This window comes from Curtobacterium sp. MCBD17_030 (assembly GCF_003224255.1).
Classification (GTDB): Bacteria; Actinomycetota; Actinomycetes; order Actinomycetales; family Microbacteriaceae; genus Curtobacterium.
The window spans coordinates 1-55,936 of sequence record NZ_QKLI01000007.1; the positions used below are offsets into that span (position 1 = coordinate 1).

Sequence of the window (55,936 nt, forward strand, 5' to 3'; positions counted from 1 at the left end):
ATGACGCGTTACCACCCAACAGAACCATCCCCGGATCTCGAACCAACTAAGCAGTCCAAGATCCGGGGACCAGTTCACAGCTGGCACCGGGCCTCCCGTCCGTCGTGCGCGCCCTGCCTGCGCGCACGGCGGCGTACCGCGGGGCCGGTCCCAGACGCGAAAGCGACAGTTCGCGCCGGTTCTCCCGCGCACATCTGTCGCTTTCGCGTCCCAGACCCGGCTGCGGCGCGGCGACTCAGCGGGACGGGACCGGCGGGCCGAGGGCCAGCAGCACGCCGAACACGGCGGCGACGAGCACGACACCGACCAGCGCCGAGAGCACCGGGCGCCGCACGACCACGAAGAGCAGCCGGTCGAGCGGACCGGGACGTTCCCCGGCTGCCACGCGCCGACGCCAGCCGCCGTCGAGCATGCCGCGGCCGGCGACTCCGACCTCGAACGGCAGCGTCGTGTACGGCACGATCGCGCTCACCCACCCGAGCACCGTGGCGCCGAACGACCACCGCTGGTTCACCGCGACGACCGTCGTGACGACCAGGTACGCCAGGAACACGAAGCCGTGCACCCCGCCTCCGACCCGGACCGGCCAGTCACCGGCACCCAGGCCGTACTTCAACAGCATGCCCACCAGGAGCATCGTCCAGGTCACGAGTTCGGCGATCGCGAGGCCGCGGAACAGGGATCGAGGGGTCATGGCCTCCATCGTGACGGACGCCGGGTGGAAGTCGCGTGGACGAGCGCGGAACGACAGCAGGACGCCCCGGACCAACCACAGCAGGACGCCCCGGACCGCAGAGCCCGGGGCGTCCTGTCTGTGTCGTTCGGCAGTCCGCGTCAGCGTCGGACGGTCACCACCTGCCCGAGCTGGTTCGCACCGGCGGCGGCGTCCCAGGTGCCGACGTTCGCAGTCTGGATCGCGAAGGCCGGGTCACGTGCGACCGAGCGCTCGGCGGCGGGCATCGCGAGCGCGACCTGCCACTTGCCGGACGGCACCTCGGCGAGCGACGCGGTGACGGTCGCGGTGGTGCCGGGCTGCCACGACGACGCGTCGGCACGGACGGGCACGGTGACGTGCCGGTGACCGTTGGTCAGCACGAGCTGCACCGGACGGTGGTTGTACGGCGCTGCCCAGCCGTCGTTGCGCACCGACACCGAGACCGCGGCGTGCTTGCCGGAGGTCACGGTGCTCGAGGTCATCGTGAACCGGTAGCCGAGCTTCTTCGCGGCGTCGGTCATGCCGGCCTGGCCCCAGGTCGACAGGACGTCCTTGTTGTAGTCCAGGTTCAGGTAGCTGTAGTGGTACTTCGCCATCTCGGCCGAGGCGGACGGGTACTCGGACCGCGGTGCGTTCACTGCGCAGGTCTCACCACCGACCGGGACGTACCGGGAGTCGGCGGCGAGGTAGTCCTGGTCGAGCGACAGCGGGTCGGTCAGGAAGGTGCCGAAGTCGTCGGGCGAGGCGAGGAAGCAGTCGTTGTGGTGGCCGATCCGGGAGGCGGGAGAGCCGTTGTGCGCCTGCTGCGGCGTGAGTGCGCCGGCGGTGCCCGACGTCGTGCGGAGTGCGTCCTGCTTCATCTGCATGGTGCGCACCTGGATCGAGCGGCTGGACGGCAGCGCAGCCAGCTCGGCCTTGACGACCTGGCGTCGGGCGTCCTCGTCGGCGTCGGTCAGCACGCCCGGGTTGGCCGGGTCGCTGGCGAAGTGGTCCGTGTAGTAGCCCTCGCCCCAGAGGCCGATGAAGCCCTCCTGCAGCGTCGGGATGACGTCGGCGTTCCGGCGGAGGGTCGGCGTGAGCTGCTTGATGTGTGCGAGCACGGTCGGCAGGTCGGCGTCGCCGTACGGCGCCGAGTACGGCCAGTTGCCGCCCTGGACGTACGCGAAGCGGGTGATCACGCTGACGCCGGCGGCGCGGGCGGTGTCGTAGTCGTGCTGCACCAGCTTCAGCCAGGCCGGGCTGAGGCGCCGCTGGTCGACGAACGCCTCCATGTAGAACACGCGGACGATCTGGGTGACGCCGTCGGCCCGGTAGCCCTCGAGCGTGGCGGCGTCCAGCGGGGTGTAACCGGTACCGTCGGCGCGGTAGTGCGTCTCGGTGGTGTGGTCGAACCCGCGCTGGGGGTTCGGGATGACGGCATCGCTCGCCGTGTAGGTCACGGTGGAGCTGGTCGGTGTCGGGTGACGGTCGCTGTGTGACGACGACGCCCACGCGTTGGTTGGCACGGCGAGTGCGATCACGGCCGCGAGTGCGGCGGTGGTGATGGTGCGGTGCTGCATCGGACGAGCCCCTGTCCTCGGCGCGGGTGCGGATCGACACCCCCTGGTGTCGGCACCTGCGCGAATGTGATCTGAAGGTAGGTCAACCGATCAGAAAACACCAGCACCAGTTCCTCGTATCGATTCGATCTGATCTTGGGTAGCGTGGTCGACATGTCGCAGACGACGGACGCATCGAAGACGCTGCGCGTGGGGGTGGTCGGGCTCGGGTTCGCCGGGACGACGCATCTCGACGCCTACACCGCACTCCCCGGCACCGAGGTGGTGGCGCTCGCGGGCAAGGAGACCGGCCGGCTCCACGAGCTCGCCGAGACCCGCCAGGTGCCGGACACGTACCCGGACTGGCAGGACCTGGTCGCCCGCGACGACCTGGACATCGTGTCGATCGGCGTGCCGAACTCCCTGCACGCCCCGATCGCCATCGCCGCGCTCGAGAGCGGCAAGCACGTCTTCTGCGAGAAGCCCCTCGCGACCACGGGCGCCGAGGCGCAGGCGATGGTCGACGCCGCCGTGGCGAACGACCGCGTGCTCGAGGTCGCCTACAACCACCGCCGCCGCGCCGACGTGCAGTTCCTGGCCGACCACGTCCGCCCCGTCGACGGGCAGGACAGCCCGCTCGGGCACGTCTACCACGCCCGGGCGAGCTGGCGACGACGCGCCGGCATCCCCGGCATCACGTCGTGGTTCACGAACAAGGACGCAGCCGGTGGCGGTCCGCTCATCGACCTCGGTTCGCACGTCCTCGACATCGCGATGCACCTGATGGGCGAGCCGCGCGTCGTGGCCGTCAGCGCCGTCGCGTACAACGAGCTCGGTACCGCCGGACGCGGTGGCAGCACCGGCGGCGGACCCGTCTCCGGTGCGACCGGCCGCCCGTTCGACGTCGAGGACTTCGCGAACGCCCTGCTCCGCTTCGAGGACGGCTCGAGCCTGCAGCTGCAGGCCTCGTGGGCGTCCTACTCGAAGGACGACGAGGACATCGAGGTCGAGCTCCTCGGCTCGACCGGCGGTGCCCGGCTGTTCGTCCGGAACTACGCCACCGAGGGCACGGTCGAGCTGTACTCCGACATCGACGGCGTCCCCGCGGTCACCCGTCCCGCCGTGCACGTCCCGGCCGGCCACCACCAGCGCGTCATCGAGGAGTTCCTCGCCACCATCCGGTCCGGCACGCACGAGGGCCACCACGGCGAGTTCGCGTTGCACCGCACGCGGGTCGTCGACGCCGTCTACGCGTCGGCGCAGGCAGGCCACGAAGTGGAGGTCATCGCATGAACATCGTCGTCTGGAACGAGAACGTCCACGAGACCCGCGGTGACGAGACCGTCCGCGAGCACTACCCCGACGGCATCCACACCGTCGTCGCCGCCGGCCTGGAGGCGCGACTCCCCTCCGCCCACATCGTCACGACCGCCACGCTGCAGGAACCGGAGCACGGCCTGACCGAGGAGCGCCTGGCCGCGACCGACGTCCTGTTCTGGTGGGGCCACATCGCCCACGACGAGGTCGCCGACGAGGTCGTGGACCGCGTCGTCCGGCACGTGCACGCCGGCATGGGCCTGGTGGTGCTGCACTCCGGCCACTACTCGAAGCCGTTCACCCGGCTGATGGGCACGACCTGCTCGCTGAAGTGGCGCAACGACGGGGAGCGCGAGCTGGTCTGGACGACCGCACCCGAGCACCCGATCGCCGCCGGGGTCCCCCACCCGATCGTCATCGACCGCCAGGAGATGTACGGCGAGTACTTCGACATCCCGCGCCCGGACGAAGAGGTCTTCCTGTCGACGTTCGCCGGCGGTGAGGTGTTCCGCTCGGGCGTCGCCTACCGTCGCGGGCTGGGCAGGGTGTTCTACTTCTCGCCCGGCGACCAGGAGTACCCGGTGTACCACCACCCCGACATCCAGCGGGTCCTGGCGAACGCCGCCGAGTGGGCCGCGCCGACCGGTCCACGCCGGCAGCTCACCGCCGACCCCCACCCGAGGGACTGGTTCCTGGCCGACTCGTCGCGTAGACAGGAGGGGTGACTACACCGCAGGAGGTCGACCGCCGCACGGCCCTGATCGAGGCGCTCGACGTCCTCGGTGCGGGACCGGAGGAACGCTTCGACCGGATCACCCGGATGACCCACGAGGCGTTCGGGGTGCCGCTGACGTTCCTCAACCTCGTGCACCACGACCTCGTGACCACGCAGTCGACCTTCGGATGGAACCAGGGCACGAGCGTGCCCGCGAACGAGCAGTTCTGCGCCACGACCGTGCTCACGCCGGAGCCGCTGGTGATCCCGGACACGACGCTCGACCCGCGGTTCGCGCACACCGCGGCCGTCGCCGAGCACGGCATCCGCTTCTACGCCGGCGCGCCGCTCTCGATGCTCGACGGCACCCGAGTGGGCACGCTCTGCATCATGGACTCGCAGCCGCGCGCCTTCTCGGCGATGGACCTCGCGCTCCTGCGGGACCTGGCGCGCTGGGCCGAACGCGAACTCGGGTACGCGCTCGAGCGTGACCGGCTCGCGAGGGTGCGCGCGGCGCTGGTGCCGGACCCGCTGTCGGTCCCCGGCCACGACGTCGCGACGCTCGCCGTGCAGCGCCCGGACGGCGGTGGCGGGCTCACCGACTGGCGGGTCGTCCCCGACGGCGCACTGCACCTGACGGTCGGCGCGGTGGTCGCCGGACGCGTCTCGGCGCTCCTCGCCGCCGACGTCCGTGGCGCACTGGCCGCGCGGACCGACCTCCCGATCGCCGAGGCGGTCGCCGGACTGGAGGCCCAGGTCGCCCCCGACCTCCGGGTCGCCGACGCGGTCGCCGAGCTGGTGCACGCACGGCTCGACCCGACGACCGGGCGCGTCGACCTGGTGGACGCCGGGCTCGGCACCGCGGTGGTCGTCAGCGCCGACGGCAGCGTCCGTCCGGTGCGGTCCACCGAGCTGCCCGTCGGGCTCGGTACCGCGTCGACACCCGGAGCCCGGTCGACGCTGTCGGTCGAGCTGGCAGCCGGCGACCGGCTCGTGCTGGCCTCGGACGCGTGGTCGACCGTGCCCGGTGTCGAGGGACCCGAGGCGATCGCGGCCCTCGTCGCCGCGCAGCCGGACGGCACGGCGGCGGTCGAGCACGTCCGCACGCTGCTGCCCGAGGGCGACCCGGCGACCGACCTGACCCTCGTCGTCGTCACCCGGCACTGAGGTCGTCAGCCAGCACTGAGGTGGTCAGCCGGCTCGGGACCGGCTGCTCAGCGCGTCTGCGCGCCGGGCTTCCCCGCGAACGCCGCCACGAGCAGGGTCGCGAGCATCCCGAACCCGGTCAGCACGACGCCGAGCGCCGCGAGCTGCCAGTACGCACTGGCGACGTGCTGCGGCTGCGTGACGATGTCCGGCCACCACGGGTCGAGGAACGGCACCGAGCCCGGGAACGGGTCGAGCCCGAACATCGCCAGCCCGCCGAGGAGCAGCACGACCCCGAGGGCGGCCATCGTGCCCCGACGGCCGCCGAGCATCCGGACGACGAGCGCCGCCCCCATGCCCACCAGCCCGACGACGGCGAGCGCGAAGGCCGCGACGAACACGGGCTGCGGCACGAGCGAGAACCAGTCGAGCACGGCGATCGGCACGAGCAGCCACCGCCCGGTCCTGGCCCACCGTGCGGGCGTGCGCCATCCATGCATGCCGGAACGGTACGACACGAACCCGGACGACCGCCCGGCTAGCATCGCGAGGTGCCCACACCAGCAGCGGAGGTCGAGGTCGACACCGCCCTCGTCCGCGCGCTGCTCGTCGACCAGCACCCGGACCTCGCCGACCGTCCGCTCGCCGTCGTCGCCTCGGGCTGGGACAACGTGGTCGTCCGCCTCGGCACCGATCTGGCCGTCCGCATGCCCCGACGCGCCGCCGCCGCGGTGCTCGTCGAGCACGAACAGCGCTGGCTGCCGGAGCTCGCCCGCCTGGTCGGTGCCGTGGTGCCCGTCCCGGTGCCGCTCCGCACTGGTCGCCCCGCCCTCGGCTACCAGTGGGCCTGGAGCGTCGTGCCCTGGTTCCCGGGCAGGACGCTCGGCAGCGACGCCGGCGGGCCGGGGGTCGGGGAGGCGCTCGCCGACTTCGTCTCCGCCCTGCACGTGCCGGCCCCGGACGACGCCCCGCTGAACGCGGTCCGGGCCGTCCCGCTCCGCACCCGGACGGACGCCGTCCTGGAACGACTCGGGTCCGGACCGGTCCCGCGCGCCCAGGAGCTGGCGACCGCCTGGCGGACGGCGGCCGACCTGCCGGTGGCTGCCGGGCCTCCCGTCTGGGTGCACGGTGATCTGCACCCGTTCAACCTGCTCGTCGAGACCGGCCCGCGGGGCGACCACCTGTCCGCGGTCGTCGACTTCGGTGACGTGACGGCGGGGGACTCCGCCGTCGACCTCGCGACCGCCTGGTTGACGCTCGACCGGGAGGCCCGGTCCGCCTTCCGCACCCAGGTCACCGCCCAGGACGCCAGCCTGGACGAGCACTCCTGGGGGCGGGCCCTGGGCTGGGCCGTGTCGATCGCGTCGGCGCTCGCCGTCGGTGACGAGTCGGCGTCCCACGCGGTGGCGCGACGCGCGATCGACGCCGTCCTCGACGACTGACGACCTGCTCCGGTTCGCGCACGTCATCGAGACGGGGGCTACCGCGAGCGCGACCACGGGGTTACCGTCTCCCCACACCAATCCGTGCACGTGAAGATCGGGAGGGGCCTCATGACCCTCGAGTTCCGCGTCCAGCACGACGTCGCCACCGACGCCTCCCCCTCGTCCCGGACCGCGCCGCGGGGCCGGGTCCGTCGGGTCCTCGACCACCTCGCCGCCCGACGCACCGCTGCGCAGCTGCGTCGGCTCGATGCCGACCTCGTCGAGCTGTCCGACCTGCAGCGCGTGCTGTCGGACGCCCGCGCGGTCGTCGACCGCGGGTGGATCCAGCACGCGTGGTTCGCCTACGTCGACGACCGGGGGCGGACCCGGACCGCGTCGAGTGCCGCCGCGACGGAGGTGGCCGGCCGTCCCCTCGTCGGCGCGTGCCTGGTCGGAGCCGTCGTCGACGCCGCGGGTGGGCCGCACGCCGTGCACTCGCAGCCGGTGCAGCGCTCCCTGGACCTCGTCTGGCATGCCCTCGCGGCGGCCGAGGGGTCGCCGGTGACCTGGTGTCCCGCGCCGGACATCCGGATGGGCCGCGTGCGTGACCTCACCCGCTGGAACGACAGCGCCGGGCGCACCGCCGAGCAGGTCTCCGGGCTTCTGCTCACGGCCGAGCGGGTCGCCCTGCAGGAGTCCGACCGGGTCGCAGGACGAGCATCCGCGCTCCGTGCACACTCGGGGGCAGTACCCGTCGTCGGTTGAGATCGTTACACACCTCCCAGGATCAGCTCGGTGCTGTGCCGCTGACCAGGGTTTATCGGGACAATGGTTGCTGAGTGGAACCGTCGTTCTCGCGATGGGGACCCCGCCGGGGCTGAGCATCTGCGTAGCTTGGAGGCCGTCCGTTCCCTGATCCGTGGGCCGGACCGTCGACCCGAGGGAGTGCAGAACCGGTGTTCCAGTACATCGCCGAGCGATGGGACCAGATCTGGTTCTCGTCCTGGCAGCACTTCTCGCTGGTCGTCCAGTGCGTCGTGCTCGCGACCATCATCGCCGTGGTCCTCGCGGCGCTCGTCTACCGGGTACCCGGCCTGCGTTCCGCCGCGAACGAGGTCTCCACGGTCGGCCTGACGCTGCCGTCCTTCGCGGTCATCGGTCTGCTGCTCGTGCCGCTCGGGTTCGGCGTCGTGCCGTCCGTCGTCACGGTGACCTTCTTCGCCGCCCTGCCGATCCTCCGCAACGCGGTCGTCGGGCTCAACGAGATCCCACCGGCCGTCGTCGAGTCGGCGCGCGGCATCGGCATGAGCCGCTTCCGCACCCTGGTGCAGGTCGAACTGCCGATGGCGTGGCCGATCATCCTCACCGGCGTGCGGGTCTCCGCGCAGATGGTCATGGGCGTCGCCGCGGTCGCCGCGTACGCACTCGGCCCGGGACTCGGCAGCTTCATCTTCTCCGGGTTGTCCCGCCTCGGTGGCGCGAACTCCCTCAATTCCGTGATCGTCGGGACCGTGGGCGTCGTGTTGCTCGCCCTGGTCCTCGACCTCCTGCTCCTCGGCCTCGGCCGTCTGACCACCTCGAGAGGTATCCGTGTCCAGCACTGAGTCCCCGACCACCGCGCCCGACACCGACGTCACCGGCCGGAGCATCCTGCTCGACAAGGTGACGAAGCGGTACCCGGGCCAGGCGAAGCCCGCCGTCGACGGCATCACCCTCGAGATCCCGGCCGGCAAGATCGTCATGCTCGTCGGCCCTTCGGGCTGCGGCAAGACCACCACGCTGAAGATGATCAACCGGCTCATCGAGCCGACCGAGGGTCGCATCGTGGTCGGCGACGACGACGTGACCAAGATCGACGGCGACGAACTGCGTCGCCGGATGGGCTACGTCATCCAGGCCGGCGGACTCTTCCCGCACATGACGGTCGCGGCGAACATCGCGGTCGTGCCGAAGATGCTCGGCTGGTCGAAGGACAAGATCGCCGCCCGGGTCGACGAACTCCTCGACCTCGTCTCGCTCGACCCGGACACCTACCGCGACCGCTACCCCCGTGAGCTCTCCGGCGGACAGCAGCAGCGTGTCGGGGTCGCCCGCGCCCTCGCCGCGGACCCGCCCGTCCTGCTCATGGACGAGCCGTTCGGTGCAGTCGACCCGATCACACGGCAGCGCCTGCAGGACGAACTGATCCGCATCCAGGCGGAGCTCCACAAGACGATCGTGATCGTCACCCACGACTTCGACGAGGCCGTGAAGCTCGGCGACTGGATCGTGGTGTTCTCCGAGGGCGCGCACATCGTGCAGTACGACTCCCCGGAGCGGATCCTCGCCGAACCCGCGAACGAGTTCGTGGAGAACTTCATCGGCTCGGGTGCCGGCCTCAAGCAGTTGACCCTGACCCGCGTCCGCGAGGTCGGACTGGCCGACGCCGTCACCTGCTCCCCGGGCGAGCAGACGGAGGCCGTGCTCCAGCGCATGCGCGAGGCCGGCGGTCACGGGCACGCCGTCGTCGTCGACCGGCGTCAGCGGCCGATCGGGTGGCCGTCGCGCCGCCAGCTCGAGCGTCTCGACCGGATCCCGGAGGGCATCGAGGCCGGTCTGCCCGTCGTGTCCGAGGCGTCCACCCTCAACGACGCGCTCGACACCATGCTCGTCTCGAGTGCCGGTGCAGCGCTGGTGACCGGTCGTCGGGACGCGTTCCGGGGCGTCATCACGGTCGAGACGGTGATGGACGCCATCACCCGAACCCGTGCCGCTGCCGCCGAGGAGCAGGCCTACACGCCCGTCGGGACGAACACGAACCCGATCGAGGGGATGCCGAGCACGCCCGTCGTCGACCTCGATGACGAGCCGGCCGGCTCCGCCGACGACTCGCTCGCCACCGACGCTGCGCACTCCGACGGTCGGGACGACCGGTGAGCGACGTCGTCGTCACCGCATCCCCGGCGACCGGGGAGCGGACCAGCTGGCGAGGACTGGTCATCCAACCGGTCGTGATCCTCGTCGTCCTCGGCGCGTTCGCCGTCTGGCTCGCCACCGCGGACCTGACCCCCACCGAGCGCACGACCCTGAACCCGTCCGGGCTGCTCGACCTCGCCCGGCAGCACCTCATGCTCACCCTCATGTCGACCGTCATCGTGCTCGTCGTCGCCATCCCGCTCGGCATCGCGCTCACCCGCGGGCCCCTGCGGAAGGCGAGCGGAGCGATCCTGGCGGTCGCCAACTTCGGCCAGGCCGCACCTGCAGTCGGCCTGATCGTGCTCCTCGCGTTCTGGCTCGGGTTCACGTTCTGGGCCGCGGTGGTCGCCCTCGTGCTCTACGCGATCCTGCCGGTGCTCCGGAACACGATCATCGGCATCGAGAGCGTCGACGCCCGGCTCGTCGAGGCCGGTCGGGGCATGGGCATGAGCGCCGCCGCCGTCCTGCTCAAGGTCGAACTGCCGCTCGCCGTCCCCGTCATGCTCGCGGGCATCCGCACCGCGCTCGTGCTCCTGGTCGGGTCGGCCGCCCTCGCGACCTTCATCGGTGCGGGCGGCCTCGGACTGCTCATCACCACCGGCGTGAACCTGTTCCTGCCGAAGGTCCTCGTCTCCGGGGCGCTCCTCATCGCGCTCCTCGCCCTCTCCATCGACTGGCTCGGCCGCATCGTCGAGACGTTCGCCCGACCGAAGGGACTCCGATGACCCGCCGCACGCGCACCCCGGGCCGCCGAGCCCGCCGTCTGCTCGCCGCCGCCGCGCTGGCGGGCGTGGCCACGAGCCTCCTGGCCGGATGCGGTCTGCAGCCGGCGGCGTCGTTCGTGCCGGCCGCAGCGCCCGGCACGATCAAGCACATCGACGACCTGCCGGAGGGCGCGGCGCTCACCGTCACGTCGAAGAACTTCACCGAGCAGCTCGTCCTCGGCAAGATCGCGGTCCTCGCCGCCTCCGCCGCCGGCTTCGACGTCACGGACGAGACGAACGTGCCCGGTTCGGTGGCCGTCCGGCAGCTGATGACCTCGCACGACGCCGACCTGACGTACGAGTACACCGGTACCGCGTGGCTGACCTTCATGGGGCACAAGAAGGGCATCCCGGACAAGACCGAGCAGTGGCAGGCGGTCAAGGACGAGGACGCCGGCAACGGGCTGACCTGGCTCCCCCCGGCGCCGATGAACAACACGTACGCATTCGCGGTGCGTGACGAGGCGGTGAAGGACCTCGACGGCATCACGAAGCTCTCGCAGATCGCCGACCTGCCCGCCGACGAGCGCACGTTCTGCGTCGAGTCCGAGTTCAACTCCCGCGCGGACGGCTTCAAGCCGATGCTCGAGAAGTACGGACTGGACCTCGGCGGTTCGGGCGACAACGCCATCGCGAAGAAGAACGTCGACATCCTCGACACGGGCACCGTCTACACGGCGACCGACCGCGGCACGTGCAACTTCGGCGAGGTGTTCACCACCGACGGCCGCATCAAGTCACTCGGGCTGACGGTCCTGCAGGACGACCGCGGGTTCTTCCCCGCGTACAACGTCGCGCCGGTGCTGTCGAGCTCGGCGCTCCAGGAGTACCCGCAGCTCGAGGGCATCTACGACCAGATCTCGCCGAAGCTCACCGACGCGGTGCTGCAGGAACTCAACCGGCAGGTGGACGTCGAGGGACGCGAGCCGGCGGACGTGGCGTTCGAGTGGATGGTGAAGGAGGGCTTCATCACGAAGCCCTGAGGTCGCGACGTGACGATGTCAGGGCGGGAGGCTCCCCACCGGTCACGGCCGGCCTGCCGCTGGCGCGTCAGTCCGGAACCGACCGACGTGGGCCCAGGTGTCAGCTGGCACCGCGCCTCCCGACCGTCCGTTCCGCCGCCCGCCGGGACCCGGTCGCCGGTATCGTCGACGCATGGCACTGTTCGGACGACGCAAGCCCGACGTGCGCGATCGGCCCGTCAGCCAGGTCGAGCTGAAGCGCGCGGTGGACGAGGGGTTCCTCATCGCCCGGGCAGCGGTGATCGTCGCCGTGGCGAACCGCATCATCACCAACGCCTTGCGCGACCAGGGGTACTTCGACCATGCCCTGATCGCCGACGCCGCGCGTCAGGAACTGCACCGGATGGCCGAGGAGCAGCGTGGCGACGCCGAACGGATGCGGGAGATCCGGGTCCGGTCGAGCAAGCAGGGCGGGCGCTCGCAGCACCAGCACGACTACCGGCGCGGCGACGACCTCAAGCTCCGCACCCGCGAGGCGACGTACGAGGAACTCGCCGCGCGCCTCGACGCCCGCCGGGACGACCAGCACTTCGTCGACGGCATCGTCCTCGCCGCCCGTGCCCGCGCATGGGACGACATCGGCACGACCGTCGTCGGCCGTCTCGGCTGGGCCCAGCGGCCCGCCGACGACTACGAGGTCGGGCGCGACGAACGGCTGCAGCAGCTCCTCGACGAGGACTTCGCGACCCTCGTCGCCGAGCACCCGGTCGGATCCGGCACCGCGGTCGGCGCGGACGAGCCGGACACCGACGGACCGGATGACGGCACCGACCCGGCCGAGGCGGACACCACCTCGAGTTGACCGGGCGCACGGTGCCGGACGCGGGCCTCGACCCGTGTCCAGCCGTCGCTCCGTAGGCTCGCCCGCATGGTTGATGCGGTGGTCGTCGGAGCCGGACCGAACGGGCTGGCCGCAGCGGTCACCCTCGCTCGGGCCGGCCTCAGTGTCGAGGTCGTCGAGCGGAACGACACGATCGGCGGCGGGGCCCGGACCAAGGAGCTCACGCTGCCCGGCTACCTGCACGACGTCTGCTCCGCGGTGCACCCGATGGCACTGCAGTCCGAGTTCTTCCGGGCGTTCGGGATGGAACGGCGCATCGAGCTCCGGCTGCCCGAGGTGCAGTACGGTCACCCGCTCGACGGCGGCCGTGCCGGCATCGCGTACCAGGACCTCGACCGCACCGCCGACGCGCTCGGAGTCGACGGCCGTGCCTACCGGCAGCTGATGGCCCCACTGGTGTCGCACGCCGACGAGGTCTCCGACTTCGCCACGGACGCCCTCCTGCACGTGCCACGACACCCGGTGACCGTGGCCCGCTTCGGGCTCCGTGCGCTCGAGCAGGGGACCCGCGCGTGGAACGCACGCTTCCGCGACGACGTCGCTCCGGCCATGATCAGCGGTGTCGCGGCGCACTCCATCCAGCACATGCCCTCGCTCGCCACCGCGGCCGCAGCGCTGTCGCTCGGCGTGTACGCGCACGCCCGCGGTTGGCCGGTGCCGATCGGCGGCAGCCAGGCGATCGTCGACGCGCTCGCCGCCGACCTGGTCGCACACGGCGGCACGATCGAGACCGGGCGGGAGGTCCACTCCCTCGGCGACCTCACCCCGGCCAAGGCGGTGTTCTTCGACACGAGCGTCCCGTCCATGCTCCGGATCGCCGGCAACCAGCTGCCCGCACCGAAGCGCGGCGCCCTGCGGCACTTCCGGTTCGGCAACGCGGCGGCCAAGGTCGACTTCGCGCTGTCCGAGCCGGTGCCGTGGACGAACCCCGAGCTCCACCGCGCCGGCACCGTGCACATCGGCGGCACCCGGGCCGAGATCGCCGAGGCCGAGGCGCAGGTCGCCCGCGGTCAGGACCCCGACCGCCCCTACGTCCTGGGCTCCGAGCCGACCGTCGTCGACCCGAGCCGGGCCCCCGCGGGCGGACACGTCTTCTGGGCGTACGCCCACGTCCCCGCCGGCTCGACGGTCGACCACCAGGAGTCCGTCATCCGTCAGATCGAACGGTTCGCCCCGGGCTTCCGCGACACCATCGTCGCGACGAACAGCCGGACCGCCGAGGACATGGAGCAGTACAACCCGAACTACTCCGGCGGGGACATCGCCGCCGGTGCCGCGAGCTTCTGGCAGCTGGTGAAGCGGCCCGTGCTCTCGAGTGACCCGTGGCGGATGGGCGGCGGCATGTACCTGGTGTCGCAGTCCGCGGCTCCCGGTCCCGGGGTGCACGGCATGGCAGGCTGGCACGCGGCGAAGAGCGCCCTCCGACACACCTACGGGTTGCCGGTGGACGTCGACCTGGCACCGAGGAGCTGACATGGCGAAGAACGTCCGGATCATCCACTGCACGCCCGAGGAGGTCTTCGACGTCCTCCGCGACGGCTGGCTCTACCCCACCTGGGTGGTCGGCGCGTCCCGGATGCGCGGCGAGGACCCCGGCTGGCCCGCGGTCGGCACGAAGCTGCACCACTCGTTCGGGGTGTGGCCGCTCGTGATCAACGACACGACGAGTGTCCTTGAGTACGACGAGCCCCGACGCATGGTGATCCAGGCGCGCGGGTGGCCGGTGGGGGAGGCCCGCGTCGAGGTCGAGGTCGAACCCCACCCCCGCGGCTGCCGGGTCACCCTGCGGGAGAACCCCGTGAAGGGCCCGGGGACGCTCGTTCCCGGCTTCCTCGCACAGCCCGGCATCTGGGTCCGCAACCACGAGACGGCACGCCGCCTCGGCTGGGTCGCAGCCGGTCGCGCGCGCAGCCACTGAGCCCTCCGCGAGACGCCCCCATCGACGCGAGACGCCACGGTCTGTGCGAGACGCCGCCTGAGTCGGCGGCGTCGTGCGCACTCGGCGGCGTCTCGCAGCCACCGGCGCCCGCCTACTCCTCGCGGGAGAACGCGCTCGCGCGGGCGACCTGGTCGGCGGTCAGGGCGACGCCCGTGTACCGCTCGAACTGGCGTGCCGCCTGCAGGGCGATGACCTCCGCGCCCGTGATGACGTGCGCACCGGCGTCGCGGCCGGCCCGGACGAGCGGGGTCTCGGAGGGGAACGCGACCACGTCGAAGACGGTGCCCGCGGCGGCGATGCGGTCCGGCGCGAACGACAGCGCGGCCTCCTGGTCGCCACGCATGCCGAGCGGGGTGACGTTGACGAGCACGTCGGCGTCCCCGGCCTGCTCCTCGGCGCCGACCCACGTGTACCCGTACTGGTCGGCCAGGGCGCTGCCGGTCGCCTCGTTGCGGGCGACGACGGTGAGGTGCTCGAACCCGGCACCGCGGAAGGCCGCCGTGACCGCCTTCGCCATGCCGCCGGAGCCCCGTAGGAGCACGCGGGCGTCACGGTCGACCCCGTGCGAGTCGAGCAGTGCGGCGACGGCCTCGTAGTCGGTGTTCGACGCGGTGAGGACCCCGGCGTCGTTGACGATCGTGTTGACGGAGCGGATCGCGGCCGCGGACTCCTCGAGTTCGTCGACGAGGGGGATCACGTCCTCCTTGAACGGCATCGACACCGAGCACCCGCGGATGCCGAGCGCCCGGATGCCCGCGACCGCCCCGGGCAGGTCCGTCGTGGTGAACGCCTTGTAGACGTAGTCCAGCCCGAGTTCGTCGTAGAGGAAGTTGTGGAACCGGGTGCCGATGTTGCTCGGACGGGCGGCGAGTGAGATGCAGAGCTGCATGTCCTTGTGGAGGATGGGCATGTCGTCAGTGTCCCACGTGGCAACGATGGAGCGGTCCATCACACATCCGTCCGCGAGGAGTGCGGCGTCCGTCGCCGCCCTGGCGTACCGTGACCGGGGATGACTGCTCTCCCTGACACCATGCGCGCCGTCCGCTTCGAGGAGTGGGGCGACCGTTCCGTCCTGCACGTCGCCGAGGTCCCCGTTCCCGAGGTCGCTCCCGGCCGCGTGCTGGTGAAGGTCCGCGCCGCCGGCGTCAACCCCGGCGAGTCCGCGATCCGCCAGGGCCTCGTCGACGACCACGACCCCGAGAAGCTGCCCTCCGGCCAGGGCACCGACCTCGCCGGAACGGTCGCCGCGATCGGCCTCGACGTCGACGGGTTCGAGGAGGGCGACGAGGTCCTCGGCTGGTCGTGGGAGCGCTCGAGCCAGGCGGAGTACGTCTCCGTCCCCGCCGGGCAGCTCGTCCCGAAGCCCCGTCTGCTCTCGTGGGAGGCCGCCGGTGGCCTGGACGTCGCCGCGACCACCGCTGCCGCCGCCGTCCGCGCCGTCGACCCGCGAGCCGGCGAGACCGTCGTCGTGTCCGGTGCCGCCGGCGGCGTCGGCTCGTTCGTCACGCAGCTGCTGACCAACGAGGGCGTCGACGTCATCGCGATCGCCTCCGAGTCGAACCACGACTGGCTGCGGTCCAAGAACGCCCGTCCGGTCGCGTACGGCGACGGGCTCGAGGACCGGATCCGCGAGCTCGCCACGAACGGCATCGACGCCGTCATCGACACGTTCGGCGCCGAGTACGTGCATCTCGGCATCACCCTCGGCGTGCCCACCGACCGGATCGAGACGACGATCGCCTTCGCGGCCGCGGCCGAGGTCGGCGCCAAGGCGTCCGGCAGCGCCGACACTGCCGACCCCGAGATCCTGTCGGCACTGGCGAACATGGTGGCGGATGGTTCGGTCGAGGTCCCGATCGCCGCCACCTTCCCGCTCGACGCGGTGCAGGACGCCTACGCCCAGCTCGAGGAGCGCCACACCCGCGGCAAGATCGTCCTGCTCCCGTAGGACTGGTCATCCGAGAGCAGCCCCAGGCCGGGAGGCCCGTGCCGCGCTGGTGGGGTTGTCCCCACCCCGGGACGGGAGGCTGCCCCATGCCGTCGCGCGGCGTGGACCCGTAGCGTCGAGGACATGACGAACACACTGCACCGCCCCCGTGCCGGCCGACTGCTCGCCGGTGTCTGCGCCGGCATCGCGGACCGCTTCGGTTGGTCCCGCACCGGCGTCCGCGCCCTCTGGGTCGTCCTCAGCCTGTTCCCCGGTCCGCTCTGGATCGCCTACGTCGTGCTCTGGATCATCATGCCGGTGCAGGGTCAGCACCGCTGAGGTCGCCCCGGCGCCGGTCGTCGGCACCACGCACAGCCGTCCCGTCCGGACGGCGTAGGGTGTCGGCGTGCCGGTCTCCGTCTTCGATCTGTTCAGCATCGGTGTGGGGCCCTCGAGCTCCCACACGGTGGGCCCGATGCGCGCGGGCGTCGACTTCGCCGGACGTGTCGTCGGACTGCCGGTCACGAGCATCCGGGTCGACCTCTACGGCTCACTCGCCTCGACCGGGCACGGGCACGGGACGCTCGGCGCCGTCGCGATCGGCCTGATGGGACACCGGCCGGAGGACATCGACCCCGACGTCATGACCGCCGCGCTCGAGGGCCTCGAGTCCAGCGGTCTCCTGACGCTGGCGGGCGGCCCGACGGTCGCGTTCCGGCTGGCGGACATCGTCCTGCACCCGCTGACCATGCTGCCCCGGCACCCGAACGCCATGCGCCTGCGGTCCTTCGACGCCACCGGCACCGAGACCGCCGTGGAGACCTACTACTCGATCGGCGGCGGGTTCATCGCCCGCGACGGCGACGAGGAGCCGGGCGAGGACGTCGCCGGCACCGCGATCCCGGTCGAGACCGACGCGGTGCCCCACCCGTTCTCCAGCGGAGCCGAGCTGTTGGCGGCCTGCGCGACCACGGGCCTCCCGGTCAGCGGCGTCGCCCTCGCCAACGAGACGGCGACCCGCCCCGAGGCCGAGGTGCGCGACCGGCTCCTCCGCATCCACGCCGTGATGGAGGACTGCGTCGACCGCAGCGTCCGTCGCACCGGTACCCTGCCGGGCGGGCTGGAGGTCCGGCGCCGAGCCGCCGACTGGTTCGAGCAGCTGACCCGTGACGACCCCGGTCACGACCCGCTCTTCGCGATGGAGTGGACGAACCTCACCGCCATGGCCGTGAACGAGGAGAACGCCTCCGGAGGCCGTGTCGTCACCGCCCCGACGAACGGCGCAGCCGGGATCATCCCCGCGGTCCTCTTCTACGCGCTCACCTACGTGCCGACGATCACGCCCGACCGACGGGACGACGCGATCGTCCGCTTCCTGCTGACCGCGGGCGCCGTCGGCTCGATCTACAAGGAGCGGGCGTCCATCTCCGGTGCGGAGGTCGGATGCCAGGGCGAGGTCGGCTCGGCCGCCTCGATGGCCGCCGCGGGACTCGCCGAACTGCTCGGCGGGACGCCCGAGCAGGTCGAGAACGCGGCCGAGATCGCGATGGAGCACAACCTCGGACTGACGTGCGACCCGGTCGGTGGCCTGGTGCAGATCCCGTGCATCGAGCGGAACGCGATCGCGGCGAACAAGGCCGTCAACGCCGCCCGGATGGCGCTCCGTGGCGACGGCGTGCACCACGTCTCGCTCGACCAGGTCGTCGAGACCATGCGCCAGACCGGCGCGGACATGTCGCACAAGTACAAGGAGACCGCGATGGGCGGTCTCGCGGTGAACGTCCCGCTCTGCTGACCCGGCCCCGGAACTGGGGCTGCGGCGGGCGTCGAGCGGCGGGGTAGCGTGCACCGTCCGGAACCTGCCGGACCGGCGGCCAGGGACGGTCGTCGTCTCGGATCTCCGGAAGCGATCGCCGATGTCACGCCGCACCCCGACCCTCCTCGCCGTGTCCGCCGTGGTCGCGGCACTCGCCGTGACCGGCACGGGCCTGCCGGCGCAGGCATCGACCGCCGCCAGCGCGACCGCCGCCCCAGCGACCGCTGCGCCAGCGACCGCTGTGCCGGCCGCCGGTGGCGTCCCCGCACCCACCGACCCCACGGTCGGCGCGACCCCGGGTGACACCCCCGTCGACCTGACGCTGGTGCTCCGGCCGGTCGACCCGGCCGCGCTCGCCGCCCTGCCCGTGGCGACCACCGGGGACAGCGCCGCCCAGCGCGCGGACGCCGTGGAGGCCGTGGCCCCCGTCGACGACGCCCGGTCGCGCGCACGATCGGTCCTGACCGGCGCCGGCTTCACCGTGACCGACTCGGACACGTGGGAGGTCGAGGCGCACGGCACCGCTGCCCAGGCCGAGGCCCTGTTCGACGTGGGCCTGGTCGGCACCGGTGACGGCATGCACCCGACCGCGGAGCCGGCGCTGCCGCAGTCCTTCGGCGGGTCCGTCGTCTCGGTGCTCGGGCTCGATGCCCGCCCGGCGCTCGCCCATGCGGCCGTCCCCGCCGGGTACGCGCCCGCCGACCTCGCCGGCGCGTACCGGTCCTCGGGCTCGGCCACGGCGGGGGCCGGCGCGACGATCGCCACCGTGCAGTTCTCCGGGTGGGACCGCAACGACCTCAGCGCCTCCGCCGCAGCGACGGGGCGTCCACTGCCGGCGCTCGACCAGATCGCGGTCGCGGGAGCGGACCCACACGTCGGCGACGGTTCCCAGGGTGAGACCGAGGTCGCCCTCGACCAGCAGGCCCTGCTCGCCGTCGCCCCGGGAGCCCGGCAGCGCGTGTACGTGACGGAGAACTCGTTCCGGGGCAGCTACGACGCGTACAGCCGGATCGCGGACGAGGTGCGGACCGCCGGCATCACCGCGGTGAGCATCTCCTGGGGCAGTTGCGAGACGCAGACCCCCGCGGCGGCCCGGGCCGCACTCGACGCCGCCCTGGCGCGCATCGTCGCTGCCGGTGCCACCGTCTTCGCCGCCACCGGAGACGACGGCGCGCGCTGCCCGACCGGACCGACGACGACCATCCGCGACGTGTCGTACCCGGCGTCCTCGCCCGCGGTCGTCGGCGTCGGCGGTACCTCGCTCACGAAGACGGGGACGAAGACGGGGACCGCCTGGACCGAGGCGGGCTGGTCGAACTCCCTGGGTGGCGGCGGGGGCGGGACCTCGAGCGCCTACGCCAAGCCCGCGTGGCAGACCGGGACGGGCATCAGCGGAACGAAGCGCCTGCTGCCCGACGTCGCCGCACTCGCCGACCCGGCGAAGGGGCTCGGGGTGTACCTGTCGACCGCGCACGGGTTCGTGCTCGGTGGCGGGACCAGCCTGGCGTCCCCGGTGCTCGCCGGCCAGCTCGCGGTCGCGTTGACCGCCCGCGGGTGCGCCGCCGGCGTCGGTGACGTCCACCAGGCGCTCTACCGGAACCCGGCCGCGTTCCGCGACGTCGTCACCGGCGGCAACGGCACGGCGCGGGCAGCCCGCGGCTGGGACGCGGCGACCGGACTCGGATCGCCGAACTGGTCGGCCCTGGGGCGCGTGCTCCCGAAGGCCTCGGACTGCACGGCGCCGACCACGACCGCCGCCGCAGCCGGGGCGACCGCGACCTCGATCGCCTCCGGGAGCCGGACCGTGCCCGCCGGGACGTCGATCCACTCACCGTACGGGCAGTACTGGCTCGACCTGCAGGGCGACGGCTCGCTCGTCGAGTGGGGCAACGGTCGACGGCTGTGGCGGAGCAGCGGAACGGCCGCGGGCGCGGCGCTCCGACTCGACGCGACCGGTCGACTCGCCGTCGTCGCCCCGTCCGGTGCGGTCCTCTGGTCGACGTCGTCCCGGACCACCTCCGGCGGCGCCCGCCTGACCGTCGACGACGCCGGCGACGTGCGACTGACCGCCCGCGACGGGAAGCTCCTCTGGCACAACGGCGCACCGGGCACCGACCAGCTCGTGCCCGGCGCCACCCTCGTCGCCGGGCAGTCGATCCGGGACGCGAGCGGGACGCGGCGCTTCGGCGTCCGGTCGAACGGGCTCCTCGTCGCGAGTTCCGGCAGCACGCGCCTCTTCCAGAAGACCGGCGGTGGTGCGGGGTCGTCCCTGCTGCTCCTGCCGAACGGCGACCTCGTGCTCGCGGGGCCCCTCGGGACCACACGCTGGTCGACCGGCACGGGCCGGAAGGGTGGAGCCGGCGTCACGCTCCGGATGCAGTCGGACGGGAACGTCGTGCTCCGGAAGGGCACGTCGGCGATCTGGGCGAGCCGCACCCGGGGGTGACCCCGGCCAGGCCCCGGCCGGGCCCGACCGCCCCGGACCTACCCGGCGAGCAGCGTGAGCAGCCGGGCGGTCTCGGCGGCGACGGCGTCCCGGCCCGCGGCGACGTAGCGGCGCGGGTCGACCAGGTCCGGTCGTTCGTCGAGCACGTCGCGCAGCGCCCGGGTGAACAGCCCGTTCAGGTGCGTCGAGATGTTGATCTTCGTCATGCCCGCGCGGACCGCGCCCCGCAGCTCGTCGTCGGACAGCCCGGACGAGCCGTGCAGGACCAGGGGCACCGGGACGGAGGCCCGCAGCCGCTCCACGAGGTCACGGTCGACCGACGCCTCGCGCGTCTGCATCGCGTGCGACGTGCCGACGGCGACCGCCAGGGCGTCGACCCCGGTCGCCGCCACGAACGCGGCAGCGTCGGACGGGTCGGTGCGGACGCCGGGAGCGTGCACGCCGTCCTTGCCGCCGACCTCGCCGAGCTCGGCCTCGATCGCGATGCCCGCTGCGTGGCACCGGTCGGCCAGCGCCCGGGTCGCGGCGACGTTCGCGTCGTAGTCCAGGTGCGACCCGTCGTACATGATCGAGTCGACGCCGAGGTCGATGCCCGCGTGCACCAGTGCGGTGTCCTCGATGTGGTCCAGGTGCACGAGGACCTCCACGTCGGCGGCCCGCGCGACGGCCTGGGTCGCGGTGACGATCGGCGCCAGCCCGCCGTGGTAGCGGATGCAGTTCTCGCTGACCTGCAGCACCACGGGCAGGCCGGCCCGCTCGGCACCGGTGACGATCGCCTCGGCGTGCTCGAGCAGGACGACGTTGAACGCGCCGACACCCCGACGGGCGGTGCGTGCGGAATCGAGGAGGCCGGTGAGGGCGAGGGCGGTGGTCATGTGGGGCTCCCGGTTCGGTCGAGCTGGGTGGTGAATCGGTCGACGGCGGCGAGGTCGACCTCGCCCGCGACGGGGCGGAGGACCGCGGCGGCGCCGTACGCGGCTGCGGAGACCAGGGCGCGGTGGAGGACGTCGGGTGCGGTGACGTCGGCGGCCGTCCGGGGGCCCGGTGCGGTCAGCGCGAGGACGAGCCCGGCGGTGGCGGCGTCCCCGGCACCGGTCGGGTTGCCGTGCACGTCGGGCACCGCGGGGACGGTCACGACCGCGTCCGGCGTGTGGGCGGTGATGCCCGCCGATCCCGCGGAGACGACGACGACCCCGGCTCCGCGTGCGAGCAGGTCGAGGGCACCGGAGCGTTCGTCCCGCGCGCCCGTGGCGTCGAGGAGTTCCTCCCGGTTCGGCTTGCAGACCGTGGCGCCGGCTGCGGCCGCCTCGAGCAACGACGGCCCCGACAGGTCGGCGACGACGAGCAGGCCGGCGTCGACCGCGCCGCGGATCCAGGGCCGGACCACGCTCGGGTCGGTCCCGCGTGGCAGGGACCCGGACACCACGAGGGCGCTCGCAGCCGCCTGCGCGTTGCGCACGGCACCGGTCACGGCGGCCCATTCGTCCGCCGTCACCGCCGGCCCCGGCTCGCCGTACATCGTCGGGTGGACGTGGTCGTCGACGACGGTGACCGTGGTCCGGGTGTCGCCCACGACCGGCACGGCGGCCGTCGTGAGGCCGTCCCGCTGCAGCGCCGCGGCGACCCAGGCACCGCTCGTCCCGCCGAGCGGCAGGACGGAGGTCGTCGGCACCCCGGCGGCGTCGAGCACCCGGGCGACGTTGACGCCCTTCCCGCCGGGACGGCGGACGACGTCCAGGACGCGCTGGGTGACCCCGACGACCTGATCGGCGACGCGGTAGGTGACGTCGACCGCGGGGTTCGGGGTGACGACGACGATCACGCGGGGACCTCCAGGGCGGTGGGGCGGCCCTCCGGGTCGAGGACGACGAGGTCGGCAGCGGCACCGACGGTGAGGGGTGGACGCAGGCCGAGCAGGGCGGAGGCGCGCACGGACGAGGCAGCCACGGCCTCCCGGACGTCGGGACGAGCGGCGTCGTCGGGACGAGCGGTGAGGACCCGGGCGACGGCGTCACCGACGGTGATCGTGCTGCCGGCCAGCGATGACCCGTCGGCGAGCATCGCGACCCCGCCGTCGACCACGACGTCCGATCCGGCGATCCGGTAGGGCCCGTCGGCGCAGCCGGTGGCGGCCATCGCGTCCGAGACGAACACCAACCGGTGACCGGCAGCGCGGCGGACCAGGTCGACGGTGACCGGGTCGAGGTGGTGGCCGTCGACGATGCACTCCACGGTCAGGCGCTCGTCCGTCAGGGCGACCCCGACCGGACCGGGCTCACGGTGGTGCAGCGGCGGCATGCCGTTGAAGAGGTGGGTGACCAGGGTCGCACCGGCGTCGACCGCGCGCTGCACCTGCTCGGTGTCGGCGTCGGTGTGCCCGATCGCGGCGACGACGCCGGCGTCGACCAGATGGTGGATCGTCTCGATCGCACCGGGGAGTTCGGGGGCGAGCGTGACCACCCGGAGGGCCCCGCCTCCGGCGTCGACCAGGAGTTCGACCTCGGCGGGGGTCGGTGGGTGCAGCAGGGCGACCGCGTGCGCACCTCGTCGGGCAGGTGCGAGCCACGGGCCCTCGAGGTGCAGCCCGGCGAGCGTGCCGTCGACGACGAGCGGGCGCAGCCGGTGGAGCGCGGCGACCGTGTCCGGGACCGCCCCGGTCGCGATCGACGCGACCAGGTGCGCGGTACCGCGTCCGGCGTGGTGGGCGACGGCGGCGCGGGCCTCGTCGGCCGAGCACGAGGCGAAGTCGTGGCCGAGCGCGCCGTGTGCGTGCAGGTCGACGAAGCCCGGGACGACGGTGCCCGGGGCATCGACCACGCGGTCGTGTGCCGGTGCCGGTCCGGCGCCGACCGCGGCGACCCGACCGTCGCTGACCGCGATCCAGCCGTCGACCAGGTCGAGTTCCGCGGTGACCACCCGGGGGGCGCGGACGAGCGTCGTCACGCGGACACCGCGGTCGGGCCGTCGTCGACGCGCTGGTGACGGGCGGGGAGGTCGCGCCCCAGCAGCTCCCGTGCGAGGAGAGCGGCACCGATCGCGCCCGCGGCGTCACCGTGTCGTGCGCCGACGAGGGCCGGGACCCGGACGCCCACCAGCCGGTCGCTCAGCGCCGCGGTGAGGGGGTCGAGCAGCAGCGGACCGGACTGCGCCAGTCCGCCGCCGATGACCAGCGTGTGACACCCCGCGGCGGCCGTCAGCCAGGCGAGGGCGTCGGCGAGGACGCCGACGCAGTCGTCCCACACCTGGCGGGCGAGGAGCTCGCCGTTCTGGACGCGGAGCATCGCTGCGTGCGCGGTCGGCGCGTCGCTCCGGCGCGCGACGGCACCGGCCGAGGCGATCTCCTCGACCCGGAGGCCCGCGTGCGGACCGTGGACGATGCGGACCTGACCGATCTCGCCGGCCCAGCCGCCACCACTGACGACCCGACCGTCGACGACGAGGGCGCTCGCGAGCCCGGTGCCGACCGGGACGAACGCGACCGTGCCGTGGTCGAGCCCGCCGGCCTGCACCTCGGCGAGGGCCCCGGCGCGCACGTCGTGGCCGAACGCGAGCGGCACGTCGGTGCCCGTCGCCCGGAGCGCCGCGGCGACCCGTTGGCGGACCGGCACGTCCTGCCAGCCGAGGTTCACGGACAGCACCGAGCGGCCGCCGTCCTCGTCGACCACGCCGGGGACGACCAGGCCGACGGCGTCGAGTGCGACGCCGTGCTGTCCGGCGACCGAGCGCGCGTGCACGGCGAGCTCGGCCACGACGACGGCGAGGGCCTCGGCAGCGGGGTCGTCACGCGGGGTCGGGACGCGCTGCTCGCCGAGCAACCGTCCGTCGTCGGCGGTCAGTCGGGCCTTGATGCCCGTGCCGCCGACGTCGACCCCGAGCACTGCCCCGCGTGCGGTCATCAGGTGAGGATGACCGAACGGGTGAGCGAGCGCGGGTGGTCCGGGTCGAGACCGCGGCGCTCCGCCAGGGCGACGGCGAACCGGTGGACGACGACGAGTCCGGCGAGCGGGTCGAGGTCGTGGTGCACCAGGCGGGCTCCGGTGGCGGCGACCTCGTCGGCCAGACCGTCCGGCACCGAGCCGAGCGACCACACCAGGCGGCCGGGCTGCGCGATAGCGATCGGCCCGTGGCGGTAGTCCATCGCGGGGTACGACTCGGCCCAGAACTGTGCGGCCTCCCGGGTCTTCAGGGCGGCTTCGAACGTCAGGCCCACGGCGGCGCCACGGCCGACGAACGTGACCTGCTCGGCGCCGAGCAGGTCGTCGATCGGCAGCGTCAGCGCGGTCTCGGCCTGGACGGCGAGGGCCTCGACGTCGTCGCCGAGGGATGCGCGGAGCAGGGCGAGCGCGGTGGTGGCGAAGCGGGTCTGCACGACGGAGCGCTCGTCCGCGAACGGCAGCGCGACGACGTCGTCGGCGTCCGCTGCGGCCGGGCTGTCCGGCACCGCCGTGATCAGGACGGTGCGCTGGTCCGGCAGGGCGCGCAGGAGGTCGATGATCTCGGTGGTGGTGCCCGAGCGCGAGATGGTGACGACGCGGTCGTACTGGCGGCCGGCGGGGTACTCGGAGCCGGCGAAGGCGTCGGTCAGGCCGAGGCCCGCGGACTCACGGGCGACGGCGTAGCTCATCGCGATGAACCAGCTCGTGCCGCAGCCGATGACGGCGACGCGCTCGCCCGGCTGGGGGAGGACGTCGATGAACGAGGGCAGCAGTGCCGCGGCGGAGCGCCAGGAGGCCGGCTGCGATGCCAGCTCGTCGCCCACGAAGGTGTCGGACATGGTGTCCTTCCGGTCGGACCGATCCTTGGTGATCGGATATCGGCCAGCATGACGATCGATCGTGCTCGATGCAAGTGCAAAACGTCATTTCCGATCATGGAGCCCGCGGAGGAGCGCCCGTAGGATGACGCCATGACCCCGCAGCAGAGGCTCAACGCCCTCCTCGAGTTGGTGAGCGACCGCGGCAACGTCTCGATCACCGAGATCGGGGACGAGCTCGGGATCTCCGCGGCGACCGCCCGTCGCGACCTCGCCACGCTCGCTGACCAGCGTCTGGTCACCCGGACGCACGGCGGCGCCGCTGCCCTCGGTGCCGGGTACGAGCTGCCGCTGCAGTACAAGATCGCCCGCCAGGCCGAGGCGAAGACCGCGATCGCCCGGGCGACGGCCGCCCTCGTGGCACCCGGGGACACGGTCGGACTCAACGGCGGCACGACGACGACCGAGGTGGCGCGGGAACTCGGCAAGAGCGAGCGCTTCATCCGAGCCGACGGCGAGTACGGCATCACGATCGTCACGAACGCGCTGAACATCGGCTACGAGCTGTCCGTCCGCGCGAACGTCAAGATCGTCGTGACCGGCGGCGTCGCCCGTCGGCAGTCCTACGAGCTGATCGGGCCGCTGGTGCGGGACACGCTCGACGAGTTCGCCCTCGACGTCGTCGTCCTCGGCGTCGACGGTCTGACCGGGCAGTACGGCGCGACCACCATGCACGAGGGTGAAGCCGAGGTCAGTCGCCACTTCGCCTCGGTCGGCCGCCGGGTGATCGTGGTCGCCGACTCGACGAAGATCGAGCGCTCGACCTTCGCCCGCATCTGCCCGCTCGACCGCATCGACGTGCTCGTCACCGACCGGGACGTCCCGCCGCGGTTCGCCGCGGACCTGGCCGCCGCCGGCGCGGAGCTCGTCGTCGCGGACTGACCGGCACGTCCGGCGAGCACGTGCGTCGCCGCGCCCGACTCTCCGGGGCCTGCCCGACGCTCGCGAACCCGCCTCGCGCCGCCCGACCGAGCGCGGTCACGTTACCGGCGTGTTAAACCCTCGCATCACACTTCCGTGAGCGATCCGTGAGCGCATATTGTGCATTCATGATCGATTTGGCATCATGGCCGTCACAATCACGCAAGGGAGCGAGATGAGCATCACGAGCACGCGCACACTCCGAGTCGGCGTGGTCGGCATCGGCCAGCGGTCGTACATCGCGAACCACGTCGCCGCCGCCGGACTCGACGCCGACGGGGTCGACGCCCGGATCGTGGCCGCCGCCGACGTCACCGAGTCCGGCCGGCGACGAGCCGCCGAGGCCTGGCCGGACGCCACCGTCGTCGACGGACACCGCGCCTTGATCGGGACCGACGGTGCCCCGAACGCCGTCGACGCCGCGATCGTCACCACACCGGACTGGACCCACGCCGAGATCGCGATCGACCTGCTCCGCGCCGGCATCGCCGTCTACCTCGAGAAGCCCCTCGCCATCACGGTCGAGGACGCCGACGCCGTCCTCAACACCGCCGCCGAGACCGGCACCCCGCTCTACGTCGGCCACAACTTCCGCCACGCGGCCGTGGTGCGCCTGATGCTCGACGTGATCGCACGCGGCGAGATCGGCGAGGTCAAGGCCGTCTGGGTCCGCCACTTCGTCGGCAACGGCGGCGACTACTACTTCAAGGACTGGCACGCCGACCGCAGCCGCGTGAACTCGCTCCTGCTGCAGAAGGCCAGCCACGACCTCGACGTCGTGCACGCCCTCGCCGGTGCGTACACGAGCCGGGTCGTCGGGATGGGCTCGTTGTCCGTCTACGGCGACGTCACCGACCGCCGCGACCGCAGCGACGAACTGATGACCGACTGGTTCTCCTTCGACAACTGGCCGCCCGCCGAGCAGACCGGGCTGAACCCCGTCGTCGACGTCGAGGACGTGTCGATGGTCATGATGACCCTCGAGAACGGCGTGCAGGCCAGCTACGAGCAGTGCCACTTCACGCCCGACTACTGGCGCAACTACACGGTCATCGGCACCCACGGGCGCCTCGAGAACATCGGGGACACCGGCGGTGGCGTGGTCAAGGTGTGGAACCACCGTCGCAACTGGGACGTCGCCGGGGACGTCGAGTACCCGATCGACGGCGTCGAGGACGGCCACGCCGACGCCGACCTGCTCACCATGACCGAGTTCCTCCGCTCGCTGGCGTTCGGGGAGCCGACCACCCTGTCCCCGATCGCGGCCCGTGCGGCCGTCGCCGCCGGGGCACTCGCCACCCGCTCGCTCCGCAACGGCTCCGTCCCCATCGACGTGCCGCCCCTCCCCGACGCCACCCTCCGACACTTCGCGACCACTCCCGACCGCGACGACGTTCCCGAAAGGACCACCCGATGACCGCTCCAACCGCCCGTCCGGGCCGTGGCCGCCGCCGCGCACTGCTCGGTCTCGCAGCCGCCGTCAGCGCCGTCGCGCTCCTCGCCGGATGCAGCAGCCAGTCCTCAGCCGGGTCCTCGGACTCCGGTTCGGGCGAGGTCGCGAAGGACACCAAGGCGAACCTGACGTACGCCGTCTGGGACCAGAACCAGGTGAAGGCCATCAAGGCGAACATCAAGGGGTTCAACGAGGAGTACCCCGACATCAAGGTGAACGTCGACGTCACGCCGTACGCCAACTACTTCACGAAGCTGCAGACCCAGGGCTCGAGCAACACGCTCCCCGACCTCTTCTGGATGAACGGCCCGAACTTCCAGCTGTACGCAGGGAACGGCAAGCTCGCCCCGATCACCGGCGAGGTGAAGTCCGGCGCGATCGACCCGCAGAACTACTCGCCAGCGCTCAACAAGCTCTACACGTACGACGGCACCCAGTACGGCGTCCCGAAGGACTTCGACACCATCGGCGTCTGGATGAACAAGGCCCTGTTCGAGAAGGCCGGCGTGGCCATGCCGTCGAAGGACTGGACCTGGGACGACTTCCAGAAGACCGGCGCCGAGCTCTCCGAGAAGCTGAAGTCGGACGGCGCGTACGGCGCCGCCGCGGGCATGGACGGCCAGACCACCTACTACGACACGATCTTCCAGGCCGGCGGCTCCGTCATCGACGGGGACGAGTCGGAGTACGACACGAAGGCCGCGCAGGAGGGCATCGGCTTCTGGACCGACCTGATCAAGTCCGGCGCCTCGCCCTCGATCAAGCAGCTGACCGACACCACGGCGGACCAGTGGTTCACCTCCGGCAAGGTCGCGATGTACCAGGGTGGCAGCTGGTTCCGGTCGGCGCTGATCGGCTCCGACATGGAGAAGGACGTCGTCGCCTACCCGCTGCCGAAGGGCAAGGAGCAGGCGACCGTCATCCACGGCGTCTCGAACGTCGTCGCCGAGGGCTCGAAGGACAAGGCCGCCGCGCAGGCACTCCAGGCCTACCTGGCCAGCAAGCCCGCTCAGCAGCAGCAGGGTGACATGGGTGCCGTCATCCCCGCCTACACCGGCACGCAGGACGCCTTCACGAAGACCATGCCTGACGCCGACCTGCAGGTCTTCCTCGACGCGGTCGACTACGCCAAGCCGCTGCCGGTGTCGAAGAACACCGCCGCGTGGAACACCCTCGAGACGAACCTGCTGCCGAGTGCGTTCGACGGTTCCGAGCCCGTCGACCAGGTGACGAAGGAACTCGCCCAGAAGATGGACGCGGCACTCGCCAAGGAGTGACGACGAGCCGGCCGGTCGGGGCCCACGCCCGACCGGCCGGAACACGCACGTCCGCACCACCCGCTGCACCCAGCACCACCCGGACCACCCGATCCGACCGCCCTGGCCGAGGAGCGACCTGATGACGATCCACACCCAGCGACCCGACGCCGCGCAGGCGTCCCCGCCGCCCGAGACCCGCCCCGCCGACCCATCGCGGCCGACGCGGGCCCCACGCACCGACGGCTTCTGGCCGTGGCTGTTCGTGCTGCCGCTGCTCATCGGCGTCGGGACGTTCTTCATCTGGCCGATCCTGCAGACGTTCTACTACTCGTTCACGAGCTGGGGGGTGTTCGGCGGATCGAGTTTCACCGGGTTCGCGAACTACGCGCGTCTGCTGTCCGACCCGCAGCTGTACCAGTCGCTGTTCAACACGGTCGTCTACACGGTGATCGTGCTGCTCGGCATCCCGGTCGCGGTCTGGCTCGCGAGCCTGCTGAACACCCCGGGCCTGCGCTTCGCCCAGTTCTACCGGGTGCTGTTCTTCCTGCCGTACGTGGCGATGCCCGCCGCGATCGCGCTGGTCTGGCGCATCATGTTCAACGGTGACTTCGGCATCGTGAACTGGTTCCTCGGGCTGTTCGGCATCGACGGTCCGTACTGGATCTCGACCCCGGGCTTCGCGCTCGTCGCGGTCTCGCTGGTCGGGCTGTGGTCGTCGCTCGGTTTCTCGATGATCATCCTCGGCGCCGGGCTCAAGGACATCCCGCCGGAGCTGTACGAGGCCGCCGAGCTCGACGGGGCGAGCCGGTGGCGGCAGTTCCACTCGCTCACCGTGCCGCTGCTGACACCGAGCATCTTCTTCGTGCTCATCATCACGACGATCTCGAGCTTCCAGCTGTTCGACCTGCTCTACGCCATCCTCGGCTCCACCAACCCGGTGATCCCGAAGACGATGTCCCTCGTCTTCTACTTCTACAGCGCCGGGTTCATCGACAACGACAAGGGCTTCGCGGCTGCGATCGCGATGGTGATCTTCGTGCTCATCGGGATCATCACCGTCGTGCAGTTCCGGGTCCAGCGGAAGTGGGTCCAGTCATGACCGGCATCATCGAGGCGCACGGCAGCAAGCTGACGGCGGCGACGAAGGCCGCCAGCCGCACCCGGGTCCGTGCCGACGCCCGCCCCGGTCGCCGCGGCGGCAGCCACTGGTGGATCCACGTGGTGCTCGGCATCGGCGGGTTCGTGATGGCGTTCCCGTTCCTGTGGCAGATCATCATGGCGCTCTCCACGAACGCCCAGGTGACCGCGCCCACGCCGACCTTCTGGCCGGGTGAACTGCAGTGGGGTAACTTCGTCCGCGTCTTCGACCGCCTGCCCTTCCTCAGCCAACTCGGCACGTCGATCTGGGTGACCCTGATCCGTACCGCGGCGCAGATCGTGCTCTGCACCCTGGCCGGCTACGCCTTCGCCCGGATGCGGTTCCGGGGACGGGCCGTCATCCTCGGGATCGTCCTGTCGATCCTGCTGGTGCCGTCGCAGGTGTACCTGATCTCGCAGTACCAGATCGTGCAGGGGCTCGGCTGGCTCGACACCCTCGCCGGCATCGTCGCCCCCGGCCTGTTCAGCGCCTTCGGCACGTTCCTGATGCGGACCGCGTTCCTCAACATGCCGGCCGAGCTCGAGGAGGCCGCGCGCATGGACGGCGCGAACCCGTTCCAGACCTTCTGGCGGATCATGCTGCCGCTCGCCCGACCGTCGATCAGCGTGCTCGCGATCACGACCGTCCTGTGGTCCTGGAACGAGCTGCTCTGGCCGCTCGTCGTCTCGACCCGCGCCGAGGACATGCCGCTCGCGGCGGGCCTCGCCACCCTGTCGAGCGACCGGACCATCGACTACCCGCTGCTGATGGCGGCGAGCCTGATGGCGATGGCGCCGGTGCTCATCATGTTCATCGTGCTCCAGCGCCGGGTGATCGACGGGCTCGCCTCCTCCGGGCTCAAGTGAACGCGGCAGACGTCGGACGGGAGGCTCGCCCCGACCCCGTCGCGCTCCTCACCGCCGTCGTCGGCTCGCCAGGCGGGCCCGCGGGGCTGGCGCCGGCGCTCGAGGACGCTGTGCGACACTTCGGCCCGGAGGGGCGGGAGGCGGCTCTCCTCGCCGCCATCCGCGCGGTGCTCCCGGTCACCGAGCAGTGGCTCGTCACCCACGGCTGCAGCCCGGAGGACGCCGCGGCGAGCGTCGCCGACGTGGACCGCAAGGTCGACCGCTACGGCCTGGACGGCACCGGTCTGGACTGGCTCGTGCAGGTGGCGACCGGTCGCGTGGTGGCCGTGGGGCGTCTCCAGTTCGAGCGGGCCGCCCAGCTGCCGGATGGGACACCGGCGTGGGGGGTGCACGTGCCGGAGGTCGGACCGCTGGACCCGGACGCGTGCGACCGCTCCTTCGCGGCCGCGCCCGCGGTGCTCCGACGGCTCGACCCGGCGTCCATGGTCGAGACGTTCGTGTGCTCGTCGTGGTTGCTCGATCCCGAGGTCGCGGCCGTACTGGGGCCGTCGTCGAACACCGCGCGGTTCGCAGCCCGGTTCACGCTGCTGCCAGGACCCCCTGACCCGCACGAGTCGCACGAAGAGGGCGACGACTCGATGGCGAAGTTCGTCTTCGGCACCGACCTGGCGTCCGCGCGTCAGGCGGTGCCCACCGGCCGACTGCAGCGTGCCGTCCAGGAGCGGTGGGCCGCCGGCGGGCACTGGTCGGAGCGCACCGGGACCGCTCCGGTCGGCGTACCGTCACGGACATGAGCGCACCCGACCGAGACCACCTGGACGACGGCGTCGACATGACCTTCGAGGAGCGTCGCCACGACACCTTCCGTCGGATGTCGGGCTCCGACGAGCACGACGAGGCGCCGCGGGTCGAGGTCGAGGAGACCGAGTCCGGCGACGTCCGTATCGACATCGCCGACAGCGCCGCCGTCCGACCGGGCGACTGAGCGACGCCGCCGGAGGGCGCCCGCGCGGTCCGACTGGCGCAGCGGCACCTGGGCCCACACCGGAAGCGCGATTTCCGTATGTGATACTCCAGTTCCTTGCTAACTTCCGAACATGACCACCAGACATCCGCCGTCCCGACCTGCCTCCCTGCTCGCCACGATCGTGGTGCTGGCCACGACCACGGTCCTCGTGTCGGCAGGTCCCTCCGAAGCCCTCGTCCCCTCCACGCCGCGCGGCGCAGCCGCCGAGACCGGCGGCGGTCGCGCTGCGCCGCGCGTGCTCCTGGTCGAGGACTTCGAGCACGTCGTCGGCACGGGACCGACCCGACTGGACCAGTACGTGGGTGCGGACGGGGAGCGGTACACGGCGGATCCCGGGTGGATCAACGTCGCACAGTGCAACGGCATCGTGGCCGCCGCGACCACCCCCGGTCTGCCGTGCCCGCAGCTCGCGCCGCTGTACCACGCGCTCGGGCAGGTGAACGGGTCCGATCCGAGGACGAACCACGGCGTCGGCGCCTGGACAGTGGACCGACCCGTTCCGGCGGACGGTGTGCAGATCCGCACGCTGACGCCGCTCCCCCTGCCGGTCAAGGACCGGTTCGTCACGTTCGGCGTCGACGCGGTCGCGACCTCGTGCTCCCAGGCGGCGCACCCTCGGCTCCGCTTCGGCCTGCTCGACGGCGGTGTCGAGCACCGGGTCACCTCGACGGCCATCGACCCGTGTACATCGCCGGGATCGCGCACCATCAACGCCCTCGGTGTCACGGTGCGTGGCGGACGTTTCGTTTCCGACGCCGCGGTGCTGTTCACCGGCGACACGCTCGGCTGGGTGATGCGGAACGCCGAGGCGCGCGATGTGGGCAACGACGGCGCGATCGACGGCGTCACCGTGTACGACGCCACGCCGGTGCTCGAGCACGCCTTCGACGGGTCGTCCCCGTACGTCGGCGAGACCGCACGCCTGACCTACACGGTGCAGAACACCGGTGAGGGTGGCGCGAAGGCGGGATGGTCGTTCCGGGAGACACTCCCGGACGGGCTCACGCTCGCGGCAGACCCGCACGCGGGGACCACGTGCGCCGACAGCAGGGTGGACGCGGACCCCACCGGCACCGCGGTCGCGGTCACCGGTGGCCTCCGTTCCGGCCAGGGCTCGTGCACCGTGGCGGTCGACGTGACGAGCGAGACGGCCACCACTTTCGCACTCACCGCCGGAACGGTCGCCGAGCGCATCGGGCTCGACCCACCCGGGGAGACGAAGATCACGTTCCGCGCCGAGGACGCCGCTCTGTCGGTCACCGACCTGCCGGTGCTCGACGACGGCGACGGTGACGGCCGGGCCGACCTCGACGAGGGGCTCCGCTTCGCGCAGACCGTCGAGAACACGGGCGGCCGCCCGCTGCGCGACCTCGTCGTTACCGGGACCAACGGTCCCGTGACGTGCGCGGTGACCGAGCTGGCACCGGGCGCGTCGACGGACTGCGCCAGCGCCTCCCGTCCGGTCCGCCAGGAGGACGTCGACCGCGGCTCCGTGCAGGACGCCGTCACGGCGACGGCGGCCTCACCACGGGGCGTGGAGGTGTCGGCCGACGCGGCAGCGGAGCAGCCCGCCGACCGTCGGTCTGCCGTCGCGACCACGCTCGACGCTCGCCTCCCGTCGGACGGACCGGCTGTTCCCGGCCAACTCGTCGAACTGACCGCGACGGTGACGAACACCGGGACGACGACGCTCACCGGGGTCATCGTCACCCTGCCGAGCCACCCCGATTCGTCCGTGTCGTGCCCCGGTGCGCCCCTCGCGCCCGGCGACACCGTCAGGTGCACGGTGACGGGCCACGCGCTCACACAGGTGGACGTCGACGCGGGCCGCGTCGCGTTCACGAGTTCGGCGACCGGCACGGGCCCGGCCGGTGACACCGTCTCGGCCCAGGCGGAGGACGAGGTGGAGCCCGCGCAGGTCGCGGAGCTCGGCACGGACCTGAGTGCCCACCTCGCCGTGACGGACCACTCGGTGCCGTACGCGGGCGACGGAGTCGAGATCGCGCTCACGGTCACGAACACGGGGAACGTCACGCTCCGAGACCCCTCCGTTACCATCGACGAGCGCACCGACCTGCCCGTACGTTGCCCCGCGGGTGTGCTCGCCCCCGGGCAGAGCGTGCCGTGCACGGTACCGGCCACGGCGCTGACCCAGGACGACGTGGAACGCGGTACCGTCCCGTTCGCGGAGACGGCCGTGGCCATCGGTCCGGACGGAGCCCCGGTCAGCGCCACCGACGGCGTCGTCGTCGGCCTCGGCGCGGCGTCGGCGCTGTACCTGGAGAGCGACTGGACCCCCTCCGCCCGGACCCTGCACGCCGGCGACGCCATCGCGTCGCGGTACCGGGTGACGAACACGAGCAACCTGATCGCGTCGACGATCGGTGTCAGCAGCGCTGCCGCAGGGACGATCACCTGCGACACCGACGCGCTCGAGCCGGGTGCGACCACGGAGTGCGCCGCCGACCGGGACCGCCGATTGACCCCGGCCGACGCGGCTCGTGGGCACGTCGACTTCGTGGCGGTCGCGGCCGGCAGCGTCGGCCGTGCGGACGCGCCGTCGACGACCCCGTCCGAGCCGGAGGGAGCGGTGCCGGTCCGGTCCACCGAGATGACGGCGTCCTTCCCCGTGGTCTCGGCCGTCCCACCCGTGCACAGGCCGGCTCCGGCAGCGGCGCTCGCGTTCACCGGGAGCGGGATCCTGTGGGCCGGGCTCCCGGCCGTGGGACTGCTCGCCCTCGGCGTCGGAGCGCTGCTGGTCGCGCGTTCTGCACGGCTGCGGCGTGACGGGCACCCCGGGGAAGTCGGCGCGTGACGGTGCGGCGAGGACGGTGGGGCACGGCAGAATCGTCGGCGTGCACATCGTCCTCGCCCGTGTCGACGGCGGCCTCACCGCGACGCCGCTGACGGACGCGGGAACGTCGGACGGTGCGCCGGTGCGCCTGACCGAGTCGGGCCTCCCGGCCTTCGTCGCGGCGCACGAGGGACCGGGCGTCCGCTGGGTCTGGTCCGACACCGCACGCTGGTACCCGGCCGTGCTGGCTGCGGGCGGTCGCGTGGCCCGATGCGTGGACCTCCGACTCGGCCACCGGCTGCTCCGCACCGCCCTCGCCACCCGCGGTTCCGCCCTCGCGCAGGCGCCGCTGAGCGCCTGGGACGCCGCCGCCGCTCTGGAGGCCCGTCCCGCGCCCGCCACGCAGGCCTCGCTCTTCGACGACGACCTGTTCACGGTCGCCCCGGCCGACGACGACCTCGACCCGGTCGCCGAGCTCCGGGCGCAGCTCGACGCGGTGGCCGGTGCGAGCGAGCCGGGAGCGCTGCGCCTGCTCCTCGCGGCGGAGTCCGCCGGCGCGCTCGTCGCCGCGGAGATCAAGTACGCCGGGCTGCCCTGGCGGACCGACGTGCACGAGCGGCTGCTCGCCGACGCCCTCGGCCCGCGGGTGCCGTACGGGGTGCGGCCCCGGAAGCTCGAGGAGCTCGCCGCGGTCCTCCGGCAGCGACTCGACGACCCCGACCTCAACCCGGACTCGCCCGCGGACGTCCTGCGCTCCCTGCGGCGGGCCGGACTCGTCGTGGACAGCACGCGGAAGTGGGAACTCGAACGGCTGGAGCACCCGGTGATCGAACCGCTCCTGGAGTACAAGCGCCTGTACCGCCTGCTCACCGCCAACGGGTGGACGTGGCTCGACGAGTGGGTGCAGGACGGCCGGTTCCACCCGGAGTACGTCGTCGGCGGGGTGGTGACCGGTCGCTGGGCGGCGAACGGTGGCGGGGCCCTGCAGCTGCCGAAGCAGGTGCGCGGAGCTGTGGTCGCGGACCCCGGATGGGAGCTCGTCGTCGCCGACGCGGCGCAGCTCGAACCGCGGGTCCTCGCCGCGATGTCGGGCGACACCGACATGGCCGCGGCCGGGGACGGACAGGACCTCTACGACGGGGTCGTGGCCTCCGGTGCGGTGCAGACCCGGCAGCAGGCGAAGATGGCGATGCTCGGCGCGATGTACGGCGCGACGCAGGGCGAGGGCGGGCGGTTCGTCCCCCGGTTGGCCCGGGCCTTCCCGCGGGCGCTCGACCTGGTCGAGCAGGCGGCCCGGGCGGGGGAGCGGGGCGAACCCGTGACGACCCGGCTCGGTCGGACGTCGCCGGTGCCGGAGCAGTCGTGGTTCGAGGCGCGGAACCGGGCGTACTCCGTGGACGGCACCCCCGCGATGCAGCGGGCCGTCGAGTCCCGGGCCCGCAGCTGGGGACGGTTCACACGGAACTTCGTGGTGCAGGGCACGGCGGCCGAGTGGGCGCTGTCCTGGATGGGCGGCCTGCGCACCCGACTGGCCGCGCGGGGCGACGGGCCCGTCACGTCCGGGCCGCACATGGTCTTCTTCGTGCACGACGAACTCGTGGTGCACGCACCGGCCGCGGACGCCGAGTGGGTGGCCGAGCAGGTCCGGGCCGCGGCGGTCGACGCCGGGCGGATCATGTTCGGTGGCTTCCCGGTCACCTTTCCGCTGACGGTCGCGGTGGTCCGGTCGTACGACCAGGCGAAGTAGCGACCCGACCGGGTCCCGGGTGCTGCCGCGGTGGCGCCCCGGTCGAGGCCGGCCGTGCCCGCACAGCCGCTGACGGGCAGGCTGGTCCGATGGAAGAGCACCACGCACCCGGCGGCCGACCACCCGTGATCGGCGGAGCCGAGCGCGAGCGCGTCGACCGCACCGTCGGCGACGTCGACCTCACCCGGTGGCGCACGCGGGTCGGCCGGAGCGTCGCCGACTCGTGGGCGGCACTCGGCCGCCGCTACGGGGCGCTCCCGCTGCTGCTGCTCACCCTGCTCGTCGGGATCGGCATCGCCGCGGTCGCGACGTGGGTGGCCTCCGAGGTCTACGACGCCGTGCGTGAGTCCGACGACGTCGCCGTGCTCGACCGACCCGTCCTCGACTGGATGCTCACGCACCGGTCGCCCGCGCTCGACCAGGGCGTCACGTGGTGGACCGACATCGCCGGCACCATCGGGATGCCGATCGTCGCCGTGCTGTTCCTGGTCGGCCTGACGATCCAACGCAGGGCGTGGACGCCGCTCGTGCTCCTCGTCGCCGCGAGCGCCGGATCCCTGGCCATGACGATCGCGGGCAAGGACCTGATCGGTCGAGCCCGGCCGCCGATGTCCGACGCCGTCCCGCCGTTCGAGCACTCGCCGTCGTTCCCGTCCGGGCACACCCTGAACGCCACGGTCGTCGTCGGCACGATCGTGTACCTGCTGCTCCTCCGGCAGACCCGCGTCGTGGCCCGGGTCTGGACGATCGTCGTCGGGACGCTGTTCGTGCTGTCGGTCGGCGTCTCGCGGGTGTTCCTCGGGCACCACTGGACCACCGACGTCCTGGCGGCGTGGGCGCTCGGGCTCGCCTGGCTGGCGCTCGTCGTCACCGCGCACCGGCTGTACCTGACCGCGCTGCACCGCGGCGCCGAGCCGACCCCGTCGTGACGGGGCTGCGCGCCCTCGTCAGGTCAGCCCGGTAGGTTTCCGGCATGGAAGAACGGCTGATCGGCGGCAGGTACCGGGTGACCGGGACCCTCGGGCACGGCGGGATGGCATCGGTCTACCGCGCCGTCGACGAGCAGCTCGGTCGAGAGGTCGCCGTCAAGCTCTTCCGCATCGGACCCGTCGACCACGGTGAGCGTGCGCGCGCCGAGGCAGAGATCCACGTGCTCGCCGGCCTCCGCAGCCCGAACCTCGTCACCCTGTTCGACGCGGCCCTCGACGACGTCGACGGCGACTCGTTCCTCGTGATGGAGCTCGTCCCCGGCAGCGACCTCGCCACCCGTCTCCGCGAGGGTCCGCTCGACCCGACGACCACGGCCCGCGTGGGTGCGCAGGTCGCCGAGGGGCTCGCCGCCGTGCACGCCCAGGGCATCGTGCACCGTGACGTGAAGCCCGCCAACGTCCTCCTGGAGCAGGACGGCGAGCACGTCAAGCTCGCCGACTTCGGCATCGCGCTGCTCCGCGACGCCGCCCGCGTCACCGGCACCGGCACCGTCATCGGGACGGCCGCGTACCTGGCTCCCGAGCAGGTCCTCGGCCAGCCCGTCACCGGCGAGGCCGACGTGTACGCACTCGGCCTCATGCTCCTCGAGGCCCTGACCGGCAAGCAGGCGTTCCCGGGCAGCGCGGTCGAGGCCGCCACCGCCCGACTCGCCCGGGCGCCCGAGATCGACCAGCACCTGCCGACGGCGTGGCGCACGCTGCTGCACGTCATGACGGCGCAGCACCCGGAGGACCGTCCGTCCGCCGCCGAGGCTGCCGCACGCCTCCGCGCACTCGGCAGGGACGAGGTCGCGCCTGCCACCCAGCTCCTGCCGGGAGGCCCGGGGGCAGTCACGCGCGCCGCCGCCGGTGCCGGGGTGGCCGGTGCCGCCGCCGCCGGCGCGGGTGCCGGAACCGCATCCGCGGACGAGGCGACGCGCGCGATGCCGGTGCACGGAGCCTCCGGCCCGGACGACGCCACCCGGCGGCTCCCGACCCAGTCCCAGCCGGCGCGGAGTGCGGACGACGACGTGGCCACCACGGTCCTCGGGACGCCGGGAGCCGCAGCAGCCGGTCCGGGTGGTGGCGCCGGTGGTCGTGCGGGCGGGCCCGCTGCTCCGGCCCGGCCGCTCGCCACGGACCCCGACGAGCCCCGACGGAAGCGCTGGGTGGTGCCGCTGATCGTCCTGGCGGTCCTCGTGGTCGCCGGCATCGTCGTCGCGGCCCTCGCGTTCAACCGTGACGACACCACGTCACCGAGCCCCAGCGAATCGACGCAGCAGACCGCACCGGCCGACGACCAGCCGAGCTCCGAGCCGTCCGACGAGTCCAGCGAGCCCGCCCAGCAGCAGCCGAGCCAGCCGGCCGACCAGCCGTCGGAGCAGCCCTCCGAGCCGACGCAGGAACAGCCGTCCGAGGAACCCTCGGAGCCGTCGGACGAGTCGAGCGAGCCCACCGACCAGCTGCCGACGACCGCACCGGTGCCGGGCACCGACACGACGCTGCCCGTGCAGGACCCGCTGGACACCGGGGTGGACACGACCTCGCAGCAGGGCCCGGCCGACAGTGGTCCGGGCGGGGCGACCGGTCCCGGGAAGTCCGGAGACGCACCGGGCCACAACAGGTGACCAGGCTGACCTGCTGTCCACCTCGGCGGAGCAGACTCGACCCATGTCGATGAGTGCACCGTTCGATCCCCAGCAGCAGGGCAGCGACGTCCCCGTGGACGGCTCCGACCAGGACGAGCTCGAGGTGGAGGAGTCGCGTGCGGCTCCCCCCACTGACGAGCCGTCCGGGGCGGACGTCTCCGGTGCCGATGCGATCGGCGACCCCGGGGACTCCCCGGTCCGGCACGACGACGAGGACGCGGCCGGCGGCGGCCCGGTGTTCCGGACCCCGCATCCCGGCGACCGTCTGCACCCGGACGACCTCGGCGACTGACCAGCGCGCGTTGCGCGGACTCCCGGGTCGGCCGGGCATGCTCGTCGGATGTCGATGAGCAGCGCGTTCGACCCGTCGAAGGGTCTCGCCATCCCCGAGGAGCAGGCCAGCGGTGACGGGCTCGAGCTCGACGACGACCCGGCCGCGCTCGGGATCCGGTTCGAGGTCGTGTCCGGCGGATCAGCGGACCCCGCGGCAGCGCTGCCTCCGCGTGAGCCCGACGAGGACGACGCGCCAGCGCCCTGAGCGCTGCGCCGACGCGTCGTCCGCAGTGGGACCGCCCACTCAGGGGACGGTGTGCCCCGCCGCCGTGAGCACGCGGTACCACTCCTCACGGCTGAGCTCGACGTCGGACCCGGCGGCCGAGTCGCGCACACGCTGCGGGTTCGTCGTGCCGAGGACGACCTGGAAGTGCGCGGGGTGCCGGGTGATCCACGCCACCGCGATGCCGGTCGGGGTGACGCCGTGCGCCGAGGCGAGCTCCTCGAGCACGTCGTTCAGCTCGGCGTACTGCTCACGGTCGCCCAGGAAGACGCCGTCGAAGAAGCCCTTCTGGAACGGGGACCAGGCCTGCAGCGTCACGTCGTTGAGACGCGAGTAGTTGAGGATGTCGTTGTCGCGGTCGATGGACTGGTCGAGCCCGCCCATGTTCGCGGTGAGGCCCTGCGTGATGACGTTCGCGTGGGTGATGCTCAGCTGCACCTGGTTGAACGCGAGCGGCTGCCGCACGGACTTCTTCAGCAGCTCGACCTGCCCGGGGGTGTGGTTCGAGACACCGAAGTGGTGCACCTTGCCGGCGGCGTGCAGTTCGTCGAACGCGCGGGCCACTTCCTCCGGCTCGACGAGGGCGTCGGGGCGGTGCAGCAGCAGCACGTCGATGTAGTCCGTGCGCAGGGCGGTGAGCGACTCCTCGACCGAGGACAGGATGTGCTCGTACGAGAAGTCGAAGTACGCGCCGTGCTCCGTCGGCCGGATGCCGACCTTCGTCTGCAGCTGGATGTCGGCCCGCTCGGAGGACGACAGCGTCACCGCGGAGCCGAAGCGCTCCTCGCAGCCGTGCCAGACGCCGTACACGGCAGCGTGGTCGAACATCGTCACGCCCGCGTCGCGCGAGGCCGTGTAGAGCGAACGGATGTCCTCGTCGCTCATGTCGTTGATCCGCATCATCCCGACGATCACGTCGGAGGCGGTGAGGTCCGTCTGTGGCAACTCCAGTGTCTTCACCCCACCGATCCTGCCAGCGGCCACCCGTGTGAGCCAGGCCCTGGCCGTACCCCCGGGGCGCTCCACGACCGCGACCACCGCACCGGGCCACCCGTCCCGCCGCCCCGTACCCTGGACCGGTGCGTGACGACCTGCTGCCCGTGCTCGCGTGCCCGGTGTGCACCGAGCCGCTCGCCCGCACCGCTCCGGGGCAGGCTGGTTGCCGCAACGGGCACCGGTACGACGAGGCCAAGCAGGGCCACCTGACGCTCCTGCCCGTGAAACGTCGAGCACTCACCGCGGACACCCCGGAGATGGTGGACGCGCGGCTGCGTTTCCTCGGTCGCGGTCACTACGCGCCGGTCGAGCGGGCGCTCACGAGCGTGGTCGCCGACGCGACCGCACCCGGCGTGGTCCTCGACGTCGGCTCCGGCCCGGGCACGTACCTCGCGCACGCGCTCGACGGCACGACACGCGGCGATGCTGCCGGGAGGCTCGGGATCGCCCTGGACCTGTCGGCCGTCGCGATCCGACGTGCGGCACGCATCCACGCGCACGTCGGTGCCGTCGTCGGGGACGTGACCGAGCGCCTCCCGGTCGTCGACCACGCCGTAGCCGTCGTGCTCGACGTCTTCGCGCCGCGCAACCAGCACGAGTACGCCCGGGTGCTGCACCCCGGAGGCGTGCTCGTCGTCGTCACGCCCCGGGTCGGACACCTGGCGGAACTCGCGGCCGCCACGATCAGCGTGGACCCGGAGAAGGAACGCCGGCTGCACGACAGCCTGACAGCCGCGTTCACGCCGCGCTCGACCGAGGACCTGACCTGGACGATGGAACTCACCGCCGAGGACGTGCACGACGTGGTGCACATGGGGCCGAGTCACCACCACGTGGCGGCGGACACGGTGTTCACGCCGGAGACGGTGACGGCGGCGGTGACCGTCAGCACCTGGACGCCCGCGCGCTGAGCGACGAGCGTCGGACTCGACCGGGGTCAGCGCGGACGGGTGCCGGGCCCCGTGTCGTCGGGTGTCGGCCACGGTTCGGCCGGACCGCGCAGCGTCGGCCAGCCCTGTGCCGCAGCGCCCGCTGTGGGCCAGTTCGGCGCCGGGGTGCCTGCCCCCGCGTACGCGACCCATGCCCACGGCGCCCGTTCGGCGAGCCAGGCCTCGAGATCGGGGTAGCCGATGGCGATCGACACCGTGTCGAACAGCACTGTCCCCTCCGGGTCGCGCGCCTGGATCCCGCCGTACGGGCCGGTCCAGGGGCGGATCGACGCGATGGCGGTGTGGTGCACCTCGCGTTCGGTCCGGAAGCCCTTCCGGACGATCAGCCGGTCCGGCAGCGCATCGATCCGCGTCCGTGCCAGGGCGCTGGCGAGCAGGACGAACGCGACCCCGCCGAGCAGAGCGACAGTGCCCGCGATGCCCATCGGCAACGCGTCCGGGTCGTCCGTGGTCGAGGCCGCACCGAGCAGCAGCACGCCGCCGAGGACGATGACCAGGATGCCGATGGTCCGCAGGATGACCCGCTGCCACCGTCTCGGCCGCACGGTGAACAGTGCGTCCGGGGCCGCCCCGGCGAGCACGCGCTGGTGCTTCCGCTTCCGGTCCCCCCGGCGGATGGCCGACGTCACGACCACCGGGACGACGGCGGCGATGACGAAGGCGATGGTCACGGATGTGATCGTGGTCCCCATGCGGTCAGCGTACGGATCGACGGCGGTCGCGTCCGGGACGTACCGCCGTCGATCCGCGCCGCCTTCGGTCGTCAGTGCTGCTGCTCAGCCGGCACGTCGAGGGCCCACACCACACCGAAGCGGTCGCGCAGCTGGCCGGCCAGGGGGGACCACGCCGACGGCCCGAGCGGCTGTCGCACCTCGGCACCCTCCTGGAGGCCCGCCCACACCGAGCGGATCTCGTCCGCGTCCGTGCCGCTCAGGTAGACGTACGAGCTGTTCGTGCCCTGGTCGTACGGCTGTCCGGGCCACACGTCGAACGCCATGACCCGGACGCCGCTCACCGAGGTCACCTGGCCCCAGACGACGCGGTCCGCCCACGCCGGGTCCGCGACGGCGCCGCTCTGTCCGTACGTCACGACGACGGGCTCGGTGCCGAGGGCTGCGCTCCAGAACGCCAGCGCCGCGGCGGCCTGTCCGTCGAAGTTCACGTGGGGGATGGTGGTGATGGTCATGTCGACTCCTCGTCGTCGGTGCGAGCGCCGGTCGGCCTCGTCCCGAGCAGCATCGCGGCAGATGCGGTCAGATCCTGTCCGCTCCTCCTGGCATGCTCGGGGTCATGCCCGCTCCGTCCTCCCGACTGCTGTCGCTGCTGTCCCTGCTGCAGGTCCGCCGGGAGTGGTCGGGCAACGACCTCGGCAGGCGGCTGGACGTCAGCCCGCGGACCGTGCGACGGGACGTCGACCGTCTGCGGGGACTCGGGTACCGGGTCGACGCACTCCGTGGCCCGGCCGGCGGCTACCGGCTCTCGGCCGGGTCGGACCTGCCGCCGCTGCTGTTCGACGACGACCAGGCCGTGGCGATCGCCCTCGCTCTCGCCGTCGCGCCGGCTTCGGGCGCGGACATCGCCGAGGCCGCAGCCCGTGCGCTCACGACCGTCCGGCAGGTGATGCCGTCCCGCCTGCGGCACCGGATCGACGCCGTCCAGGTGGTCACCACGCCCGGAGCCGTCGTCGTCGACCCCGCGGTGCTGGTCGCCGTCAGTGAGGCAGTACGGACCCGCACCGTCCTGCGCTTCGGCTACATGGCCGCCTGGCCGCCGGGAGCGGAGGACGACCGGCCACCCCGCCGGGTGGAACCACACGCACTCCTGGCGCGGGCCGGCCGCTGGTACCTGCTCGCGTGGGACACCGAAGCGGTGGACTGGCGCACCTACCGGGTGGACCGGATCGCGCCCAAGGTGCCCACGGGCCTCCCGTTCGTCCCCCGGGCCGTCCCGGGCGGCGACCCGGCGGCGTTCGTCGCAGCCCGCTTCCGCGGCGCGGACGGCACGGTCGGTACGGGTGGTGCCGGTGGTGGTGGCTCGGCCTGGCCGTGTGTCGGGACGGCGGTGCTGCAGGTGTCGGCGCACGCCATCGCGCCGTACGTGGCCGAGGACGCCGTCCTCGAGGACCTCGGCGACGGCACCTGCCGACTCACGACCGGCTCGTGGTCGTGGACTGCGCTCGCAGCGGTCTTCGCCGGCTTCGACGCCGACTTCGCCGTCACCGCGCCCGCGGCCCTGCGGGACGCGGTCGTCCGGGTGGCCGCGCGGCTCGCTGCGGCCGGGACTCGCGGAGCAGGACCGGCATGACGGGCAGCGCGCTGCGGTCCGACTCCTCCAACCAGGGGACTCCATCGCTGGCGCCGTCGACCTGCTGGACGTGCGGTCCAGGGTCGATGATCAGGTCACGACTGCTCGCCGCGGGATCGACCTCGCCGCTGAACTCCGACAGGTCCATGCCCACTGGACGCCACGGGTCGTCGGGCGGGTGAACGAGCAGTACGTGAAGGTCGCGAAGCTGCTCGGTGAGTTGGTCTGGCACGCCCACGACGCCGAGGACGAGATGTTCCTCGTCGTCTCCGGCCGGCTCCGCATCCAGCTGCCCGACGACCAGGAGGTCGTGCTCACGCCCGGTCAGTTCCACGTCGTCCCCCGAGGAGTGCAGCACAACCCGATCGCGGACGAGGAGGTCGAGATCGTCCTCATCGAGACCGTCACGACCGCGCACACCGGTGACGTCGTGGTCGAGGGCACCGTCCCGGTCGAGGACCAGGTCGGCGACTTCCGCTGAGGCCGGCTCGGAGCCGTTAGCGCTCCGCACGTGTCGCCCAGCCGGGCGTCAGGGAACCGTGAGGACCGGCCTGGAGGCCCGCCCCCGGACGCAGCATCGGTACCGCACCACAACCGGTGCGGTCCACGGCGTCTGCCGCGGGCACCTCGATCTCCAGGAGTCCCACGTGTTCGACGTCTTCGTCGTCGCCGGTGTCCTCGCCGCGTTCGGCGTGGTGGCACTGATCGCCAAGGGGGTGGAGCGGCTGTGATCGCGATCACCATCGCCGCCGCCGTCCTCGGCATCGCCGCTGTCGTGTACCTCGTCTGGGCGCTCGTCCGCCCCGAGCAGTTCTGATGGGTGCCACGCAGACCTGGGCGGGCATCGCCCAGGTCGCCCTCTTCGTGCTGCTCCTCGTCGTTGCACACCGGCCGCTCGGTGACTGGATGGCCCGCGTCTTCACGAGCACCCGCCACGGCCGCGTCGAGCGAGGGGTCTACCGCCTGATCGGCGTCGACCCCGACGCCGAGCAGTCGTGGGCCGCGTACCTGCGCGGCGTGCTGCTGTTCAGCGTCGCCGGGCTGCTGCTCGTCTACCTGCTCCAACGCATCCAGGTGGTGTTGCCGGGCGACCTCGGGCTTCCCGCCGTGGGACCGGCGCTCGCGTTCAACACGGCGGCGTCGTTCGTGGCGAACACGAACTGGCAGTCGTACTCGCCCGAGGCCACCGTCGGGTACACCGTGCAGATGGCCGGTCTGGCAGTGCAGAACTTCCTGTCGGCGGCCGTCGGCCTGGCGGTCGCCGTCGCCCTGGTCCGCGGGTTCGCCCGGCGGCGGTCCGGCACGCTCGGCAACGTCTGGGTGGACGTCGTCCGCGGCACCGGCCGGCTGCTCCTGCCGCTGGCCTTCGTCTCCGCGCTCGTGCTCGTCGCCGGCGGGGTCATCCAGTCCTGGGGCGTCGGGACCGACGTCACGACGCTCACCGGCGGCGCGCAGCACATCCCGGACGGCTTCGTCGCCTCGCAGGAGGCCATCAAGGAGCTCGGCACGAACGGCGGCGGCTACTTCAACGTCAACTCCGCGCACCCGTTCGAGAACCCGCAGGCCTGGACGAGTCTGTTCGAGGTCTTCCTCATGCTCGTCATCCCGTTCTCGCTGCCCAGGACCTTCGGGAAGATGGTCGGCGACACCCGCCAGGGCACCGCCATCGTCAGCGTCATGAGCGGCATCTTCCTGGTGTCCCTGTCGGCCATGTCGCTCGCCGAACTCGCCGGTGGCGGAGCCGCGACCCACGCCGCCGGTGCCGCCATGGAGGGCAAGGAGGTCCGCTTCGGCATCCTCGGCTCGACGCTCTTCGCCACCGCGACGACCTCGACGTCCACCGGCGCGGTGAACGCCATGCACGACAGCTTCACCCCGCTCGGCGGCATGATGGCGCTGGTCAACATGATGCTCGGCGAGGTCACCCCCGGCGGTGTCGGCTCCGGCCTCTACGGCATGCTCGTGCTCGCCGTGATCACGGTCTTCATCGGCGGGCTGCTCGTCGGCCGCACGCCGGAGTACCTCGGCAAGAAGATCCGCGCCAAGGAGATGACCTTCGCCGCGCTGTACATCCTGGTCACCCCGACCGTGGTGCTCACCGGTACGGCCCTGTCGCTCCTGATCCCCGGCGTCCGCGAGCAGGTGCTCGGCACGTCGCTGTTCAACCCCGGCAACCACGGCCTGTCCGAACTGCTCTACGCGTTCACCAGCGCCGGCAACAACAACGGCTCGGCGTTCGGCGGCCTCACCGCGAACACGACGTGGATGAACTCCGCGCTCGGCGTCGCGATGCTGCTCGGCCGCTTCGTGCCGATGGTGTTCGTCCTGGCGCTCGCCGGGTCGTTGGCCGCACAGGACAAGGTGCCGGCGACCGTCGGCACGCTGCCCACGCACCGGCCGCTGTTCATCGTGCTCCTCGGCGGCGTGGCCGTCATCGTCACCGCACTCACGTACTTCCCGGTGCTCGCACTGGGCCCGCTCGCAGAAGGACTGTCCTGATGACCACCCTGACTCCCGAGACGGAGCAGCACACCGCTGAGCAACCGGGCCGACGCCCGTCGGCCTTCGGACCTCGCCAACTGGCGGCGGGCCTCCCGGGTGCGTTCCGCAAGCTGGCCCCCCGGCTGATGTGGAAGAACCCGGTGATGTTCATCGTCGAGGTGGGCGCCGCCCTGACGACGGTCACCGCCGTCGTCGAGCCCTTCACCCGGTCGGGAGGCGCGTCCGACTCCGGCGCGCCCGTCCCGTCCTCCTTCACCATCGCGATCGCCGTGTGGCTCTGGCTGACGGTCGTGTTCGCGAACCTGGCCGAGTCCGTCGCCGAGGGGCGCGGCAAGGCGCAGGCCGACACGCTGCGCAAGACCCGCTCGACGACCACGGCCCGCCGTGTCGTCGGCTACTCGGCCGCCGATCCGGCCGCGCTCTCCGCCGACACCGAGGACGTCGCCTCGGTCGACCTGGCGAAGGGTGACCACGTGGTGGTCGTCGCCGGCGAGGTGATCCCCGGTGACGGAGACGTCGTCGACGGCATCGCCTCGGTCGACGAGTCCGCCGTCACGGGCGAGTCGGCCCCGGTGATCCGCGAGTCCGGCGGTGACCGCAGCGCCGTCACCGGGGGTACCCGGGTGCTGTCCGACCGGATTGTGGTGCGCGTCACCTCCACTCCGGGCGAGACGTTCATCGACCGGATGATCCGCCTCGTCGAGGGTGCTGCCCGGCAGAAGACGCCGAACGAGATCGCGCTGAACATCCTGCTCGCGTCGCTGTCGATCGTCTTCGTGATCGTCTGCCTCACGCTCCAGCCGATCGCCGGGCTCGTCGGCTCGACGGTCAGCATCACGGTGCTCATCGCGCTGCTCGTCTGCCTCATCCCGACCACCATCGGGGCGCTGCTCTCCGCGATCGGCATCGCCGGCATGGACCGGCTCGTGCAGCACAACGTCCTGGCCATGTCCGGCCGTGCGGTCGAGGCCGCCGGCGACATCACCACGCTGCTCCTCGACAAGACCGGCACGATCACGTACGGCAACCGGCGGGCCTCTCGAGTCGTGCCGGTGCCGGGTGTGAGCGAGGTCTCGCTCATGGAAGCGGCGGCGCTGTCGAGCGCTGCCGACGGCACCCCCGAGGGTCGCTCCATCATGGACCTAGCGCTCGCCGCCGGCGTCTCCACGCCCCTCCCGGCCGGTGGGGTCGAGGTGCCGTTCACCGCGCAGACCCGGATGTCCGGCGTCGACCTGCCCGACGGGTCCTCGGTGCGGAAGGGCGCCGCGGCCGCAGTGCTGGCCTGGGCGGACACCGGTGACGGCGGTGTTGCAGCCGCGATCGACGCGACCGTCGCGGAGATCTCCGACCAGGGCGGCACCCCGCTCGTCGTCGGCCGCCGGGATGCCTCGGGCACGGTCCAGCTGCTCGGCGTCGTGCACCTCAAGGACGTCGTCAAGGACGGCCTGGCCGAGCGGTTCACGGAGCTACGGAGCATGGGCATCCGCACCGTCATGATCACCGGTGACAACCCGCGCACCGCCAAGGCCATCGCGGCCGAGGCCGGCGTCGACGACTACCTCGCCGAGGCCACCCCGGAGGACAAGCTCGCGCTGATCCGCCGGGAGCAGGAGGGCGGCAACCTCGTCGCGATGACCGGTGACGGCACGAACGACGCCCCGGCCCTGGCGCAGGCGGACGTCGGGGTGGCAATGAACACCGGGACCACCGCGGCGAAGGAGGCCGGCAACATGGTCGACCTCGACTCGGATCCGACGAAGCTCATCGACGTCGTCCGGATCGGCAAGCAGCTGCTCATCACCCGTGGTGCCCTCACCACGTTCTCGATCGCCAACGACATCGCCAAGTACTTCGCGATCATCCCGGCGATGTTCCAGCTTGCGTTCCCGGGACTGGCGGCCCTCAACATCATGGGGCTGCACTCTCCGGCGTCGGCGATCCTGTCGGCGATCATCTTCAACGCGCTCGTCATCGTGGCGCTCATCCCGCTGTCCCTGCGTGGCGTGCAGTACCGCGCGGCCTCGGCGTCGTCGATCCTCGGCCGCAACCTGCTCGTCTACGGGCTCGGCGGCGTCATCGTCCCCTTCATCGGCATCAAACTCATCGACCTCGTCGTCGGTCTCATCCCGGGGTTCTCGTCATGACTTCCACTCGCTCCTTCCTCCGTTCCAGTGGTGTGGCCGTCCGCCTCACCGTCCTCGCCACCGTCGTGCTCGGCGTCGCCTACCCGCTCGCGGTGTGGGGCGTCGGCCAGGCGGCCTTCTCCGACCAGGCGAACGGCTCGATGGTCACCGACTCCTCCGGGACGACCGTGGGCTCGTCGCTGATCGGGCAGTCGTTCACCGGGAAGGACGCGGACCGCTGGTTCCAGTCCCGCCCGTCGGCCGCCGGCGAGGACGGGTACGACGCGAACGCCTCGTCCGGGTCGAACCTCGGCCCGTCGAATCCCGACCTCACCGAGGCGATCGAGGGGCGTCGAGCCGCGATCGCGAAGGCCGACGGGGTGCCCGCGTCCGAGGTCCCGGCGGACGCGCTGACGGCGTCCGGCTCGGGACTCGACCCGGACATCAGCCCGGAGTACGCGCGCCTGCAGATCGCCCGAGTGGCGTCGACTCGTGGCCTGTCGGAGTCGCGCGTACGTGCCCTGGTCACGTCGCACACCGAGGCTCGCCAGCTCGGCGTTCTCGGTGCTCCCACGGTCAACGTCCTCGAGCTGAACCTGGCCCTGGCGCGGACCGCGCCCTGATCGTGACGCGCTCACTCCGACCCCTCCTCGGCTCGCTGCTGCCCTCCCGGATGGTGGAGTCCGTGGAGGAGGTCGGGGTGACACGCCAGGAGCTCCGTCAGCCTCTGCGACCGGGAACACGGCCGCCGGGCCGTGCTGGCGAGGTGGTCGATGAGCACGACCGAGCGGTACGGACTCCGGACCGGCGCTCCGGCCAGCCGCTCCACGAGGTCTGTCGGTCGCCGGTAGTGCGGCGTCGGGACGCCGAGGGGTCGACCCCAGACTCGGGCGTGGTGCGCGCAGCAGTTCCGGACGTGGGTGATGTGCTGCAGGGTCGCGCGGAAGGTGGGCTGCGGCATGCGGAACGACCGGGACACCTGCTCCTGGAGCCGGGGGACGACCGCGCCCGCGGTCCGGGACAGCGTGCCGAGGCTGAGCTCCTCGGCCAGGACGGCGAAGGGGAGGTCGTCGAGCGGACGATTGCGCAGGTCGGCGTCGTGCGACTGCGCCAACGCGTGCGCGAACCGAGCTCGCAACGTCCCGACGGGGGCTCGTGGGCGGAACGAGCGGTGCTCGAGGTGCCAGAACGCTCCGGCCGTCTCGGTTCCGGCCTCGTCGAGGCGCCCACGGAGCGCGAGCTCGATCCGCTCGATCAGGGACAGCAGGACGGCTCGCAACTCGCCGTCGAACTCCTGGAGCCGGTCGACGTCAGCATCGGACGTGGGGAGCTCGTGAGCGCGCAACGCCTGCCGGAACTGCTCGTGTCGGTGGACCGAGACGGCGAGCGGGTGGTGCGACATGTGGCTCCTGAGGACGACGGATGATCGTGATCTCGGGCAAGCCGGCAGCAACTACAGCGCAGGGAACATCATGAGCAATGAAAAGTCCCGCCGGTTTGAGGAAGCGTGAGCTCGAGCCTTGGCGGGAACGATTGATGCCAACATATCAGTGGATGGCCGTGCCGTCAACGTCGAACACGAGAGGATGAGCGCGTGAAGCGAGGCAAGCTGCGGGTGCTGCTCGGTGCGGCCCCCGGCGTGGGCAAGACCTACACGATGCTCGAAGAGGGACGCCGGATGGCCGACCACGGCCGCGACGTGGTCATCGCCGTCGTCGAGACCCACGGCCGCGCCGCCACCGCCGCACTGGTGGACGGGCTCGAGGTCGTCCCGCGCCGGACGGTCGAGCACCGCGGGGTCGCCCTCGACGACATGGACCTCGACGCCGTCCTCGCCCGACGCCCCGAGGTCGCCCTGGTCGACGAACTCGCGCACTCGAACGCCCCCGGCAGTCCGCACGAGAAACGGTGGCAGGACGTCGAGGCACTGCGGGCTGCGGGCATCGACGTCATCTCGACGGTGAACGTCCAGCACATGCAGTCCCTCGGTGACGTCGTCCGCGAGATCACCGGCACCGTGCAGCGTGAGACCGTCCCCGACGCCGTGGTCCGCGCCGCCGATCAGATCGAGGTCGTCGACCTGTCCCCGCAGGCCCTCCGCGACCGGCTGTCGGACGGGCTCGTGTACCCGGCCGCCCGGATCGACGCGGCCCTGTCGAACTACTTCCGCCTCGGCAACCTCACCGCCCTCCGCGAGATCGCCCTGCTCTGGCTCGCCGACGAGGTCGACGACGCCCTGAAGCGCTACCGCGCCGAACACGGCATCGCGAACCGGTGGGAGACCCGGGAGCGCGTCCTCGTCGCCCTGACCGGCGGCCCCGAGGGTGAGACCCTGCTCCGCCGCGGCGCCCGCATCGCCGCCCGCTCGGCCGGCGGTGAGCTCGCCGCCGTGCACGTCACCACGAACGACGGTCTCCGCGAGCGGCATCCCGGCGCCCTCGGCAAGCAGCGTGCCCTGCTCGAACAGCTCGGCGGCACCTACCACCAGGTGGTCGGCGACGACGTGCCCACCACCCTCGTCCGGTTCGCCCGCTCCGTCGACGCCACGCAGATCGTGATCGGCATCAGCCGTCGCAGCCGACTCGTCGCCGCCCTCACCGGCCCGGGCATCGGCAGCACCGTCATCCGCGAGTCCGGCGACATCGACGTGCACGTGGTCACGCACGAGCGCGCCGGCGGTGGCCTGGCCCTGCCGAAGCTCGGCGGCAGCCTGTCCCGCTCCCGGATCGTGGCCGCGTTCCTGCTCGCCCTGGTCGCCGGACCCGTCCTGACCTGGCTCCTCAGCCTCACCGACGACCCCGACTCGATCACCGTCGACGTGCTCGCCTACCAGCTGCTGGTGCTCGTCGTCGCCCTGATCGGCGGCATGCTCCCCGCCGTGTTCGCCGCCGTGCTGTCCGGCCTGAGCCTCGACTTCTTCTTCGTCCGACCCCTGCACCAGGTCACCGTCCAGCAGCCCTGGCACCTGTTCGCGCTCGTCATGTACGTCGTCAGCGCGGTGCTCGTCAGCTTCGTCGTCGACCGATCGGCCCGACGCTCCCGCACCGCACGCCGAGCCGCGGCCGAGTCCGGGCTCCTCGTCGGGATCGCCGGCAGCGTGCTCCGCGGTGACGACGCCCTCCAGGCCCTCGTCGAGCGCACCCGCGAGGCCTTCGGCTTCGCCGGCGTCCGCGTCCGCCAGGGCGACGAGGTGCCGGCCACGTCGGGGACGTTCGGGGACACGCCGGACGCGGCCACGAGCCTCCCGTCCGGTGCCGTCCTGGAGTTCGCCGGCGCACCCGACGACCCCACCCAGCGGCGGTTGCTGCGGGTCGTCGAGCAGCAGCTCGACGCCGCCCTGGAACACCGCGCGCTCACCCGCACCGCCGTCGACGCCGAGCGGATCACAGCCGTCGACCGGGTCCGGAGTGCCATCCTCGCGGCCGTCAGCCACGACGTCCGGCGACCGATCGCGGCCGCCTCCGCCGCCGTGCAGTCCCTCCGCGCGCGGGACGTCCGGCTGGGCGAGGCCGACCGGGAGGCCCTGCTCGCGACCGCCGACGAGAGCCTCCGTCAGCTGGCGGTCCTGTTGGCCGACCTGCTCGACGTCAGCCGGGTGCAGGCCGGGGTGCTGGCCGCGTCCCCGGTCCCGACGTCGCTCGACACGGTCGTCGCCCCCGCGCTCGACGAGCTCGAACTCGGCCCGGAGGACGTCGACCTCGACCTGCCCGCCGAGCTGCCGCCGGTCCTCGCCGACCCGGTGCTCCTGCAGCGCGTCGTGGTGAACCTGCTGGCGAACGCCGTCCGGTACTCACCCGACGACGAGCGGGTCCGGATCGCGGCGAGCGCCTTCGCCGGCGGCGTCGAGCTCCGGGTCGCGGACCGTGGGCCGGGCATCCCCGAGGACCGCCGCGAAGACGTGTTCCAACCGTTCCAGCGCCTCGGGGACACGGACAACGACACCGGACTCGGACTCGGCCTGGCACTCGCGCGCGGGTTCACCGAGGGCATGGGCGGCACGATCGAGGTCGATGACACCCCCGGCGGTGGCCTCACCGTCGTGGTGCGCCTGCCGATCGCGGGACACCTGGGAGTGGTGGGCAGATGAAGGTCCTGATCGCGGACGACGACGTGCAGCTGGTGCGGGCGCTCGCCGTGACGCTCGGTGCGCGCGGGTACGAGGTCGTCACCGCCCGCGACGGTCGCGCCGCCATCGACGCCGTCATCACCGAGCGGCCGGACATCGTGATGCTCGACCTCGGGATGCCGCGGCTGGACGGCATCGGGGTGCTCGAGGGCATCCGCGGGTGGTCGCAGGTCCCCGTGCTCGTGCTGTCCGGGCGGACGGAGTCCGGCGACAAGGTCGACGCCCTGGACGCCGGGGCCGACGACTACGTGACGAAGCCGTTCCAGATGGACGAGCTGTTGGCGCGACTGCGGGCGCTCGGGCGGCGGCGGGCACCGGCGGCCGGGGAGGCCACGCCGACGATCCGGATCGGCGACCTCGTGGTGGACCTCGTCGCCAAACAGGTCACCGCTCCCGACGGTCCGGCGATCCGGTTGACCCCGACCGAGTGGCGGCTGCTCGAGGTCCTGGTGACGAACCCCGATCGGCTGCTGACGCGCGAGATGCTCCTCACCGAGGTGTGGGGACCGACGCACGGCAGCGACTCCGGGTACCTGCGGCTGTACATGGCGCAGCTGCGGCGGAAGCTCGAGCCGGAGCCGTCGCGCCCGCGGTTCCTGGTGACCGAGTCGGGGATGGGCTACCGGTTCGCACCGGCCGGCTGATCCGACGCGGCGGCGCTGCTGCTGTCTTGCCGGCACCGCGTCCGCCGGTTTCGCTGGTTCCGTTCGGCCGAGCACAACCGTGTCCTGCTCGCACGGCGGCATCCCGTGGTTCGAGCGGGTTCCTGTTGGGCTGTGACACCCGACGGTCATCGTGCCGTGGCTCGACCGCCGCTCCCCGCTGTCCCGGTCGCGCCAGCGCGCCAGCGCCTCGCCGCTCAGCCGGCGTGGGCGTGCGCCGCGAGCTCCGCGCGGGTCCGGGCACCGTGCTTCCGGAGCAGGTTCGCCACGTGGTACTTCACCGTGTTCACGGAGATGCCGAGCCCGTCGGCGATCTCCCGGTTGCCGACGCCGGTCGCGACGAGCCGCAGCACGTCGAGTTCGCGGGGAGTCAGGTCGGAGTCCTCGGGTCCCGGAGCGGAGGCGACAGGCGGGTCGAGCGGCACCGTCACGTCGATCACGGACCCCCACCCGGGCGTCGAGTCCACCCGCATCTGCCCGGCGAGCGCCGCGACACGTTCGGCAATCGGTCGCATCGCGTCGTCCTGCACGTCGTGCGTCCCGGCACCGTCGTCGCGGAGCTGCATGAGCAGGTTCCGGCCGTCGCAGTCCCACTGGATGCGGACGCGGTTCGCCCGCCCCTCGTCGACCAGGGTCAGCACCGCGGTCCGGACCACGGCCCGGGCAGCGTGCGCGACGTCCCCGGGCAGCGCACGTCCGTTCGCGGGGGGTTCGACGAACTGCACGTCGAGGTCACCGAACCGGACGAGGGGTCGCAGGTCGGCACGGAGGCGCGAGAACGCCCCGGCGACGGGCTCCAGCAGGACCTCGCGCTGCCGGTCCGTCGACGTCCGCAGGTCCACGAGCGCGGCCGACGCGATCTCGACCGCCTCAGCCCGGGCCGCGGCGTCGCCGACCCGGGGCGAGCGGAGCACCGCCAGCACGGACTCCAGCGTGAGCGTGTGTCGGTCTGTCCGGTCCGCGAGGAGGCGAGCGTGCTCGGCGGGGGTGATCCGGGCCTCCCGGCCGTGCTGCGTGTCCATCCGGACGAACCTACCCGCCCTGCCCAACCGTGGACAGGGAGCCGTTCGAACGGGTGGGGCGCCCGCCGTGTCGGGTAGCGGCGTGTCCAGACGTCGACGCGCATGCTCGTTGTATGTCCCAACAGACGCTCGCCGCCGCGCTCGACCTCGTCAGTCACGAACTCGACGACCTCGTCGACGGGGTGGCCGCGGGCGACCAGGGCGCCGCAGACCGGGCGCTCGACCTGCTCGACGGTGCCGAACGCGTGTTCGTGCACGGCGCCGGACGGTCCGGGCTCGCGCTGCGGATGACCGCGATGCGGCTCATGCACCTCGGCCTCGACGTTCACGTCGTCGGCGAGGTCACGACTCCCGCGATCGAACCGGGCGACGTCCTGCTCACCGCGAGCGGTTCCGGGACCACCGGCAGCATCGTGCAGGCCGCACGGACCGCGGTGGACGTCGGCGCGACGGTCGTCGCCGTGTCGACCACGTCCTCGTCGCCGCTCGCCGAGCTGGCTGAGGTCACCCTCGTGCTGCCGGCAGCGACGAAGACCGACCGATCCGGCACCGCATCGGCCCAGTACGCCGGCAGCCTGTTCGAGCAGGGCGTCGTCCTGCTCGGCGACGCGCTGTTCCACGCGCTCTGGCAGCGCAGCGGACACTCCGCCGACGACCTCTGGCCGCGGCACGCCAACCTCGAATGACCCCTCCGGAAGGAACCACCATGCAGCTCCAGTTCGCCATCGACACCCTCTCCACCGAGACCGCCCTCGAACTCGCCGCCGCGGCAGCCCCGCACGTCGACATCCTCGAGCTCGGCACCCCGCTCGTGAAGAGCGCCGGCGTCGCTGCCATCACGGCGATGAAGGAAGCCCACCCGGACAAGATCGTGTTCGCCGACCTCAAGACCATGGACGCCGGTGAGCTCGAGGCCGACATGGCGTTCCAGGCTGGCGCTGACCTGGTCACCGTGCTCGGTGTCGCCGGGGACAGCACCATCGTCGGTGCGGTCGCTGCGGCGAAGAAGCACGGCAAGGGCATCGTCGTCGACCTGATCGGCGTCCCCGACAAGGCCGCCCGTGCCCGTGAGGTGACCGAGCTCGGCGTCGAGTTCGTCGAGGTGCACGCCGGCCTCGACGAGCAGGCCGAAGAGGGCTTCACTTTCGACACGCTCCTCGACGAGGGCAAGGCCTCGGGCGTGCCGTTCTCGATCGCCGGCGGTGTGAAGGCCGCCACGGTCGCCTCGGTCAAGGCCGCGGGTGCCCGTGTCGCCGTCGCCGGCAGCGCGATCTACAGCGCCTCGGACGTCGGCGCTGCCGCCGCCGAGATCCGCGCCGCGATCGACGCCGCGTAGTCCTCTCCGCAAGACTCAACGTGGGCGGCCCCACGCAGCGGTACTCCGCTGCGTGGGGCCGCCCGCGTTGCGTTCCGCGGGGACCGCGGCAGCGCCTCGGGAGCCGGGAGGCCCGTGGCCGGCTCAGCCCTTCGGCTGACCCGGCACCACCGTTCGGCC

General features: G+C 72.4%; 55 protein-coding genes. 41 read left to right on the top strand and 14 right to left on the bottom strand.

The annotated features are described in order from the left end of the window. Positions 1 to 235: 235 nt before the first annotated feature. Complete coding sequence (locus DEI89_RS08385) at positions 236 to 694, bottom strand: DUF3817 domain-containing protein (RefSeq protein ID WP_110903698.1); 459 nt, start codon at positions 692 to 694, stop codon at positions 236 to 238. A 140-nt stretch (positions 695 to 834) separates the two neighbouring features. Next, positions 835 to 2,274: a DUF4832 domain-containing protein gene (locus tag DEI89_RS08390; protein WP_110903596.1), complete on the bottom strand. Its 1,440-nt coding sequence runs from the start codon at positions 2,272 to 2,274 to the stop codon at positions 835 to 837. Positions 2,275 to 2,427: 153 nt separating this feature from the next. On the opposite strand from DEI89_RS08390, the gene DEI89_RS08395 reads away from it, so the two are divergent. Genes DEI89_RS08395 through DEI89_RS08405 form a run of 3 tightly spaced genes read left to right on the top strand, consistent with a single transcriptional unit; the run spans position 2,428 to position 5,452 of the window. Beyond that, a complete protein-coding gene (locus DEI89_RS08395; protein ID WP_110903699.1) occupies positions 2,428 to 3,546 on the top strand; it encodes a Gfo/Idh/MocA family protein in 1,119 nt (372 codons plus the stop codon). Continuing rightward, positions 3,543 to 4,295 carry a ThuA domain-containing protein gene (locus tag DEI89_RS08400; protein ID WP_110903597.1) on the top strand — a complete coding sequence of 251 codons (753 nt, stop codon included), beginning with the start codon at positions 3,543 to 3,545 and terminating at the stop codon, positions 4,293 to 4,295. Before DEI89_RS08395 ends, DEI89_RS08400 begins: the two co-directional genes overlap by 4 nt. Further along, a complete protein-coding gene (locus DEI89_RS08405) occupies positions 4,292 to 5,452 on the top strand; it encodes a PP2C family protein-serine/threonine phosphatase (protein WP_110903598.1) in 1,161 nt (386 codons plus the stop codon). Before DEI89_RS08400 ends, DEI89_RS08405 begins: the two co-directional genes overlap by 4 nt. Positions 5,453 to 5,499: 47 nt before the next feature. Here DEI89_RS08405 and DEI89_RS08410 read toward each other — a convergent pair whose 3' ends face one another. Further along, complete coding sequence (locus DEI89_RS08410; protein WP_146236719.1) at positions 5,500 to 5,931, bottom strand: hypothetical protein; 432 nt, start codon at positions 5,929 to 5,931, stop codon at positions 5,500 to 5,502. A gap of 51 nt (positions 5,932 to 5,982) precedes the next feature. Here DEI89_RS08410 and DEI89_RS08415 point away from each other — a divergent pair, with 51 nt between their 5' ends. From DEI89_RS08415 to DEI89_RS08455, 9 genes are all read left to right on the top strand, one after another. Next, positions 5,983 to 6,873, top strand: coding sequence for an aminoglycoside phosphotransferase family protein (locus DEI89_RS08415; RefSeq protein ID WP_110903600.1), 891 nt, complete (start codon positions 5,983 to 5,985; stop codon positions 6,871 to 6,873). Positions 6,874 to 6,984: 111 nt separating this feature from the next. Further along, the gene (locus tag DEI89_RS08420; protein ID WP_110903601.1) at positions 6,985 to 7,620 is read left to right on the top strand and encodes a hypothetical protein; all 636 of its coding nucleotides are present in this window, start codon (positions 6,985 to 6,987) and stop codon (positions 7,618 to 7,620) included. Positions 7,621 to 7,811: 191 nt separating this feature from the next. Next, the gene (locus tag DEI89_RS08425) at positions 7,812 to 8,459 is read left to right on the top strand and encodes an ABC transporter permease (protein ID WP_110903602.1); all 648 of its coding nucleotides are present in this window, start codon (positions 7,812 to 7,814) and stop codon (positions 8,457 to 8,459) included. After that, entirely contained in the window at positions 8,446 to 9,771 is a 1,326-nt protein-coding gene (locus tag DEI89_RS08430; RefSeq protein WP_110903603.1) for an ABC transporter ATP-binding protein, read from the top strand. The genes DEI89_RS08425 and DEI89_RS08430 overlap by 14 nt, the downstream gene beginning before the upstream one ends. Next, the gene (locus DEI89_RS08435; RefSeq protein ID WP_110903604.1) at positions 9,768 to 10,535 is read left to right on the top strand and encodes an ABC transporter permease; all 768 of its coding nucleotides are present in this window, start codon (positions 9,768 to 9,770) and stop codon (positions 10,533 to 10,535) included. The genes DEI89_RS08430 and DEI89_RS08435 overlap by 4 nt, the downstream gene beginning before the upstream one ends. Next, a complete protein-coding gene (locus DEI89_RS08440) occupies positions 10,532 to 11,557 on the top strand; it encodes a glycine betaine ABC transporter substrate-binding protein (RefSeq protein WP_110903605.1) in 1,026 nt (341 codons plus the stop codon). The genes DEI89_RS08435 and DEI89_RS08440 overlap by 4 nt, the downstream gene beginning before the upstream one ends. A 172-nt stretch (positions 11,558 to 11,729) precedes the next feature. Then, positions 11,730 to 12,398, top strand: a complete 669-nt coding sequence (locus DEI89_RS08445) for a hypothetical protein (RefSeq protein ID WP_110903606.1) — start codon at positions 11,730 to 11,732, stop codon at positions 12,396 to 12,398. 66 nt (positions 12,399 to 12,464) lie between these two features. Continuing rightward, positions 12,465 to 13,910: an NAD(P)/FAD-dependent oxidoreductase gene (locus tag DEI89_RS08450; protein WP_110903607.1), complete on the top strand. Its 1,446-nt coding sequence runs from the start codon at positions 12,465 to 12,467 to the stop codon at positions 13,908 to 13,910. A 1-nt stretch (position 13,911) separates the two neighbouring features. Further along, on the top strand, positions 13,912 to 14,355 hold the full coding sequence (locus tag DEI89_RS08455) for an SRPBCC family protein (protein ID WP_110903608.1): 444 nt from the start codon (positions 13,912 to 13,914) through the stop codon (positions 14,353 to 14,355). A gap of 112 nt (positions 14,356 to 14,467) precedes the next feature. Here DEI89_RS08455 and DEI89_RS08460 read toward each other — a convergent pair whose 3' ends face one another. Then, entirely contained in the window at positions 14,468 to 15,286 is an 819-nt protein-coding gene (locus tag DEI89_RS08460) for a shikimate 5-dehydrogenase (protein ID WP_110903700.1), read from the bottom strand. A 99-nt stretch (positions 15,287 to 15,385) separates the two neighbouring features. Here DEI89_RS08460 and DEI89_RS08465 point away from each other — a divergent pair, with 99 nt between their 5' ends. From DEI89_RS08465 to DEI89_RS08480, 4 genes are all read left to right on the top strand, one after another. After that, complete coding sequence (locus DEI89_RS08465; RefSeq protein WP_110903609.1) at positions 15,386 to 16,324, top strand: NADP-dependent oxidoreductase; 939 nt, start codon at positions 15,386 to 15,388, stop codon at positions 16,322 to 16,324. Between the two features lie 123 nt (positions 16,325 to 16,447). Next, the gene (locus DEI89_RS08470; RefSeq protein WP_110903610.1) at positions 16,448 to 16,642 is read left to right on the top strand and encodes a PspC domain-containing protein; all 195 of its coding nucleotides are present in this window, start codon (positions 16,448 to 16,450) and stop codon (positions 16,640 to 16,642) included. A 67-nt stretch (positions 16,643 to 16,709) separates the two neighbouring features. Next, a complete protein-coding gene (locus tag DEI89_RS08475) occupies positions 16,710 to 18,098 on the top strand; it encodes an L-serine ammonia-lyase (protein ID WP_110903611.1) in 1,389 nt (462 codons plus the stop codon). A gap of 121 nt (positions 18,099 to 18,219) precedes the next feature. Continuing rightward, a complete protein-coding gene (locus tag DEI89_RS08480) occupies positions 18,220 to 20,565 on the top strand; it encodes a hypothetical protein (RefSeq protein WP_110903612.1) in 2,346 nt (781 codons plus the stop codon). Positions 20,566 to 20,603: 38 nt separating this feature from the next. Here DEI89_RS08480 and DEI89_RS08485 read toward each other — a convergent pair whose 3' ends face one another. The 5 genes from DEI89_RS08485 to DEI89_RS08505 are packed head-to-tail and all read right to left on the bottom strand — an operon-like array spanning position 20,604 to position 25,339. Beyond that, a complete protein-coding gene (locus DEI89_RS08485) occupies positions 20,604 to 21,440 on the bottom strand; it encodes a class II fructose-bisphosphate aldolase (RefSeq protein ID WP_110903613.1) in 837 nt (278 codons plus the stop codon). Next, complete coding sequence (locus DEI89_RS08490; RefSeq protein WP_110903614.1) at positions 21,437 to 22,387, bottom strand: 1-phosphofructokinase family hexose kinase; 951 nt, start codon at positions 22,385 to 22,387, stop codon at positions 21,437 to 21,439. Before DEI89_RS08490 ends, DEI89_RS08485 begins: the two co-directional genes overlap by 4 nt. Beyond that, positions 22,384 to 23,508 carry an N-acetylglucosamine-6-phosphate deacetylase gene (locus DEI89_RS08495; protein ID WP_110903615.1) on the bottom strand — a complete coding sequence of 375 codons (1,125 nt, stop codon included), beginning with the start codon at positions 23,506 to 23,508 and terminating at the stop codon, positions 22,384 to 22,386. The genes DEI89_RS08490 and DEI89_RS08495 overlap by 4 nt, the downstream gene beginning before the upstream one ends. Beyond that, positions 23,505 to 24,461, bottom strand: a complete 957-nt coding sequence (locus DEI89_RS08500; protein ID WP_110903616.1) for an ROK family protein — start codon at positions 24,459 to 24,461, stop codon at positions 23,505 to 23,507. The genes DEI89_RS08495 and DEI89_RS08500 overlap by 4 nt, the downstream gene beginning before the upstream one ends. Next, a complete protein-coding gene (locus DEI89_RS08505; RefSeq protein WP_110903617.1) occupies positions 24,461 to 25,339 on the bottom strand; it encodes an SIS domain-containing protein in 879 nt (292 codons plus the stop codon). Before DEI89_RS08505 ends, DEI89_RS08500 begins: the two co-directional genes overlap by 1 nt. Positions 25,340 to 25,471: 132 nt before the next feature. Here DEI89_RS08505 and DEI89_RS08510 point away from each other — a divergent pair, with 132 nt between their 5' ends. From DEI89_RS08510 to DEI89_RS08570, 13 genes are all read left to right on the top strand, one after another. After that, positions 25,472 to 26,260: a DeoR/GlpR family DNA-binding transcription regulator gene (locus tag DEI89_RS08510; protein ID WP_110903618.1), complete on the top strand. Its 789-nt coding sequence runs from the start codon at positions 25,472 to 25,474 to the stop codon at positions 26,258 to 26,260. A 214-nt stretch (positions 26,261 to 26,474) separates the two neighbouring features. Continuing rightward, on the top strand, positions 26,475 to 27,716 hold the full coding sequence (locus DEI89_RS08515) for a Gfo/Idh/MocA family protein (protein WP_110903619.1): 1,242 nt from the start codon (positions 26,475 to 26,477) through the stop codon (positions 27,714 to 27,716). After that, on the top strand, positions 27,713 to 29,029 hold the full coding sequence (locus DEI89_RS08520; RefSeq protein WP_110903620.1) for a sugar ABC transporter substrate-binding protein: 1,317 nt from the start codon (positions 27,713 to 27,715) through the stop codon (positions 29,027 to 29,029). Before DEI89_RS08515 ends, DEI89_RS08520 begins: the two co-directional genes overlap by 4 nt. A gap of 121 nt (positions 29,030 to 29,150) precedes the next feature. Further along, the gene (locus tag DEI89_RS08525) at positions 29,151 to 30,110 is read left to right on the top strand and encodes a carbohydrate ABC transporter permease (RefSeq protein WP_110903621.1); all 960 of its coding nucleotides are present in this window, start codon (positions 29,151 to 29,153) and stop codon (positions 30,108 to 30,110) included. Continuing rightward, the gene (locus DEI89_RS08530; RefSeq protein ID WP_258368824.1) at positions 30,107 to 31,015 is read left to right on the top strand and encodes a carbohydrate ABC transporter permease; all 909 of its coding nucleotides are present in this window, start codon (positions 30,107 to 30,109) and stop codon (positions 31,013 to 31,015) included. The genes DEI89_RS08525 and DEI89_RS08530 overlap by 4 nt, the downstream gene beginning before the upstream one ends. Further along, complete coding sequence (locus tag DEI89_RS08535; protein WP_110903622.1) at positions 31,012 to 31,809, top strand: hypothetical protein; 798 nt, start codon at positions 31,012 to 31,014, stop codon at positions 31,807 to 31,809. Before DEI89_RS08530 ends, DEI89_RS08535 begins: the two co-directional genes overlap by 4 nt. Beyond that, positions 31,806 to 32,000 carry a multidrug transporter gene (locus DEI89_RS08540; protein WP_110903623.1) on the top strand — a complete coding sequence of 65 codons (195 nt, stop codon included), beginning with the start codon at positions 31,806 to 31,808 and terminating at the stop codon, positions 31,998 to 32,000. The genes DEI89_RS08535 and DEI89_RS08540 overlap by 4 nt, the downstream gene beginning before the upstream one ends. A 112-nt stretch (positions 32,001 to 32,112) precedes the next feature. Then, complete coding sequence (locus tag DEI89_RS08545; RefSeq protein ID WP_110903624.1) at positions 32,113 to 34,857, top strand: hypothetical protein; 2,745 nt, start codon at positions 32,113 to 32,115, stop codon at positions 34,855 to 34,857. Positions 34,858 to 34,897: 40 nt separating this feature from the next. Continuing rightward, a complete protein-coding gene (locus DEI89_RS08550; RefSeq protein WP_110903702.1) occupies positions 34,898 to 36,583 on the top strand; it encodes a bifunctional 3'-5' exonuclease/DNA polymerase in 1,686 nt (561 codons plus the stop codon). A gap of 89 nt (positions 36,584 to 36,672) precedes the next feature. Next, entirely contained in the window at positions 36,673 to 37,512 is an 840-nt protein-coding gene (locus DEI89_RS08555; RefSeq protein ID WP_110903625.1) for a phosphatase PAP2 family protein, read from the top strand. Positions 37,513 to 37,556: 44 nt separating this feature from the next. Further along, positions 37,557 to 39,179 (top strand): serine/threonine-protein kinase, encoded by a 1,623-nt coding sequence (locus DEI89_RS08560; RefSeq protein ID WP_110903626.1) that lies wholly within the window; start codon positions 37,557 to 37,559, stop codon positions 39,177 to 39,179. A gap of 43 nt (positions 39,180 to 39,222) precedes the next feature. Then, positions 39,223 to 39,492, top strand: a complete 270-nt coding sequence (locus tag DEI89_RS08565) for a hypothetical protein (RefSeq protein ID WP_110903627.1) — start codon at positions 39,223 to 39,225, stop codon at positions 39,490 to 39,492. Positions 39,493 to 39,540: 48 nt separating this feature from the next. Next, on the top strand, positions 39,541 to 39,738 hold the full coding sequence (locus DEI89_RS08570; RefSeq protein WP_110903628.1) for a hypothetical protein: 198 nt from the start codon (positions 39,541 to 39,543) through the stop codon (positions 39,736 to 39,738). 39 nt (positions 39,739 to 39,777) lie between these two features. Here DEI89_RS08570 and DEI89_RS08575 read toward each other — a convergent pair whose 3' ends face one another. Continuing rightward, the gene (locus DEI89_RS08575; RefSeq protein ID WP_110903629.1) at positions 39,778 to 40,716 is read right to left on the bottom strand and encodes an aldo/keto reductase family oxidoreductase; all 939 of its coding nucleotides are present in this window, start codon (positions 40,714 to 40,716) and stop codon (positions 39,778 to 39,780) included. Between the two features lie 119 nt (positions 40,717 to 40,835). Between DEI89_RS08575 and DEI89_RS08580 the strand changes: the two genes are divergently transcribed. Continuing rightward, complete coding sequence (locus tag DEI89_RS08580; RefSeq protein ID WP_110903630.1) at positions 40,836 to 41,663, top strand: putative RNA methyltransferase; 828 nt, start codon at positions 40,836 to 40,838, stop codon at positions 41,661 to 41,663. Between the two features lie 26 nt (positions 41,664 to 41,689). On the opposite strand, the gene DEI89_RS08585 is transcribed toward DEI89_RS08580, so the two are convergent. Both DEI89_RS08585 and DEI89_RS08590 read right to left on the bottom strand, forming a co-directional pair. Further along, entirely contained in the window at positions 41,690 to 42,394 is a 705-nt protein-coding gene (locus DEI89_RS08585; protein WP_110903631.1) for a hypothetical protein, read from the bottom strand. 71 nt (positions 42,395 to 42,465) lie between these two features. Continuing rightward, positions 42,466 to 42,888 (bottom strand): VOC family protein, encoded by a 423-nt coding sequence (locus DEI89_RS08590; RefSeq protein ID WP_110903632.1) that lies wholly within the window; start codon positions 42,886 to 42,888, stop codon positions 42,466 to 42,468. Positions 42,889 to 42,992: 104 nt separating this feature from the next. Between DEI89_RS08590 and DEI89_RS08595 the strand changes: the two genes are divergently transcribed. The 7 genes from DEI89_RS08595 (at position 42,993) to kdpC (ending at position 49,254) form a co-directional block, all read left to right on the top strand. Beyond that, positions 42,993 to 44,006, top strand: a complete 1,014-nt coding sequence (locus DEI89_RS08595) for a YafY family protein (RefSeq protein WP_110903703.1) — start codon at positions 42,993 to 42,995, stop codon at positions 44,004 to 44,006. Positions 44,007 to 44,199: 193 nt separating this feature from the next. Then, positions 44,200 to 44,487 carry a cupin domain-containing protein gene (locus DEI89_RS08600; RefSeq protein WP_258368825.1) on the top strand — a complete coding sequence of 96 codons (288 nt, stop codon included), beginning with the start codon at positions 44,200 to 44,202 and terminating at the stop codon, positions 44,485 to 44,487. 58 nt (positions 44,488 to 44,545) lie between these two features. After that, positions 44,546 to 44,737, top strand: coding sequence for a hypothetical protein (locus tag DEI89_RS17335; RefSeq protein ID WP_146236720.1), 192 nt, complete (start codon positions 44,546 to 44,548; stop codon positions 44,735 to 44,737). Then, entirely contained in the window at positions 44,734 to 44,823 is a 90-nt protein-coding gene (locus DEI89_RS08605; protein WP_110903633.1) for a potassium-transporting ATPase subunit F, read from the top strand. Before DEI89_RS17335 ends, DEI89_RS08605 begins: the two co-directional genes overlap by 4 nt. Continuing rightward, positions 44,823 to 46,505, top strand: a complete 1,683-nt coding sequence (gene kdpA / locus DEI89_RS08610) for a potassium-transporting ATPase subunit KdpA (RefSeq protein ID WP_110903634.1) — start codon at positions 44,823 to 44,825, stop codon at positions 46,503 to 46,505. Before DEI89_RS08605 ends, kdpA begins: the two co-directional genes overlap by 1 nt. Then, positions 46,505 to 48,652, top strand: coding sequence for a potassium-transporting ATPase subunit KdpB (gene kdpB, locus DEI89_RS08615; RefSeq protein WP_110903635.1), 2,148 nt, complete (start codon positions 46,505 to 46,507; stop codon positions 48,650 to 48,652). Before kdpA ends, kdpB begins: the two co-directional genes overlap by 1 nt. Then, complete coding sequence (kdpC, locus tag DEI89_RS08620; RefSeq protein WP_110903636.1) at positions 48,649 to 49,254, top strand: potassium-transporting ATPase subunit KdpC; 606 nt, start codon at positions 48,649 to 48,651, stop codon at positions 49,252 to 49,254. The genes kdpB and kdpC overlap by 4 nt, the downstream gene beginning before the upstream one ends. A gap of 11 nt (positions 49,255 to 49,265) precedes the next feature. Here kdpC and DEI89_RS08625 read toward each other — a convergent pair whose 3' ends face one another. After that, on the bottom strand, positions 49,266 to 50,033 hold the full coding sequence (locus tag DEI89_RS08625) for an Abi family protein (protein WP_110903637.1): 768 nt from the start codon (positions 50,031 to 50,033) through the stop codon (positions 49,266 to 49,268). A gap of 192 nt (positions 50,034 to 50,225) precedes the next feature. On the opposite strand from DEI89_RS08625, the gene DEI89_RS08630 reads away from it, so the two are divergent. Further along, on the top strand, positions 50,226 to 52,718 hold the full coding sequence (locus DEI89_RS08630) for an ATP-binding protein (protein WP_110903638.1): 2,493 nt from the start codon (positions 50,226 to 50,228) through the stop codon (positions 52,716 to 52,718). Continuing rightward, positions 52,715 to 53,401 carry a response regulator gene (locus DEI89_RS08635; protein WP_110903639.1) on the top strand — a complete coding sequence of 229 codons (687 nt, stop codon included), beginning with the start codon at positions 52,715 to 52,717 and terminating at the stop codon, positions 53,399 to 53,401. Before DEI89_RS08630 ends, DEI89_RS08635 begins: the two co-directional genes overlap by 4 nt. Before the next feature lie 215 nt (positions 53,402 to 53,616). Here the strand turns inward: DEI89_RS08635 and DEI89_RS08640 are convergent, their stop codons facing one another. Next, entirely contained in the window at positions 53,617 to 54,441 is an 825-nt protein-coding gene (locus DEI89_RS08640) for a LuxR C-terminal-related transcriptional regulator (protein WP_110903640.1), read from the bottom strand. 113 nt (positions 54,442 to 54,554) lie between these two features. Between DEI89_RS08640 and hxlB the strand changes: the two genes are divergently transcribed. Together hxlB and hxlA are read left to right on the top strand one after the other, a co-directional pair. Beyond that, on the top strand, positions 54,555 to 55,127 hold the full coding sequence (gene hxlB / locus DEI89_RS08645) for a 6-phospho-3-hexuloisomerase (protein WP_110903641.1): 573 nt from the start codon (positions 54,555 to 54,557) through the stop codon (positions 55,125 to 55,127). Between the two features lie 20 nt (positions 55,128 to 55,147). Then, complete coding sequence (gene hxlA / locus DEI89_RS08650; RefSeq protein ID WP_110903642.1) at positions 55,148 to 55,777, top strand: 3-hexulose-6-phosphate synthase; 630 nt, start codon at positions 55,148 to 55,150, stop codon at positions 55,775 to 55,777. The last annotated feature ends 159 nt before the right edge of the window (positions 55,778 to 55,936 follow it).

Bases quoted from the DNA above. Each gene is read 5' to 3' on its own strand.
- DEI89_RS08385 (WP_110903698.1), bottom strand. From the start codon at position 694: ATGACCCCTCGATCCCTGTTCCGCGGCCTCGCGATCGCCGAACTCGTG.
- DEI89_RS08390 (WP_110903596.1), bottom strand. From the start codon at position 2,274: ATGCAGCACCGCACCATCACCACCGCCGCACTCGCGGCCGTGATCGCA.
- DEI89_RS08395 (WP_110903699.1), top strand. From the start codon at position 2,428: ATGTCGCAGACGACGGACGCATCGAAGACGCTGCGCGTGGGGGTGGTC.
- DEI89_RS08400 (WP_110903597.1), top strand. From the start codon at position 3,543: ATGAACATCGTCGTCTGGAACGAGAACGTCCACGAGACCCGCGGTGAC.
- DEI89_RS08410 (WP_146236719.1), bottom strand. From the start codon at position 5,931: ATGCATGGATGGCGCACGCCCGCACGGTGGGCCAGGACCGGGCGGTGG.
- DEI89_RS08420 (WP_110903601.1), top strand. From the start codon at position 6,985: ATGACCCTCGAGTTCCGCGTCCAGCACGACGTCGCCACCGACGCCTCC.
- DEI89_RS08440 (WP_110903605.1), top strand. From the start codon at position 10,532: ATGACCCGCCGCACGCGCACCCCGGGCCGCCGAGCCCGCCGTCTGCTC.
- DEI89_RS08445 (WP_110903606.1), top strand. From the start codon at position 11,730: ATGGCACTGTTCGGACGACGCAAGCCCGACGTGCGCGATCGGCCCGTC.
- DEI89_RS08450 (WP_110903607.1), top strand. From the start codon at position 12,465: ATGGTTGATGCGGTGGTCGTCGGAGCCGGACCGAACGGGCTGGCCGCA.
- DEI89_RS08455 (WP_110903608.1), top strand. From the start codon at position 13,912: ATGGCGAAGAACGTCCGGATCATCCACTGCACGCCCGAGGAGGTCTTC.
- DEI89_RS08460 (WP_110903700.1), bottom strand. From the start codon at position 15,286: ATGCCCATCCTCCACAAGGACATGCAGCTCTGCATCTCACTCGCCGCC.
- DEI89_RS08465 (WP_110903609.1), top strand. From the start codon at position 15,386: ATGACTGCTCTCCCTGACACCATGCGCGCCGTCCGCTTCGAGGAGTGG.
- DEI89_RS08470 (WP_110903610.1), top strand. From the start codon at position 16,448: ATGACGAACACACTGCACCGCCCCCGTGCCGGCCGACTGCTCGCCGGT.
- DEI89_RS08480 (WP_110903612.1), top strand. From the start codon at position 18,220: ATGTCACGCCGCACCCCGACCCTCCTCGCCGTGTCCGCCGTGGTCGCG.
- DEI89_RS08485 (WP_110903613.1), bottom strand. From the start codon at position 21,440: ATGACCACCGCCCTCGCCCTCACCGGCCTCCTCGATTCCGCACGCACC.
- DEI89_RS08500 (WP_110903616.1), bottom strand. From the start codon at position 24,461: ATGACCGCACGCGGGGCAGTGCTCGGGGTCGACGTCGGCGGCACGGGC.
- DEI89_RS08505 (WP_110903617.1), bottom strand. From the start codon at position 25,339: ATGTCCGACACCTTCGTGGGCGACGAGCTGGCATCGCAGCCGGCCTCC.
- DEI89_RS08510 (WP_110903618.1), top strand. From the start codon at position 25,472: ATGACCCCGCAGCAGAGGCTCAACGCCCTCCTCGAGTTGGTGAGCGAC.
- DEI89_RS08515 (WP_110903619.1), top strand. From the start codon at position 26,475: ATGAGCATCACGAGCACGCGCACACTCCGAGTCGGCGTGGTCGGCATC.
- DEI89_RS08520 (WP_110903620.1), top strand. From the start codon at position 27,713: ATGACCGCTCCAACCGCCCGTCCGGGCCGTGGCCGCCGCCGCGCACTG.
- DEI89_RS08525 (WP_110903621.1), top strand. From the start codon at position 29,151: ATGACGATCCACACCCAGCGACCCGACGCCGCGCAGGCGTCCCCGCCG.
- DEI89_RS08530 (WP_258368824.1), top strand. From the start codon at position 30,107: ATGACCGGCATCATCGAGGCGCACGGCAGCAAGCTGACGGCGGCGACG.
- DEI89_RS08540 (WP_110903623.1), top strand. From the start codon at position 31,806: ATGAGCGCACCCGACCGAGACCACCTGGACGACGGCGTCGACATGACC.
- DEI89_RS08545 (WP_110903624.1), top strand. From the start codon at position 32,113: ATGACCACCAGACATCCGCCGTCCCGACCTGCCTCCCTGCTCGCCACG.
- DEI89_RS08555 (WP_110903625.1), top strand. From the start codon at position 36,673: ATGGAAGAGCACCACGCACCCGGCGGCCGACCACCCGTGATCGGCGGA.
- DEI89_RS08560 (WP_110903626.1), top strand. From the start codon at position 37,557: ATGGAAGAACGGCTGATCGGCGGCAGGTACCGGGTGACCGGGACCCTC.
- DEI89_RS08565 (WP_110903627.1), top strand. From the start codon at position 39,223: ATGTCGATGAGTGCACCGTTCGATCCCCAGCAGCAGGGCAGCGACGTC.
- DEI89_RS08570 (WP_110903628.1), top strand. From the start codon at position 39,541: ATGTCGATGAGCAGCGCGTTCGACCCGTCGAAGGGTCTCGCCATCCCC.
- DEI89_RS08585 (WP_110903631.1), bottom strand. From the start codon at position 42,394: ATGGGGACCACGATCACATCCGTGACCATCGCCTTCGTCATCGCCGCC.
- DEI89_RS08590 (WP_110903632.1), bottom strand. From the start codon at position 42,888: ATGACCATCACCACCATCCCCCACGTGAACTTCGACGGACAGGCCGCC.
- DEI89_RS08595 (WP_110903703.1), top strand. From the start codon at position 42,993: ATGCCCGCTCCGTCCTCCCGACTGCTGTCGCTGCTGTCCCTGCTGCAG.
- kdpA (WP_110903634.1), top strand. From the start codon at position 44,823: ATGGGTGCCACGCAGACCTGGGCGGGCATCGCCCAGGTCGCCCTCTTC.
- kdpB (WP_110903635.1), top strand. From the start codon at position 46,505: ATGACCACCCTGACTCCCGAGACGGAGCAGCACACCGCTGAGCAACCG.
- kdpC (WP_110903636.1), top strand. From the start codon at position 48,649: ATGACTTCCACTCGCTCCTTCCTCCGTTCCAGTGGTGTGGCCGTCCGC.
- DEI89_RS08625 (WP_110903637.1), bottom strand. From the start codon at position 50,033: ATGTCGCACCACCCGCTCGCCGTCTCGGTCCACCGACACGAGCAGTTC.
- DEI89_RS08635 (WP_110903639.1), top strand. From the start codon at position 52,715: ATGAAGGTCCTGATCGCGGACGACGACGTGCAGCTGGTGCGGGCGCTC.
- DEI89_RS08640 (WP_110903640.1), bottom strand. From the start codon at position 54,441: ATGGACACGCAGCACGGCCGGGAGGCCCGGATCACCCCCGCCGAGCAC.
- hxlB (WP_110903641.1), top strand. From the start codon at position 54,555: ATGTCCCAACAGACGCTCGCCGCCGCGCTCGACCTCGTCAGTCACGAA.
- hxlA (WP_110903642.1), top strand. From the start codon at position 55,148: ATGCAGCTCCAGTTCGCCATCGACACCCTCTCCACCGAGACCGCCCTC.